Origin of the sequence: Pseudomonas proteolytica (genome assembly GCF_007858275.1) — a bacterium.
Taxonomy (GTDB): Bacteria; Pseudomonadota; Gammaproteobacteria; order Pseudomonadales; family Pseudomonadaceae; genus Aquipseudomonas; species Aquipseudomonas proteolytica.
In genome coordinates this window covers 1-57671 of record NZ_VFEV01000012.1, presented here as the reverse complement: position 1 = coordinate 57671, position 57671 = coordinate 1, and the positions used below count along the sequence as shown (strand labels likewise).

The 57671-nt window shown below is 61.3% G+C and carries 42 protein-coding genes (1 of these 42 running past the window's edge); 23 read left to right on the top strand and 19 right to left on the bottom strand.

What is annotated here, in order from left to right:
* A protein-coding gene (locus FIV38_RS10860; RefSeq protein ID WP_038442994.1) for a bacterioferritin-associated ferredoxin crosses the window boundary here: on the top strand, window positions 1-167 show its 3' portion. It extends 52 nt beyond the left edge of the window; 167 of the gene's 219 nt are visible here — the last part of the coding sequence; the start codon falls outside the window, past its left edge; the stop codon is at window positions 165-167.
* 201 nt (window positions 168-368) lie between these two features.
* A complete protein-coding gene (gene bfr, locus FIV38_RS10855) occupies window positions 369-839 on the top strand; it encodes a bacterioferritin (RefSeq protein WP_038442996.1) in 471 nt (156 codons plus the stop codon).
* Window positions 840-1005: 166 nt separating this feature from the next.
* Here the strand turns inward: bfr and grxD are convergent, their stop codons facing one another.
* Window positions 1006-1344, bottom strand: a complete 339-nt coding sequence (gene grxD, locus FIV38_RS10850) for a Grx4 family monothiol glutaredoxin (RefSeq protein WP_029295186.1) — start codon at window positions 1342-1344, stop codon at window positions 1006-1008.
* Window positions 1345-1447: 103 nt separating this feature from the next.
* The gene (locus FIV38_RS10845; protein WP_092237974.1) at window positions 1448-3556 is read right to left on the bottom strand and encodes a molybdopterin oxidoreductase family protein; all 2109 of its coding nucleotides are present in this window, start codon (window positions 3554-3556) and stop codon (window positions 1448-1450) included.
* Between the two features lie 435 nt (window positions 3557-3991).
* On the opposite strand from FIV38_RS10845, the gene argF reads away from it, so the two are divergent.
* Together argF and FIV38_RS10830 are read left to right on the top strand one after the other, a co-directional pair.
* Window positions 3992-4912, top strand: coding sequence for an ornithine carbamoyltransferase (gene argF, locus FIV38_RS10835; protein ID WP_092237977.1), 921 nt, complete (start codon window positions 3992-3994; stop codon window positions 4910-4912).
* Window positions 4909-6018, top strand: a complete 1110-nt coding sequence (locus tag FIV38_RS10830; RefSeq protein WP_092237980.1) for an ABC transporter ATP-binding protein — start codon at window positions 4909-4911, stop codon at window positions 6016-6018. The genes argF and FIV38_RS10830 overlap by 4 nt, the downstream gene beginning before the upstream one ends.
* Window positions 6019-6177: 159 nt before the next feature.
* On the opposite strand, the gene ybaK is transcribed toward FIV38_RS10830, so the two are convergent.
* A complete protein-coding gene (gene ybaK / locus FIV38_RS10825) occupies window positions 6178-6648 on the bottom strand; it encodes a Cys-tRNA(Pro) deacylase (protein ID WP_029295178.1) in 471 nt (156 codons plus the stop codon).
* 371 nt (window positions 6649-7019) lie between these two features.
* Here ybaK and FIV38_RS10820 point away from each other — a divergent pair, with 371 nt between their 5' ends.
* From FIV38_RS10820 to FIV38_RS10770, 11 genes are all read left to right on the top strand, one after another.
* A complete protein-coding gene (locus FIV38_RS10820; protein WP_029295174.1) occupies window positions 7020-7874 on the top strand; it encodes an MIP/aquaporin family protein in 855 nt (284 codons plus the stop codon).
* A gap of 78 nt (window positions 7875-7952) precedes the next feature.
* Complete coding sequence (gene glpK / locus FIV38_RS10815) at window positions 7953-9458, top strand: glycerol kinase GlpK (protein ID WP_029295173.1); 1506 nt, start codon at window positions 7953-7955, stop codon at window positions 9456-9458.
* A gap of 97 nt (window positions 9459-9555) precedes the next feature.
* The gene (locus tag FIV38_RS10810; RefSeq protein ID WP_029295172.1) at window positions 9556-10311 is read left to right on the top strand and encodes a DeoR/GlpR family transcriptional regulator; all 756 of its coding nucleotides are present in this window, start codon (window positions 9556-9558) and stop codon (window positions 10309-10311) included.
* Between the two features lie 292 nt (window positions 10312-10603).
* Window positions 10604-12142 carry a glycerol-3-phosphate dehydrogenase gene (gene glpD, locus FIV38_RS10805; RefSeq protein ID WP_070994779.1) on the top strand — a complete coding sequence of 513 codons (1539 nt, stop codon included), beginning with the start codon at window positions 10604-10606 and terminating at the stop codon, window positions 12140-12142.
* A 317-nt stretch (window positions 12143-12459) separates the two neighbouring features.
* Entirely contained in the window at window positions 12460-13392 is a 933-nt protein-coding gene (locus tag FIV38_RS10800) for a glutamate/aspartate ABC transporter substrate-binding protein (RefSeq protein ID WP_092237983.1), read from the top strand.
* 192 nt (window positions 13393-13584) lie between these two features.
* On the top strand, window positions 13585-14331 hold the full coding sequence (locus FIV38_RS10795) for an amino acid ABC transporter permease (RefSeq protein ID WP_029295164.1): 747 nt from the start codon (window positions 13585-13587) through the stop codon (window positions 14329-14331).
* Complete coding sequence (locus FIV38_RS10790; RefSeq protein WP_029295163.1) at window positions 14331-15002, top strand: amino acid ABC transporter permease; 672 nt, start codon at window positions 14331-14333, stop codon at window positions 15000-15002. The genes FIV38_RS10795 and FIV38_RS10790 overlap by 1 nt, the downstream gene beginning before the upstream one ends.
* Window positions 14999-15733: an amino acid ABC transporter ATP-binding protein gene (locus tag FIV38_RS10785; RefSeq protein ID WP_092237986.1), complete on the top strand. Its 735-nt coding sequence runs from the start codon at window positions 14999-15001 to the stop codon at window positions 15731-15733. The genes FIV38_RS10790 and FIV38_RS10785 overlap by 4 nt, the downstream gene beginning before the upstream one ends.
* 162 nt (window positions 15734-15895) lie before the next feature.
* Window positions 15896-17797 (top strand): two-component sensor histidine kinase AauS, encoded by a 1902-nt coding sequence (aauS, locus tag FIV38_RS10780; protein ID WP_092237989.1) that lies wholly within the window; start codon window positions 15896-15898, stop codon window positions 17795-17797.
* On the top strand, window positions 17794-19134 hold the full coding sequence (gene aauR, locus FIV38_RS10775) for a two-component response regulator AauR (RefSeq protein WP_029295159.1): 1341 nt from the start codon (window positions 17794-17796) through the stop codon (window positions 19132-19134). The genes aauS and aauR overlap by 4 nt, the downstream gene beginning before the upstream one ends.
* 10 nt (window positions 19135-19144) lie before the next feature.
* Window positions 19145-19483: a GlpM family protein gene (locus FIV38_RS10770; protein WP_029295158.1), complete on the top strand. Its 339-nt coding sequence runs from the start codon at window positions 19145-19147 to the stop codon at window positions 19481-19483.
* Between the two features lie 119 nt (window positions 19484-19602).
* Here the strand turns inward: FIV38_RS10770 and FIV38_RS10765 are convergent, their stop codons facing one another.
* From FIV38_RS10765 to FIV38_RS10740, 6 genes are all read right to left on the bottom strand, one after another.
* Entirely contained in the window at window positions 19603-21000 is a 1398-nt protein-coding gene (locus FIV38_RS10765; RefSeq protein ID WP_092237992.1) for a sigma-54-dependent transcriptional regulator, read from the bottom strand.
* Window positions 20990-22768 (bottom strand): sensor histidine kinase, encoded by a 1779-nt coding sequence (locus FIV38_RS10760; RefSeq protein WP_092237995.1) that lies wholly within the window; start codon window positions 22766-22768, stop codon window positions 20990-20992. Before FIV38_RS10760 ends, FIV38_RS10765 begins: the two co-directional genes overlap by 11 nt.
* Window positions 22765-23892, bottom strand: a complete 1128-nt coding sequence (locus FIV38_RS10755; RefSeq protein WP_092237998.1) for a GNAT family N-acetyltransferase — start codon at window positions 23890-23892, stop codon at window positions 22765-22767. Before FIV38_RS10755 ends, FIV38_RS10760 begins: the two co-directional genes overlap by 4 nt.
* Window positions 23893-24030: 138 nt before the next feature.
* Window positions 24031-24885 (bottom strand): alpha/beta hydrolase, encoded by an 855-nt coding sequence (locus FIV38_RS10750; RefSeq protein ID WP_092238001.1) that lies wholly within the window; start codon window positions 24883-24885, stop codon window positions 24031-24033.
* Window positions 24882-26276 carry an aspartate aminotransferase family protein gene (locus tag FIV38_RS10745; RefSeq protein WP_029295153.1) on the bottom strand — a complete coding sequence of 465 codons (1395 nt, stop codon included), beginning with the start codon at window positions 26274-26276 and terminating at the stop codon, window positions 24882-24884. The genes FIV38_RS10750 and FIV38_RS10745 overlap by 4 nt, the downstream gene beginning before the upstream one ends.
* A complete protein-coding gene (locus FIV38_RS10740) occupies window positions 26269-26967 on the bottom strand; it encodes an MtnX-like HAD-IB family phosphatase (RefSeq protein WP_092238004.1) in 699 nt (232 codons plus the stop codon). The genes FIV38_RS10745 and FIV38_RS10740 overlap by 8 nt, the downstream gene beginning before the upstream one ends.
* Before the next feature lie 230 nt (window positions 26968-27197).
* Here FIV38_RS10740 and FIV38_RS10735 point away from each other — a divergent pair, with 230 nt between their 5' ends.
* Window positions 27198-27962, top strand: a complete 765-nt coding sequence (locus FIV38_RS10735) for a MipA/OmpV family protein (protein WP_092238007.1) — start codon at window positions 27198-27200, stop codon at window positions 27960-27962.
* A 171-nt stretch (window positions 27963-28133) separates the two neighbouring features.
* On the opposite strand, the gene FIV38_RS10730 is transcribed toward FIV38_RS10735, so the two are convergent.
* The 5 genes from FIV38_RS10730 to FIV38_RS10710 form a co-directional block, all read right to left on the bottom strand.
* Window positions 28134-28547, bottom strand: a complete 414-nt coding sequence (locus tag FIV38_RS10730) for an EamA family transporter (protein WP_029297410.1) — start codon at window positions 28545-28547, stop codon at window positions 28134-28136.
* Window positions 28544-28924 carry a DMT family transporter gene (locus tag FIV38_RS10725; RefSeq protein WP_029297412.1) on the bottom strand — a complete coding sequence of 127 codons (381 nt, stop codon included), beginning with the start codon at window positions 28922-28924 and terminating at the stop codon, window positions 28544-28546. The genes FIV38_RS10730 and FIV38_RS10725 overlap by 4 nt, the downstream gene beginning before the upstream one ends.
* Window positions 28921-29841: an arginase family protein gene (locus tag FIV38_RS10720; RefSeq protein ID WP_092238010.1), complete on the bottom strand. Its 921-nt coding sequence runs from the start codon at window positions 29839-29841 to the stop codon at window positions 28921-28923. The genes FIV38_RS10725 and FIV38_RS10720 overlap by 4 nt, the downstream gene beginning before the upstream one ends.
* Window positions 29842-30046: 205 nt before the next feature.
* Window positions 30047-30700, bottom strand: a complete 654-nt coding sequence (locus FIV38_RS10715; RefSeq protein WP_070994772.1) for a DsbA family oxidoreductase — start codon at window positions 30698-30700, stop codon at window positions 30047-30049.
* Window positions 30701-30761: 61 nt separating this feature from the next.
* Complete coding sequence (locus tag FIV38_RS10710; protein ID WP_092238013.1) at window positions 30762-31781, bottom strand: alpha/beta fold hydrolase; 1020 nt, start codon at window positions 31779-31781, stop codon at window positions 30762-30764.
* 182 nt (window positions 31782-31963) lie between these two features.
* Here FIV38_RS10710 and metR point away from each other — a divergent pair, with 182 nt between their 5' ends.
* The gene (metR, locus tag FIV38_RS10705; RefSeq protein ID WP_032859924.1) at window positions 31964-32881 is read left to right on the top strand and encodes a transcriptional regulator MetR; all 918 of its coding nucleotides are present in this window, start codon (window positions 31964-31966) and stop codon (window positions 32879-32881) included.
* A gap of 4 nt (window positions 32882-32885) precedes the next feature.
* Here the strand turns inward: metR and FIV38_RS10700 are convergent, their stop codons facing one another.
* The 4 genes from FIV38_RS10700 to FIV38_RS10685 all read right to left on the bottom strand — a co-directional run bounded on the left by FIV38_RS10700 (window position 32886) and on the right by FIV38_RS10685 (window position 35989).
* Window positions 32886-33524, bottom strand: coding sequence for a LysE family translocator (locus FIV38_RS10700; RefSeq protein WP_029297421.1), 639 nt, complete (start codon window positions 33522-33524; stop codon window positions 32886-32888).
* Between the two features lie 25 nt (window positions 33525-33549).
* Complete coding sequence (locus tag FIV38_RS10695) at window positions 33550-33963, bottom strand: NUDIX hydrolase (RefSeq protein WP_092238016.1); 414 nt, start codon at window positions 33961-33963, stop codon at window positions 33550-33552.
* 272 nt (window positions 33964-34235) lie between these two features.
* A complete protein-coding gene (gene nosR / locus FIV38_RS10690) occupies window positions 34236-35567 on the bottom strand; it encodes a response regulator c-di-GMP phosphodiesterase, NosR family (RefSeq protein WP_092238019.1) in 1332 nt (443 codons plus the stop codon).
* Between the two features lie 149 nt (window positions 35568-35716).
* Window positions 35717-35989: a type B 50S ribosomal protein L31 gene (locus FIV38_RS10685; RefSeq protein ID WP_029297428.1), complete on the bottom strand. Its 273-nt coding sequence runs from the start codon at window positions 35987-35989 to the stop codon at window positions 35717-35719.
* 267 nt (window positions 35990-36256) lie between these two features.
* On the opposite strand from FIV38_RS10685, the gene FIV38_RS10680 reads away from it, so the two are divergent.
* The 3 genes from FIV38_RS10680 to FIV38_RS10670 all read left to right on the top strand — a co-directional run bounded on the left by FIV38_RS10680 (window position 36257) and on the right by FIV38_RS10670 (window position 45787).
* Window positions 36257-37876, top strand: coding sequence for an FMN-binding glutamate synthase family protein (locus tag FIV38_RS10680; RefSeq protein WP_092238022.1), 1620 nt, complete (start codon window positions 36257-36259; stop codon window positions 37874-37876).
* A gap of 224 nt (window positions 37877-38100) precedes the next feature.
* Window positions 38101-39234: an OpgC domain-containing protein gene (locus FIV38_RS10675; protein ID WP_092238025.1), complete on the top strand. Its 1134-nt coding sequence runs from the start codon at window positions 38101-38103 to the stop codon at window positions 39232-39234.
* Between the two features lie 70 nt (window positions 39235-39304).
* Complete coding sequence (locus FIV38_RS10670) at window positions 39305-45787, top strand: NEL-type E3 ubiquitin ligase domain-containing protein (protein WP_092238028.1); 6483 nt, start codon at window positions 39305-39307, stop codon at window positions 45785-45787.
* 37 nt (window positions 45788-45824) lie between these two features.
* Here the strand turns inward: FIV38_RS10670 and FIV38_RS10665 are convergent, their stop codons facing one another.
* The gene (locus FIV38_RS10665; RefSeq protein WP_092238031.1) at window positions 45825-47240 is read right to left on the bottom strand and encodes an amino acid permease; all 1416 of its coding nucleotides are present in this window, start codon (window positions 47238-47240) and stop codon (window positions 45825-45827) included.
* A 968-nt stretch (window positions 47241-48208) separates the two neighbouring features.
* On the opposite strand from FIV38_RS10665, the gene FIV38_RS10660 reads away from it, so the two are divergent.
* The 3 genes from FIV38_RS10660 to FIV38_RS10650 all read left to right on the top strand — a co-directional run bounded on the left by FIV38_RS10660 (window position 48209) and on the right by FIV38_RS10650 (window position 57455).
* Window positions 48209-48667, top strand: a complete 459-nt coding sequence (locus FIV38_RS10660; protein WP_092238034.1) for an REP-associated tyrosine transposase — start codon at window positions 48209-48211, stop codon at window positions 48665-48667.
* 430 nt (window positions 48668-49097) lie between these two features.
* Entirely contained in the window at window positions 49098-52256 is a 3159-nt protein-coding gene (locus FIV38_RS10655) for a transglycosylase domain-containing protein (protein ID WP_092238037.1), read from the top strand.
* Window positions 52257-52364: 108 nt separating this feature from the next.
* Entirely contained in the window at window positions 52365-57455 is a 5091-nt protein-coding gene (locus FIV38_RS10650; protein ID WP_092238040.1) for an NEL-type E3 ubiquitin ligase domain-containing protein, read from the top strand.
* The last annotated feature ends 216 nt before the right edge of the window (window positions 57456-57671 follow it).

Here is a 57671-nt window from a genome sequence, read left to right as displayed (position 1 = left end):
TCTATGAAGGTTGCTGCAGCTACAAGGAAGTGCGTGAAACCACCGGCGTTGCCAGTCAATGCGGCAAATGTGCCTGCCTTGCCAAGCAAGTCGTACGGGAAACCCTGACAAAACTGCAGGTAGCCCAGGCCGCGATCCCCTACTCGGCAGAATTTACACACGCCTGAAACAGCCTATTTTAAAGAACCGGACTTAGTGTCCGGTTTTTTTATGCCTGTAATTCAAATAGTTAGGCCCAAGACGCGGAACACAAACATTCTTATTCCGATTAATTTTCATTTATTATTCAATAACTTAGGTTTGACACTAGTAATCGTGCAGCTCAAACTCCGCCCTATATACAACGAACACAGGGCAGGACCCCAATCATGAAAGGCGACATCTCAGTCATCCAGCAACTCAACAAAATCCTTGCCAATGAACTGGTCGCGATCAATCAGTACTTCCTGCATGCACGCATGTATGACGACTGGGGCCTGGAAAAACTCGGCAAGCGTGAGTACAAGGAATCGATCAAGGCCATGAAGGACGCAGACGCGCTGATCAAGCGCATCCTGTTCCTCGAAGGCCTGCCGAACGTACAGGACCTGGGCAAGCTGAACATCGGCGAGCACACCCTGGAAATGCTCAATAGCGACCTGGGTTTCGAGCGCAAGAGCCATGCCGACCTCAAGGCCGCCATCGCCCACTGCGAGACCAAGGGCGACTTCGGCAGCCGTGAGCTGCTGGAAGATATCCTGGAAGACCAGGAAGAACATATCGACTGGCTGGAAACCCAAGTTGGCCTGATCGACAAAGTGACTCTGGAGAACTACCTGCAATCGCAGATGGGTGAGTAATCTCTAATTATTGTAGGAGCGAGCTTGCTCGCGAAGGACGTTAACGATAACGCGAGCATTCTGAATGAACGCGGTGCCTTTACGCTTTTCGCGAGCAAGCTCGCTCCTACAGGTACAAAAAAGCCCCGCTCTCGAATGAGAAGCGGGGCTTTTTATTGTGCGCCAATTACGCTTCGGTCTTGGCAGCCGCTTTTTCAGCAGCCTCCTTGATCAGCGCCTGCAACGAACCATCAGCCGCCATTTCGGTGATGATATCGCTACCGCCGACCAGCTCACCGGCCACCCACAGTTGTGGGAACGTTGGCCAATTGGCGTACTTCGGCAGGTTGGCGCGGATTTCCGGGTTTTGCAGGATATCCACGTAAGCGAACTTTTCACCACACTGCATGACAGCCTGGGAAGCCTTCGCGGAGAAGCCACACTGAGGGGCATTCGGGGCGCCCTTCATGTAAAGCAGAATGGTGTTGTTGGCAATCTGCTCTTTAATCGTTTCGATGATATCCATGGAACACCTCGGCTGGAACTTTGCGACTCACAGGTCGGCACGGTGGCGCATTGTAACGCAAAATCCCAGCGTGGTGCTCGGGCTCCCCGACAGACTCACTGCGTCACGCCGCCGCGACCTGTACCGGCACGCCATTCAATGCCGCGTTGCCCGACAACTCATCCAACTGCCGTTCATCCGTCAGGTCGTTGGCACTCGCCCCAGGCTGGGCACTGGCGATGTTCATGTGTACACCCGGGCGGTCATGGCCCCAACCGTGGGGCAGGCTGACCACGCCGGGCATCATTTCCAGGCTGGCCAACACCTGTACTTCGATCATGCCGATCCGCGAACTGACCCGCACCCGCTGCCCGTCACTCAGTTGGCGACGGGCAAGATCATCGGGGTGCATCAGCAATTGATGGCGGGGCTTGCCCTTCACCAGCCGGTGATAATTATGCATCCACGAATTATTGCTGCGTACATGCCGGCGGCCGATCAACAGTAACTCGTCGACCTTGGGCAGCGGCAACGCCGCAAACCGCGCCAGGTCCGCCAGGATCACCGGCGGCGCCGCCTGGACCCGGCCATTGGCAGTTTTCAAGCGTCCCGCCAGATTGGCCTTCAGGGGCCCCAGGTCCAGACCATGGGGATGATCGGCCAGCATGGCCACCGACAGCTTGTGCGGTGAGGCGTCACCATAGGCGCCCGCCCGCAAGCCAAAATCAATCATCTGCGCCGGCGCCATCGTGGGCTTGAGCGGGCTGCCGGTACGGGCCGCAAACGCCTGGGCCAAGCCGACGAAAATCTCCCAATCGTGCAACGCCCCCTCGGGCTTGGGCAGAATCGCCCGGTTGAAGCGGGTGACGTTACGCACCGCAAACATATTGAACGTGGTGTCGTAATGATCGTTTTCCAGGGCCGAAGTCGATGGCAGGATCAGGTCGGCATATCGGGTGGTTTCATTGATATACAGGTCGACGCTGACCATAAACTCCAGACCATCCAGCGCCTGCTCCAGTTGCCGACCGTTCGGCGTGGACAACACCGGATTGCCAGCCACTGTGACCAGCGCGCGGATCTGCCCTTCGCCCGCAGTAAGCATTTCTTCGGCCAGGGCCGACACGGGCAACTCGCCGCTGTATTCGGGACGCCCGGACACCCGACTCTGCCACCGATTGAAGTGCCCGCCGGATGTGGCCGCCACCAGGTCCACCGCAGGCTCGGTGCACAAGGCGCCGCCTACCCGGTCCAGATTGCCCGTGACCAGGTTGATCAACTGCACCAGCCAGTGGCACAAGGTGCCAAATGCCTGGGTCGACACCCCCATGCGCCCGTAGCAGACGGCCTTGTCTGCGGCCGCAAAATCCCGCGCCAACTGGCGGATCTGCTCGGCCGGCACCGCGCATTGAGCGCTCATGGCATCGGCGGTAAAGCCCGCGATGGCGCGGCGCACCTCGTCCAGTCCGTCCACCGGCAAGTGGCTGTCACGGGTCAGGTGTTCGGCGAACAATGTGTTGAGCAGCCCGAACAGCAACGCCGCGTCCCCACCGGGACGCACAAACAGATGCTGGTCGGCCATGGCCGCCGTCTCACTGCGCCGGGGATCGACCACCACCACTTTGCCGCCCCGCGCCTGAATCGCCTTCAGGCGCTTTTCCACGTCCGGCACAGTCATGATGCTGCCATTGGACGCCAGTGGGTTGCCGCCCAGGATCAGCATGAAGTCGGTCTGGTCGATATCCGGGATGGGCAGCAACAGCCCGTGCCCATACATCAGGTGGCTTGTGAGGTGATGGGGCAGTTGGTCCACCGAGGTCGCGGAAAAGCGATTGCGCGTCTTCAATTGCCCGAGGAAATAGTTGCTGTGGGTCATCAAGCCATAGTTGTGCACGCTGGGATTGCCCTGGTACACCGCCACCGCATTTTGCCCATGCAGCGCCTGGATGCCCGCCAGCCGCTCGGCCACCAGGGCGAAGGCCTCGTCCCAGGGGATCGGCTGCCATTGGCTGCCCACCCGCAGCATCGGCTGGTGCAGGCGATCGGGATCGTTCTGGATATCCTGCAGGGCCACGGCCTTGGGGCAGATATGGCCACGACTGAAGGTGTCCTGGGCGTCACCCTTGATCGAGGTGATGGCAATACTGCCTGCGTCCGAGGTGGTGGTTTCCAGGGTCAGGCCGCAGATCGCTTCGCACAGGTGGCAGGCACGGTGATGGAGAGTCTTGGTCATGGCCAGTCTCTTTATTAGGGCTTTGGCCCGACTATGGGCCGCGCCCTCCAGCGACGCCAGCAACGTTCGCCCTGTGAATCAACGGGCATCAGGCCAGGCCATGGGTAAGCATGAGTAAATGTTTCAAAAACCTCCCGCACCGCCCGGGAAACCGACGCGACCTGGCCCGAGGCCGCCATCACACATTGCAAAAGGTCGCGGCGCCAGTGTACAAATGACCCGCTGCTGTCCGTAAACAGGCCTCAAAAGTGCAATTCCCGCCCCTTTGACCCCCTCTAAAAAACCGTAGCCTATTGGTAAGACGCGACATTTAGTGTCAATATCGCGCCTCCCCCTATTTCGTCGCCCAGTGCGGCTTTCGCCGCAGGTCTCGCCCGTTGTCACAATAAACAAGGCTTTGAGTATCTGCGGTCTGTTGCAAAAAGGTAGTTAATGATGAGCGCAAGGCACTTTCTCTCCCTGATGGATTGCACGCCCGAAGAGCTGGTCAGCGTGATCCGTCGAGGCATTGAGCTTAAAGACCTGCGTAATCGCGGCGTACTGTTCGAGCCTTTGAAAAACCGCGTACTCGGGATGATTTTCGAGAAATCGTCCACCCGTACCCGCCTGTCCTTCGAAGCCGGCATGATCCAGCTCGGCGGCCAAGCCATTTTCCTGTCGCCCCGGGACACCCAACTGGGCCGGGGCGAGCCGATCAGCGATTGCGCCATTGTCATGTCGCGCATGCTCGATGCGGTGATGATCCGTACCTTCGCCCATAGCACCCTCACCGAATTTGCCGCCAACTCGCGGGTGCCGGTGATCAACGGGCTGTCCGATGACCTGCATCCGTGCCAGTTGCTGGCCGATATGCAGACGTTCCTCGAACATCGCGGCTCGATCCAGGGCAAGACCGTGGCCTGGATCGGCGATGGCAACAATATGTGCAACAGCTATATAGAAGCGGCGATCCAGTTCGACTTCCATCTGCGCATTGCCTGCCCTGAAGGCTACGAGCCCAGCGCCGAATTCCTGGCCAAGGCCGACGCCCGCGTTCAAATCGTGCGCGACCCGAAAGACGCGGTGATCGGCGCGCACCTGGTGAGCACCGACGTCTGGACCTCCATGGGCCAGGAAGACGAGACCGCCAAGCGCCTGGCCTTGTTCGCACCTTATCAAGTCACCCGTGAATTGCTCGACCTTGCCGCGCCGGATGTGTTGTTCATGCACTGCCTGCCGGCCCATCGCGGCGAAGAAATCAGCCTCGACCTGTTAGACGACCAGCGCTCCGTCGCCTGGGACCAGGCAGAAAACCGCCTGCACGCCCAGAAAGCCCTGCTGGAGTTCCTGGTGCCTCCGGCGTATCACCACGCATGAGCCAGCCACTTCTGCTGAACCTGCGCAATCTGGCATGCGGCTATCAGGACCAACGGGTGGTGCAGAACCTCAATCTGCACCTCAATGCCGGGGATATCGGTTGCCTGCTGGGCTCTTCCGGCTGCGGCAAGACCACCACCCTGCGCGCGATTGCCGGGTTTGAACCGGTGCACGAAGGCGAAATAAACCTGGCCGGCCAAGTGATCTCCAGCGCCGGTTTTACCCTGGCACCGGAGAAACGCCGTATTGGCATGGTGTTCCAGGACTACGCACTGTTTCCACACCTCTGCGTGGCCGACAACATCGGCTTCGGCATTCGCAAACACCCGCAAAAAGACCGCGTGGTGGCTGAATTGCTGGAGTTGGTCAACCTGAAGAACCTGGGCAAGCGCTTCCCCCACGAACTTTCCGGCGGCCAGCAACAGCGTGTGGCCCTGGCCCGTGCGCTGGCACCCGAGCCGCAGTTGCTGCTGCTGGACGAGCCCTTCTCCAACCTTGATGGTGAGCTGCGGCGCAAGCTCAGCCATGAAGTACGGGACATCCTCAAGGCCCGTGGTACCAGTGCGATCCTGGTCACCCATGACCAGGAAGAAGCCTTTGCCGTGAGCGACCACGTAGGTGTGTTCAAGGAAGGCCGGCTGGAACAATGGGATACGCCCTACAACCTCTATCACGAACCGCTGACGCCTTATGTCGCAAGTTTTATTGGCCAGGGTTACTTCATCCGCGGGCAATTGAGTTCGCCGGAATCGGTCAGCACCGAACTGGGCGAATTGCGCGGCAATCGTGCCTATACCTGGCCGACTGGCAGCGCGGTGGATGTATTACTGCGCCCGGATGACGTCGTTTATGCACCCGACAGCACGCTGAAAGCGCAGATCGTCGGCAAGACGTTCCTCGGTGCCTCGACCCTCTACCGCTTGCAGTTGCCGACCGGGGCCCAGCTGGAATCGATTTTCCCCAGCCATGCCGACCATCAGGTGGGTGCGCAGGTGGGAGTCCGCGTGGCGGCCGAGCATCTGGTGCTGTTCCAGGCCTCGGGGAGCACGGCGGCGCAGATTCCGCAGGTGGAGTCAGGTGTGCGGCGCTACAGCACTACCAGTTGAAGAAACCCGATCCAAAATGTGACAGCGCGCTTGTGTGGGCGCCGGGCTTGCTCGCGATGCAGGCGCCTGGGTCTGTCAGTTGCATCAAGGTGATGCTATCGCAGGCAAGCCAGCTCCCACAGAGGCTGGCTTGCACATTCGATCCCGCTGTTCTTGACGTTACGCCCGGCCAATCGGCGCAAATGTCGCCTGGGTGTGCTCTGCCAACACCGCCGCCGCCAACTCCACCTCAAGTCCTCTCCTGCCTGCGCTGACAAATATTGTCGCAAAAGGCTGCGCGCTCACATCGATGAACGTGCGCAAGCGCTTCTTCTGCCCCAGCGGGCTGATCCCCCCCAACAAGTAACCGGTAGAGCGCTGCGCCGCCGCCGGGTCGGCCATCTCGACTTTCTTCACGCCCGCCGCATGCGCCAGGGCCTTCAAATCCAGACTTCCGACGACCGGCACCACCGCCACCAATAACTCAGCTTTTTCGCTGCTGGCGAGCAAGGTCTTGAACACCCGCGCAGGATCCAGGCTCAATTTTTCCGCGGCCTCCAGGCCATAAGAGGCGGCCTTGGGGTCATGTTCGTAACTGTGGATGCGATGTTCGGCGCGAACTTTTTTCAACAAGTCCAATGCGGGTGTCATTGGGGGCTCCAGGCTTGTGGGAAACGTGGAAAAGCAGACCGCCGATTCTAGGACAAACCCAGGCAAAACGCTCTAGTGCAGGGCACCGTGCGACCAATCCGCGCAGCGCTTGGGCATGCTTGCCGCCCGTTGCGCCAACGTAGTAGCGCGATCATTCATCACACTAATAGTTTGAAAATGACCGGCCGTTCACTTTCGACCTTTGACAGCGGTGTTTCTTGTCTATATTTTTTCGTTTCCGAATACTGTAGGAATACACCCACAGTATCCGAGCAGTAAGCCGTGGCCGGGATGGGGATTTTGGTGACGGTGAAAATCGCGCGAGGCCCGTTGAGGCACAGCGCCAGACAAGAAAAAAAACGAGGTTTTCAATGACAACTGCTCTTCAACAGCCTTCACTTTCAAGCCAATGCATGGCCGAGTTCCTCGGCACCGCGCTGCTGATCTTCTTCGGCACCGGCTGCGTCGCTGCGCTCAAGGTCGCGGGTGCCAGCTTCGGCTTGTGGGAGATCAGCATCATCTGGGGGATCGGCGTGAGCATGGCGATCTACCTGAGTGCCGGCATTTCCGGGGCTCATCTCAATCCAGCCGTCAGCATCGCGCTGTGCATCTTTGCCGATTTCGACAAGCGCAAACTGCCCTTCTATATCATCGCCCAGGTTGCCGGCGCCTTCTGTTCGGCCGCGTTGGTCTACACGCTCTACAGCAACCTGTTTTTCGATTACGAACAAACTCACCACATGGTCCGTGGCTCGGCGGCCAGCCTGGAACTGGCTTCGGTCTTCTCCACCTACCCTCACGCCTTGCTCAATACCGCCCAGGCGTTCCTGGTGGAGATGGTTATCACCGCCATCCTGATGGGCGTGATCATGGCCCTGACCGACGACAATAACGGCTTGCCCCGCGGCCCCCTGGCGCCACTGCTGATCGGCTTGCTGATCGCGGTGATCGGCAGTGCCATGGGCCCGCTGACCGGGTTTGCGATGAACCCGGCCCGGGATTTCGGCCCCAAGCTGATGACGTTTTTCGCCGGTTGGGGTGAAATGGCCTTCACCGGCGGGCGCGATATTCCTTATTTCCTGATTCCGATCCTTGCACCGATTGTCGGTGCCTGCCTCGGCGCTGCGGCCTATCGCGGGTTGATTGCCCGCCATCTGCCCAACGCTGCACCTGCTACAACTGATGCAGCCGACACCGCCGCCAGCGGTAACACCCGAACTTCCTGAAAGCGGTAGCCTGGGCCCTTCTGCCCTTTGCGGCCCAGGCTACTTACCCACTCCCTTTTTCCGTCCAAGGCAATCGACATGACCGACACACAGAATAAGAACTACATCATTGCCCTCGATCAGGGCACCACCAGTTCCCGGGCGATCATCTTTGATCGTGACGCCAACGTGGTGTGCACCGCCCAACGTGAATTCGTCCAGCATTACCCGCAAGCCGGTTGGGTCGAACATGACCCGATGGAAATCTTCGCCACCCAAAGCGCCGTGATGGTCGAGGCCCTGGCGCAAGCCGGCCTGCACCACGATCAGGTGGCCGCCATCGGCATCACCAACCAGCGTGAAACCACGGTGGTCTGGGACAAGATCACCGGCCGCCCGATCTACAACGCCATCGTCTGGCAATGCCGCCGCAGCACCGAGATTTGCCAGCAACTCAAGCGTGACGGCCATGAGCAATACATCAGCGACACCACCGGCCTGGTCACCGACCCGTACTTCTCTGGCACCAAGCTCAAGTGGATCCTCGATAACGTCGAAGGCAGCCGCGAACGCGCGCGCAATGGCGAACTGCTGTTCGGCACCATCGACAGCTGGCTGATCTGGAAATTTACCGGCGGCAAGACCCACGTCACTGACTACACCAACGCCTCGCGCACCATGCTCTTCAATATCCACACCCTGGAGTGGGACGCGAAGATGCTCGAGGTGCTGGACATCCCGCGCGAGATGCTGCCAGAGGTTAAATCCTCCTCAGAAATCTACGGCCGCACCAAAAGCGGGATTGCCATTGGCGGGATTGCCGGCGACCAGCAAGCGGCGCTGTTCGGCCAGATGTGCGTCGAGCCGGGCCAGGCGAAAAACACCTACGGCACCGGCTGCTTCCTGCTGATGAACACCGGCGACAAGGCGGTCAAGTCCCAGCACGGCATGCTCACCACCATCGCTTGCGGCCCACGTGGCGAAGTGGCCTACGCCCTCGAAGGCGCAGTGTTCAACGGCGGCTCCACCGTGCAATGGCTGCGCGACGAGCTGAAGATCATCAACGATGCCCACGACACCGAGTACTTCGCCAACAAGGTCAAGGACAGCAACGGCGTGTACCTGGTGCCAGCGTTCACCGGCCTCGGCGCGCCGTACTGGGACCCCTATGCCCGTGGCGCACTGTTCGGCCTGACCCGCGGCGTACGTGTCGACCACATCATTCGTGCGGCCCTGGAGTCGATTGCCTACCAGACCCGCGATGTGCTCGACGCCATGCAGCAGGACTCTGGTGAACGCCTCAAATCCCTGCGAGTGGACGGCGGCGCCGTGGCCAACAACTTCTTGATGCAGTTCCAGGCCGACATCCTCGGCACCCAGGTCGAGCGCCCGCAAATGCGCGAGACCACCGCATTGGGCGCGGCCTACCTGGCCGGCCTGGCCTGTGGCTTCTGGGGCAGCCTGGATGAGCTGCGTGGCAAGGCGGTGATCGAGCGCGAATTCGAACCGCAACTGGACGAGCCGGCCAAAGAAAAACTCTACGCCGGCTGGAAAAAAGCCGTCAGCCGCACCCGCGACTGGGAACCCCACGAAGGCGCTGAATAAGCCACGCGCCGGACCCACTTAGGGTTGTAACTGGCAGGGAGCAGATTCCTGCGTCATCATGGGCCACTTTTTTGTACGGCAGCCCAAAGGACGCCCCATGAATCTGCCTCCCCGTCAGCAGCAAATCCTCGAACTGGTCCGCGAACGCGGCTATGTCAGCATCGAGGAAATGGCGCAGCTGTTCGTTGTTACCCCGCAAACCATCCGCCGCGACATCAATCAACTGGCCGAAGCCAACCTGCTGCGCCGCTACCATGGCGGCGCCGCCTATGACTCCAGCGTCGAAAACACCGAGTACGCCATGCGTGCCGACCAGATGCGCGATGAAAAACAGCGTATCGGCGAAGCCATTGCCGCACAGATCCCTGATCACGCCTCGCTATTCATCAACATCGGCACCACCACCGAGTCCATCGCCCGGGCGCTGCTCAACCACAGCCACCTGAAGATCATCACCAACAACCTCAACGTCGCCATGATGCTCAGCGCCAAGGACGACTTCGACGTGCTCCTCACCGGCGGCAATGTGCGCCGTGACGGCGGCGTGGTGGGCCAGGCCAGCGTGGACTTTATCAACCAGTTCAAAGTCGACTTCGCCTTGGTGGGGATCAGCGGTATCGACGAGGACGGCAGCCTGCTGGACTTCGATTACCAGGAAGTGCGGGTTTCCCAGGCGATCATTGCCAATGCACGCAAGGTGATCCTGGCGGCGGACTCCAGCAAATTCGGGCGCAACGCCATGATTCGCCTGGGCCCGATCAGCTTGATTGATTGCCTGGTTACCGATCAGCAGCCGGTGCCGGCGCTGGTGCAGTTGCTCAACCAGCATAAGATTCGCCTGGAAGTCGTATAAGCCTCCTACTGAATCTCTGGTGCCTGTACTGCCGTCATCGCGGGCAAGCCCGCTCCCACATTGGAATGTGATCAACCTGTGGGAGCGGGCTTGCCCGCGATGACTGCCTATAAGGCCACAACTCTCTTGGGCCAACACAAGGCTCAATGTTCACAATTTTTCCTTTTCCGGCCCTTCGATGAGTTTTTTCAATCGAAGGCGACTGGCTGCGCCCGCGTTTATGAGCTACCATTTTCGCAAATGAACATTAATGTTCGAATTCAAATATAAATAAAGATCGCGAGGCCAGCCGATGACCCCCTCCACCTTGCCTGCTCCACCCCTTGCCGAAGTCTATGATGTTGCCGTTATCGGTGGCGGGATCAATGGCGTGGGCATCGCGGCAGATGCAGCCGGTCGCGGCCTGTCGGTATTCCTTTGCGAAAAGGACGACCTGGCCAGCCACACCTCCTCCGCCAGCAGCAAGCTGATCCACGGCGGCCTGCGCTACCTTGAACATTACGAATTCCGCCTGGTGCGCGAAGCCCTGGCCGAACGCGAAGTGCTGCTGGCCAAGGCCCCGCACATCGTCAAGCAGATGCGCTTTGTGCTGCCCCATCGTCCACACCTGCGCCCGGCATGGATGATCCGCGCTGGCCTGTTTCTGTATGACCACCTCGGCAAGCGCGAAAAACTCGCTGGCTCCAAAAGCCTGAAGTTCGGTGCCGACAGCCCGCTGAAAAGCGAAATCACCAAGGGTTTCGAATACTCCGACTGCTGGGTCGATGACGCACGCCTGGTCGTGCTCAACGCCATGGCCGCCCGGGAAAAAGGGGCACATATCCACACCCAGACCCGTTGCGTCAGCGCCCGTCGCAGCAAGGGCCTGTGGCACCTGCACCTGGAGCGCGCCGATGGCAGCCTGTTCTCGATCCGCGCCAAGGCGCTGGTGAACGCGGCCGGCCCGTGGGTTGCCAAGTTCATCAAGGATGACCTGAAGCTGGATTCGCCCTACGGCATCCGCCTGATCCAGGGCAGCCACCTGATCGTGCCGAAACTGTACGAAGGTGCCCACGCGCACATCCTGCAGAACGAAGACGGGCGCATCGTCTTCACCATTCCGTACCTCAATCACCTGACCATCATCGGTACCACCGACCGTGAGTACACCGGCGATCCAGCGAAAGTGGCGATTACCGAAGGTGAAACGGACTACATGCTCAAGGTGGTCAACGCCCACTTCAAGCAGCAGTTGAGCCGCGACGATATCGTGCACACCTACTCCGGCGTGCGTCCGCTGTGCAACGACGAGTCGGACAACCCGTCGGCCATTACCCGCGACTACACCCTGGCGTTGTCGGGCACAGGTGAAGAAGCGCCGATCCTGTCGGTGTTCGGCGGCAAGCTGACCACCTACCGTAAGCTTGCGGAGTCGGCACTGGCGCAACTGGCCCCCTACTTCCCTCATATCAAGCCAAGCTGGACCGCCAAGGCCAGCCTGCCCGGCGGCGAAGAAATGACCACGCCAGAAGCCCTGGCCACGGACATTCGCAGCAAGTACGAATGGATCCCCAGCGAAATCGCCCGCCGTTGGTCGACCACCTATGGCAGCCGCACCTGGCGCCTGCTCGAAGGCGTGCAATCCTTGGCCGACCTCGGCGAGCATCTGGGTGGCGGGCTGTATACCCGGGAAGTGGACTACCTGTGCGCCGAGGAATGGGCGACCCAGGCCTACGACATTCTATGGCGCCGCACCAAGCTCGGCCTGTTCACCACCCCCGAGGAGCAGGAAAACCTGCAGCGCTACCTGATCAAGCTGGAGCAGAACCGCAGCAAGATCGAAGCGGCATGACTACCCAGCCCCTGCACCGAAAGGTCCAGGGGCTTTTTTTGGCTTGCGCCTCAAGCCGACTCCTATAAATTCGGTTTTCCGAACGCGTTACTGCCGGCGATTCGGTTTGCCGGACTTAAACACCGGATAAACATCGTCACATAAAGTTAATCACTATATAAATCATATAGTTATATCTTTATTAACAGTCTGGCACGACTCATGCTCTACACTTGGGACGTGTTTGCCTGAGATGCTTCAGGAGCCGTCACAGGCATTCGCTGTATCGAAAGAGCCGTCCAGGCTTCATAAAAAAAACAAATGTCGAGGAAGTATTGATGCGTATCGTTCCCCATATTTTGGGCGCAGCCATCGCTGCCGCTCTGATTAGCACTCCAGTTTTTGCCGCTGAGCTCACCGGCACCCTGAAGAAAATCAAAGAGTCGGGCACCATCACACTGGGCCACCGCGACGCCTCCATCCCGTTCTCATACATCGCGGACGGCTCTGGCAAGCCAGTGGGCTACTCCCACGACATTCAACTGGCCATCGTGAAAGCTGTCGAGAAAGACCTCGGCATGAAGGAAGGCGAGCTGAAGGTCAAATACAACCTGGTCACCTCCCAAACCCGCATCCCGCTGGTGCAGAACGGCACCGTAGACGTTGAGTGTGGTTCCACCACCAACAACGTCGAGCGTCAGCAACAAGTCGACTTCTCCGTTGGCATCTTCGAAATTGGTACCCGTCTGCTGTCCAAAAAGGACTCGACCTACAAGGATTTCGCTGACCTCAAGGGCAAGAACGTCGTAACCACCGCCGGTACCACCTCCGAGCGCATCCTCAAGTCCATGAACGCTGACAAGCAGATGGGCATGAACGTCATCTCCGCCAAGGACCACGGTGAATCCTTCCAGATGCTGGAAAGCGGCCGTGCCGTTGCCTTCATGATGGACGACGCACTGCTGGCCGGTGAAATGGCCAAGGCCAAGAAGCCAGATGACTGGGCTGTAACGGGCACTGCTCAGTCGTACGAAATCTACGGCTGCATGGTTCGCAAAGGCGATGCGCCGTTCAAGAAAGCGGTTGACGATGCAATCGTTGCTACCTTTAAGTCGGGCGAAATCAACAAGATCTATGACACCTGGTTCCAAAAGCCGATCGCACCAAAAGGCCTGAACCTGATGTTCCCGATGAGCGACGAACTCAAGGCCCTGATCGCCAATCCGACCGACAAAGCGGCCGACGACAAAACGGCTGAAAAAAAGTCCTGATTCCGAACTAACCTTATCCCCTGAGGGAGCCAACCCTCCCTCAGGTGTCTGTTACTACCTGCTGGCATTATTTGGAACACTCGACCTGGCGGTTTCCGAGCCGATCTTGTGTGCCTGACGTTCACCGTCAGGCGGGAATGGATTTTCCCCAAGCGGGTGCTTGTACATCGATCGATTTCGGGGGAGACCCTAATGAATTACAACTGGGACTGGGGCGTATTCTTCAAGTCCACCGGCGTGGGCAGCGAGACCTATCTCGACTGGTTCATCTCCGGTTTGGGCTGGACCATCGCCATCGCCATCGTGGCCTGGATCGTTGCCTTGCTGCTGGGCTCGGTACTGGGCGTAATGCGCACGATGCCTAATCGGCTCGTGGCCGGCATCGCCACCTGCTACGTGGAACTCTTTCGTAACGTGCCACTGCTGGTACAGCTGTTCATCTGGTACTTCCTGGTACCCGACCTGCTGCCGCAGAACCTGCAGGACTGGTACAAACAAGACTTGAACCCGACCACCTCGGCCTACCTGAGCGTTGTCGTGTGCCTGGGCCTGTTCACCGCCGCCCGCGTATGTGAACAAGTGCGTACCGGTATCCAGGCCCTGCCCCACGGTCAGGAAGCCGCCGCGCGCGCCATGGGTTTCAGCCTGTCACAGATCTACTGGAACGTGCTGTTGCCCCAGGCCTACCGGATCATCATTCCGCCGCTCACCTCGGAATTCCTCAACGTCTTCAAGAACTCCTCCGTGGCGTCCTTGATCGGCCTGATGGAGTTGCTGGCGCAAACCAAGCAGACCGCCGAGTTCTCGGCCAACCTGTTTGAAGCCTTCACCCTGGCCACGCTGATCTACTTCACCCTGAACATGAGCCTGATGTTGCTGATGCGCGTGGTCGAGAAGAAAGTCGCAGTGCCCGGCCTGATTTCCGTGGGGGGTAAATAATGGAATTCGATTTCAGCGGCATTATCCCGGCCTTCCCTGGCCTGTGGAACGGCATGGTCATGACCTTGAAGCTGATGGTCATGGGCGTGGTCGGCGGCATCGTCCTCGGGACCATCCTGGCGTTGATGCGCCTGTCCTCCAGCAAACTGCTGTCCCGCGTGGCCGGCGCCTACGTGAACTACTTCCGCTCGATCCCGCTGCTGCTGGTGATCACCTGGTTCTACCTGGCGGTGCCGTTCGTGTTGCGCTGGATCACCGGCGAAGACACGCCAATCGGCGCGTTCACCTCCTGCGTCGTGGCCTTCATGATGTTCGAGGCGGCGTACTTCTGCGAAATCGTGCGGGCCGGCGTGCAGTCGATCCCCAAGGGCCAGATGGCTGCAGCACAAGCGATGGGCATGACCTACGGCCAGACCATGCGCCTGATCATCCTGCCCCAGGCGTTCCGCAAGATGACCCCGCTGCTGTTACAGCAGAGCATCATCCTGTTCCAGGACACCTCGCTGGTCTACACCGTGGGCCTGGTGGACTTCCTCAACTCCGCTCGCTCCAACGGCGACATTATCGGCCGCTCCAATGAGTTCCTGATCTTCGCCGGTGTCGTCTACTTCATCATCAGCTTTGCCGCCTCGCTGCTGGTCAAGCGTCTGCAAAAAAGGTTTGCCGTATGATCTCTATCAAGAACATCAACAAGTGGTATGGCGACTTCCAGGTGCTGACCGATTGCAGCACTGATGTCAAAAAAGGCGAAGTGATCGTGGTGTGCGGGCCGTCCGGCTCGGGCAAATCCACCCTGATCAAGTGCGTCAACGCCCTGGAACCGTTCCAGAAAGGTGACGTCGTGGTCGACGGCACCTCGATTGCCGACCCGAAGACCAACCTGCCGCAACTGCGCTCGCGCGTGGGCATGGTGTTCCAGCACTTCGAACTGTTCCCGCACATGACCATCACCGAAAACCTGACAATTGCGCAGATCAAGGTGCTGGGCCGCAGCAAGGAAGAAGCCACCAAGAAAGGCCTGCAATTGCTGGAGCGCGTGGGTCTGACGGCGCACAAGGACAAGCACCCGGGCCAACTGTCCGGCGGCCAGCAGCAGCGCGTGGCGATTGCCCGTGCACTGGCCATGGACCCGATCGTCATGCTGTTCGACGAACCGACTTCGGCTCTGGACCCGGAGATGGTCAACGAAGTACTGGACGTGATGGTGCAACTGGCCCAGGAAGGCATGACCATGATGTGCGTGACCCACGAAATGGGCTTCGCCCGTAAAGTGGCCGACCGTGTGATCTTCATGGACGCCGGCAAGATCATCGAGGACTGCCCTAAAGAAGAGTTCTTCGGCGATATCAGCGCCCGCTCCGAACGTGCGCAGCACTTCCTCGAGAAAATCCTGCAGCACTAAGCACGACACAGCGTCCACTGTAGAACCCGGGCCCTGTGGGAGCGGGCTTGCCCGCGATTACGGTGTATCAGTCAACCAATCTGTGGCTGACCTACCGTCATCGCGGGCAAGCCCGCTCCCACACCGGTCCAGGCAAGCGCTGGTTGACCCAAGGCATCTGTGATGAAATGCGACCCCACCCTCTATCGCGCCGCACCGCCATCACTTGCCGTGAAGCCCCGTCTGATCCGCCAATTGTTCCTGCCGCCTCTGATCATCCTGTTGATGATCGGCCTGGGTTTTATCGGCTTCTGGACCAGCGAGTACTACGGCATCCGGACCCTGGGCGAGAACGGTGAGCGCCAGTTGGAGCTGCATGCGCGCACGGTCGAAAGTGAGATCAGCAAATACACCTACCTGCCCAGCCTGCTGGAGCTGGAGTCCAGTGTCTCCAAGCTGCTGGCCGAGCCAAGCCCAGAACACCGGCAAACCGTCAACGAATACCTCGAAGGCCTGAACCGGCGCAGCCGCAGCCGGGCGATTTATGTGATGGACACCACCGGCCGTGTGATGGCCACCAGTAACTGGCGCGATATCGACAGTTACCTGGGTGAAGACCTGTCGTTCCGCGCCTATTTCCAGAATGCCGTGCGTGGCCAGCCCGGCCGTTTCTATGGCATCGGCAGCACCAATGGCGAACCCGGCTACTACCTGGCCCATGGCCTGGAAGAACGCGGCAAGATCATTGGCGTCGCGGTGGTCAAGGTGCGCCTGGAAGCGTTGGAAGAACGCTGGCAGCGCGCGCGCCTGGAAGCCTTCGTCAGCGATGAGAACGGCATCATCATCCTCTCCAGCGACCCGGCGCGCCGGCTCAAGGCCGTGCGCCCGCTGAGCGACGAGACCAAGGAACGCCTGGCCCGCAGCCTGCAGTATTACTGGGCGACCCTCAACGAACTGCAACCCCTGGCCCGCGAGCACCTCGACGCCGGCACCGAGAAGCTGACCTTCCCCGCCAACAGTGAAGTGGTGGCCGACGACCAGGAAGTCACCTACCTGGCCCAGACCCGGCCACTGAACGACACGCCGTGGAATTTCACCCTGCTCACTCCGCTCAACGACCTGCGCCAGGCCGCGATCAACCAGGGCATCCTCGTGGCGGTGGCCTTTGCCCTGGTGGCGTTCCTGCTGATTGCCTGGAATGAGCGGCGCAAGGTGATCGCCACACGCCTGGCCGCCCGCGAGGCCCTGCAGGAAGCCAACAACCAACTGGAGCGGCGGATTGCCGAGCGCACCGGCGACCTGCGCGCCAGCAACGAACGGCTCAAGGCGCAGATCCGCGAACGACGCCAGGCCGAAGAGACCCTGCGCCGGGCCCAGGACGAATTAGTCCAGGCCGGAAAACTGGCGGCCATCGGCCAGATGTCGACCAGCATCGCCCATGAACTGAACCAGCCCCTGGCGGCCTTGCGCACCTTGTCCGGCAACACCGTGCGCTTCCTGGAGCGCGGTGCCCTGGATACCGCCAGCACCAACCTCAAGACCATCAATGAACTGATCGACCGCATGGGCCGCATCACCGCCAGCCTGCGCTCGTTTGCCCGGCGTGGTGACGACCAGGGTGAAGCCAGCCTGGCCAAGGCCGTGGACGCGGCGTTCCAGGTCCTGGGCAGCCGCCTCGACAACCTGCCGCTGACCGTACACCGCGGTTTCAGCCAGGCCATGTTGCAAATCGACCAGACGCGCCTGGAGCAGATCCTGGTCAACCTGATCGGCAACGCCCTGGACGCGATGCACGCCCAACCCGCCCCCGAGCTGTGGCTGGAAAGTGATATCCATGAAGGCAAATACCGCCTGCGGGTGCGGGACAACGGGCATGGCATCGACCCAGAGACCCGCAAGCACCTGTTCGAACCCTTTTTCACCACCAAACCCGGCGAGCAAGGATTAGGCCTGGGCCTGACCCTGTCGGCCAGCCTCGCGGCGGCCACCGGCGGCAACCTGGCCGTCGAGCACCCGGCCGATGGTGGTACGGCCTTTGTCCTGAGCCTGCCCCTGGCAGGCCATCAACCCGGCGAATCGATATGAACAGCCAACCCAATACCGAACTGACCGTGCTGATCGTCGAAGACGATCCCCATGTGTTGCTCGGCTGCCAGCAAGCCCTGGCCCTGGAAGATATTCCCAGCGTCGGCGTGGCCAGTGCCGAAGAGGCCCTCAAGCGCGTCGGCGAGAACTTCGCCGGCATTGTGATCAGCGATATCCGCCTGCCCGGCATCGACGGCCTGGAGCTGTTGACCCGCCTCAAGGCCCTGGATAAAAGCCTGCCGGTGGTGCTGATCACCGGCCACGGCGACATCTCCATGGCCGTGGGCGCGATGCGCAACGGCGCCTATGACTTCATGGAAAAACCTTTTTCCCCGGAACGCCTGGTGGACGTGGTGCGCCGCGCCCTCGAACAGCGCGGCCTGGCCCGGGAAGTCTGGGCGTTGCGCCGGCAGCTGGCTGAGCGTGACTCCCTGGAAGGCCGGATCATCGGGCGCTCGCCGGCAATGCAGAACCTGCGGGAATTGATCGCCAATGTCGCCGACACCTCAGCCAACGTGCTGATCGAAGGCGAGACCGGCACCGGCAAGGAACTGGTCGCCCGCTGCCTGCACGACTTCAGCCGCCGCCACGCCCACCAGTTCGTGGCCCTGAACTGCGGTGGCCTGCCGGAAAACCTGTTTGAAAGCGAGATTTTCGGTCACGAAGCCAACGCCTTCACCGGCGCGGGCAAGCGGCGTATCGGCAAGATCGAACATGCCCACGAAGGCACGCTGTTCCTCGACGAAGTGGAAAGCATGCCGATGAACCTGCAGATCAAACTGCTGCGGGTCTTGCAGGAGCGCACCCTGGAACGCCTGGGCTCGAACCAGAGCGTGGCGGTGGATTGCCGGGTGATCGCCGCGACCAAGTCCGACCTTGACGAATTGAGCCGCGCCAACCAGTTCCGCAGCGACTTGTACTACCGCCTGAACGTAGTGACCCTGGAACTGCCGCCCCTGCGCGAGCGTCGCGAAGATATCCTGCAACTGTTCGAACACTTCCTGCAGCAGTCATCCCTGCGTTTCGACCGCATCGCCCCGGAGCTGGACAACCAGACCCTGTCCAGCCTGATGAGCCACGACTGGCCCGGCAACGTGCGTGAACTGCGCAACGTCGCCGAACGCTTTGCCCTGGGCCTGCCGGCCTTCAAGAAGAGCGGCAACAGCCCCGACAACCATGGTCTGGCCTTTACCGAGGCGGTGGAAGCCTTTGAGCGCAACCTGCTCAGCGACGCCCTGCAGCGCAGCGGCGGCAACCTGACCCAGGCCAGCCTGGAGCTGGGCATGGCCAAGACCACCCTGTTCGACAAGGTCAAGAAATACGGCCTGAACCACTAAGGAGTACTGCGTGGATTTAGTTTTCAAGGCCGCCCTCGGTGCGGCGGTGGTATTGCTCCTGGCAGTGCTGGCCAAGACCAGGAACTACTACATCGCCGGCCTGGTGCCGCTGTTTCCGACCTTTGCCCTGATCGCCCACTACATCGTCGGCAAGGGCCGCTCGGTGGACGACTTGAAAACCACGATTGTGTTCGGCATGTGGTCGATCATTCCGTACTTTGTGTACCTGGCGACCTTGTATGTGATGGTCGACCGCATGCGCCTGGAGGCCTCGCTGGCAGTCGCCGCAGTAGCCTGGCTGATGGCCGCGACGGTACTGGTCAGCGTGTGGGTACGCATCCACGCCTGACTCACCTCAATCACATGTGGGAGCGGGCTTGCTCGCGAAAGCGGTGTATCAGTCGACATCTAAATTGACTGATCCACCGCTTTCGCGAGCAAGCCCGCTCCCACATTTTGATCAGTGTTTCAGCGCACGATCTTGTCGATCTGGATCCCGAGCTTTTTCAAGCGGTACCAAAAGCTGCGCTCGGAAATCCCGATCCTTGACGCCGCAGCCGCCTGCACGCCATTGCTCTCCTGCAACGCCGCCAGGATGTACGCCTTCTCTACTTCTGCCAGCGCCGCATCCAGGTCCCGAGGCACGCCCGGGCCTTCGCTGAGAATCGTCGTCACGTCACCCGCCGTCGGCTGGGACGCGAACAGATAGGCCGGCAAGTCGATATCTTCAATCACCGGGCTCGCCGCGACGATGGTCGCGCGCTCCACGCAGTTTTGCAGCTCGCGGATATTGCCCGGCCAGCTGTAGGCCGCCATGGCCTGCAAGGCATCTGCGCTGAAGCCGGTGATGCGTTTACCGGCATTGGCGCTCAGGCTGCGGGCAAAGTGGCGGGCCAGCGGGGCGATGTCTTCGACACGCTCGCGCAGAGCGGGCAGCGGGATTGGGAACACGTTGAGACGGTAGTAGAGGTCCTCGCGAAACTCCTTGTTCGCCACGGCTTCCAACAGGTTCTTGTTGGTGGCGGCGATCACCCGCACATCCACCTTGCGCTCGCGGGGGTCGCCCACCGGCTCGATCACCCGCTCCTGCAAGGCGCGCAGGATCTTGGCCTGCAACGCCAGGGGCATATCGCCCACCTCGTCGAGAAACAGCGTGCCCTTGTCGGCCTGCATGAAACGCCCGATCCGGTCGGCCACAGCGCCGGTAAAGGCGCCCTTGCGATGGCCGAACATTTCGCTTTCCAGCAAGCCTTCTGGGATCGCAGCGCAATTGACCGCGACAAAGGGTTTATCGGCGCGGTTGCCATGCTTGTGAATGGCGCGGGCGACCATTTCCTTGCCGGTGCCGCTTTCGCCGGTCAACAGGATGGTGGCGTTGCTTTCGCGCACCGAATCCACCGCTTGCAGCACACGGCGGAACGCCGGGCTGTCGCCCACCAGGCTGTCGAACTGCGCATGCTCGTCGAGCTCGGCGCGCAGCCGTGCGTTGTCGCGCATGATGTCGCGAAACTGCAAGGCCTTGGCCACGGTGATGTCCAGCTCGTCGATATCGAAGGGCTTGGCAATGTAGTCGTAGGCGCCGTTGCGCATCGACTGCACGGCATTTTTCACAGTGCTGTAGGCCGTCATCACGATCACCGGCAACTGTGGGTAGCGCACCTTGATCTCGGCCAGCAGCTGCGGGCCGTCCATGCCGGGCATGCGCCAATCGCTGATCACCAGGTCGATATCTTCCTGCTCCAGCACCTTGAGGGCATGCAGGCCATTGCCGGCGATAAACACCTGGATATCGTTCTGGCTCAGGGCCGAGGCCAGCAAATCGCAGAGCTTGGGCTCGTCGTCGACCACCAATATGTTATGCGTCATGACTGTCCTCGTCGTCGCCGTCATCTTCACCGCTGGCCGGAATGTACAGGCTGAAGGTTGCGCCGGCATCCTTCTCGCTGGTGCATTCGATGCGGCCATCGTGACTTTCCATGATCGAATAGACTTTCGCCAGGCCAAGGCCAGTGCCCGAGGCCTTGGTGGTGACGAAGGGGGTAAAGATCCGCTCGATCATCTCTGCCGGGATGCCCTGCCCGCTGTCGCTGACGCTGATCACTGTGGACTGGTCCGCGCGGCTGATGCTTAACGTCAGGCGCCCGCCCTGGGGCATGGCATCGATGGCGTTGAGAATCAGGTTCAGGCACGCCTGCTTGAATTGCTTGGCGTCCACATAGAGGGTCGCGCCAGGCGCCTGGTCGTCGAGATGGGCGTCGATGGCGTGGCTCGCCAGCTCCGGCGCGCAGAACCCCAGGATGTCTTCCACCAGTGGCCGCGCCAGTTGCTGGCTGCGCAGGGGCTCGCTGGGTTTGGCGAAATCGAGAAAATCGGTGATCAGGTCATTGATCCGGCTGACTTCGCTGACCACATATTCCAGGTGGCGCTTGTCGGTCTCCGGCAGGTCCGTGCGGCGGTGCAGCAGTTGGGTCGCGGTCTTGATGATGCCCAATGGGTTGCGGATTTCGTGGGCCAGGCCCATCGCCACTTCGCCCAGGGCATGCAGGCGGTCGCGCCGACGCAGTTGGGCCTCGAGGTGATGCAATTCGCCCAGGCGCTCGGTCATGTGGTTGAAGGTGCTGCTCAGTTGCGCCAACTCATCGCCGCCGGTGACGGCCACGCGGTGCTGGTAATTGCCGCTGATCACCGCACTCACGCCCCGGGACAACTCACGCAGCGGCCGCGTCAGGTGCCGGGAGACCAGCACGCCGGCGCCCAGGGACAAGGCGGAACTGAGCAGGAAGATCAGCACGAACAGATTGCTCTGGTTCACCAGCCCCACCAGGCTGGTGTGGCGTAGCAGGCCGCTGAAGATCACACCCTGCAACTCGCCGGTGTCATTGAAGATCGGCCAGTACAGGCCACTGTAGTTGCTGGTGAATTGCTCGCTAGGCTGCTTGGTGCTGCGCAGCAGGGTTTCCACGGATTTCGGCACGCGGGTCGGGTGATCTTCAAAACGCTGGGTCGAGAAGATCTCCGAGAAGCCGTCGGTGTTGGCCAGGTACAGGCGCAAGTCCAGGGAGTGGACCTCGGCGACACTGGTCAGGAAGCTGCTGTCCAGGTAGGTGCCCACCAACAGTTCGTAATCGACACCGTCCTGAGTGGTTTCGAACGAGGAAATCACCGCCCCGGTGGCCACGCCGCCAACCTGCACGGTTTGCAATACGGCGTTGGGAGCGAGGCTGATTTGTTTCACCACATCATCGCCCACGGTGCTGAACATCACTTTGCCGTCGCTGCTGCGAATCAGGGTTACCACGTCAATATCAGTGGCGCTGGCAATGTCCGCGATCAAACGGTCATGCCGCATCGCTTCATGGGTGGAGGGCGGACGCACATAACGCAGGAAGATCTGCGCCACGCGGGCGTTGTCGTGCAGGATGTCGCTGACTTCGTCCTTGACGATCCGGGTCGACTCTTGCAGCCAGATGCGCACGTTACTGTCGAAAATCTGCGACAGGGTGGTGGCCGCCAGCTCCGCGGCGATCATCGTCGGGATCACCGTCACCAGCCAGAACGCCAACACCAGCTTGCGCTGCAGGCTCCAGCGGGAAATGGCGAACGGGCGGGCTTTCTGGCGGGTTTTGGCAATCATCGGGTTTCGCTTATTGCAGCAGCCATGGCAGGGTCGGATCGGTCCGGGCGAATAAACACTTTTAGCACTTTGAGCAGGGTGTCGAGCAAGCGGTTGCGGTGCTGGAAAAACAGGGTATTGCCGGCGAACTCGCAGCCCAGGCGTAGCTTACTGGCATACCCGGCCTGCCCGCACTCATACAACGCAATATTGTGCTCGATGCAGTAGTCGACGTTGGTCAGCCAACTGCGAAAGTACAGGTTATGTTCGCGGCTGTGGGCCAAGTCATGGGCAAAGAACTTGTCGATCAGCCGATGCTGGTCGAGCAGCACCAGGTTGAACGCCACCAACTGCCCATCCACCCAGTAAAGTACACAGCGCGCCCGTTGTTCAAGCTGGGCGAGCACCTGGCTGAAATAACCGGCGGGCAGGCGTTCGAATTGCAGGTCGGCGCGGGCCAGGGTCGCTTCGTAGAGACGCATGATATCTGGCAATACGTCATCGACATTGTCCCGCCACTCCACCTGTGGCCCCGGCGCGCGTAGCTTGCGCCGCAAGTCCTTGCGCGTGGATTTGCCCAGGGAGCCCAGGTAGGCATCCACCGAGCCGTAGGGCAGCGGCAGCAGCCCGGTCGGCAGGCTCGGCATGCTGTGCAGGCCGGCGGCCTTGCAGCTGTCGGCCCAGTCCTGATCCTGGGTCGGAGCATCCTTGACCGCCAGCAAACCGATGCCGAATGCATCGGCATCCCGCCGTGCGGCGGCCAGCAGTTGCTGCAACAAGGCACCACGGCGCGCCGCCGGCACATGACTGGCGACACCGGCATGGCATTGCTCGGCCACCGGCGAACCGATGGCGTACAGGCCCAGGCGCAATGCGCCCGGCCACCAGCGTTGCAGGCGTTGGGTGAAGCGTTTGCCAATACCCGAGACGGTGGTGTCGAGGCGGTAATGGGTGATGAACGCCGGGGCCACCGCCAGCAGCCGCCCCTCCTCATAAAGGGCCAGGTAGCGCCATTGGAAGTCGTCGATAGCGGCGTTTTCCACGGCGACGTAGTAGTCCCAATCTTCCAGGACCTGGGGAAAGCAGTCGTTCCAGGCACTGCGGTCGATGGCGTGGATGGTTGAATAGGCTTTAGCGCTGATCACAGCAGTTCCTTAATCTAACGCCAACCCCTGTAGGAGCTGGCTTGCCAGCGAAAAACTCAAGGGCGCCGCGTTGAACCAGGCGGTACCTGTCATCGTTGACGACCATCGCGGGCAAGCCCGCTCCTACAGGGTGCGGTGTCAGGCCCGGCGATATTCGTCCACAGGAGTGGTGTGCTGCTCAATGAAGTCGGCACTCAACTCGATCACCCGCCGGTATTGCAGGTCGACGGTGATCATGTGGTAGCAGTTGTCCAACAGGATCTTGGTCACCGGGCCGCCGAGGTGGCGTTCCACGTAGTCGGCGTTCCAGCGGCTGGTGATGTCGTCCTCGATGGAGTGCAGGACCAGCGCCGGGGTCTTGATCGACGGCATGCGTTTCTTCACCACGGCGTTCATCCAGTGCAACTCGCGCACGGTGACGCCTTCCATGGTCAACAGCCCGGCTTCACTGCTCTCGCCCTCTTTCATCTGCCGCTCGACGATCGCCCGCAAGCGTTCGTTCTTGATGCCGTAGGGCGGCTTCTCGGTAAAGCGGAACAGGCGCACACCGAAGGGAATGCGGATCAGCAACGGCGTGATGAACGCCATTTTGTTGATGCTCCAACCGTCGTACTTGAGGGTCGTGGAATACATCAGCAACCCCGCGACCTGGCCCGGAAATTCCGAAGCCAGGTACATCGACATCACCGCGCCCATGGACAAGCCACCGACGAACACCTGTGCATGACGCTGCTGCACCCCGACAAAGGTCTTGCGCACGCCCTCGTACCAGTCGCGCCAGCCGGTGGCCTGCAGGTCCTCGTTGCCCCCGCAGTGCCCGGCCAGGGTTGGCACGTACACCGTGCAATTACCCGCCTTGACCAGGCCCTGGGCAACCCGACGCAATTCGGTCGGGGTGCCGGTCAGGCCGTGGATCAACAGGACCCCGACCGGACCGTTGCCAAGAACGAAGCCGGCGTTGCCTTCGCCGAGATCGATATCGGCCAGACTCACCGCTTCATCGCTCGGGTCAGCAGTTGCTCCAGCAGCTTCAAGCCCAGGTCGATTTCCGGGTAGCTGATTTCCAGGGACGGCGCCAGGGTGATCACGTTCTTGTAGTAACCGCCCACATCGAGGATCAGCCCGAGTTTCTGGCCGTCTACCAGCATGTCGCCTTTCATGCCTTCCTCAACCATGTAGTCCAGGGTCGCCTTGTCCGGGGTGAAACCATCGGGGCCACAGATTTCGCAGCGCAGGGCCAGGCCCAGGCCATCCACATCGCCGATGATCGGGAAGCGCTTTTGCAGGTCCTGCAGGCCTTCAAGGAAGTATTTGCCCTTGGCCATGACCATCGCGCCGTAGTCGACTTCGCTGGTCATCTTGAACATTTCCAGGCCCACCGCCGTGCCCAGCGGGTTGGAGGCAAAGGTGGAGTGGGTGGAACCCGGCGGGAACAGTTTCGGGTTGATCAGCTCTTCCTTGGCCCAGATGCCGCCCAATGGGTTGAGGCCGTTGGTCAGGGCTTTACCGAACACGATCACGTCCGGTTGCACATCGAAGTGCTCGATCGACCACAACTTGCCGGTGCGCCAGAAGCCCATCTGGATTTCGTCGACCACCATCAGGATGCCGTGCTGGTCGAGCACTTGCTTGAGCTCGCTGTAGAAGTTCATCGGCGGGATCACGTAGCCGCCGGTGCCCTGGATCGGCTCGACGTAAAACGCGGCGTATTCGCTCTGGCCGACTTTCGGGTCCCAGACACCGTTGTATTCGGTCTCGAACAGGCGCGCGAATTGCTGCACGCAGTGGCTACCGTATTCTTCCTTGGTCATGCCCTTTGGCCCACGGAAGTGGTACGGGAACGGGATGAAGTTGGCGCGCTCGCCAAAGTGGCCGTAGCGGCGACGGTAGCGGTAGCTGGAGGTGATGGACGACGCGCCGAGGGTACGCCCGTGGTAGCCGCCTTCGAAGGCGAACATCAGGCTCTTGCCGTTGCAGGCGTTACGCACCACCTTCAGGGAGTCCTCGATGGACTGCGAACCGCCGACGTTGAAATGCACGCGGCCATCGAGGCCGAATTTTTTCTTGGCATCCACCGCGATCATTTCCGACAGCTCGATCTTGCCCTTGTGCAGGTACTGGCTGGCGATTTGCGGCAGGGTATCGATCTGCTGTTTCAGCGCATTGTTCAGGCGCGGGTTGGCGTAGCCGAAGTTGACCGCCGAGTACCACATTTGCAGGTCGAGGTAGGCCTGGTCTTCGGTGTCCCAGACGTAGGAGCCTTCGCAGCGGCTGAAGATACGCGGTGGGTCGATGTAGTGGACGGTGTCGCCGTAAGAGCAGTATTTGGCTTCTTTATCCAGCAGAACCTGGTCTTCGGCGGTAGCGATACGGATATCAGACATGATGAAAGAGTTCCTGAGTGTCAGAAGTAAAGTGAGTGGCGTTGGCGGCCATGCCCTGGGGCAGTCGGGCCAGTAATGCAGGCAGTTCGGCAAAGCTGTCGAAGCGCAGATGGGGGATGGCGTGGGCCTGGCAGTACTGCGCCAGGCTGCCTTTGGCGAAGACGAAATCGGCGGTAGTCGATACGCACATATCAGACTTGCCGTCGCCGATCACCAACACCCGCTTGTTGCGCGGGGTGGACTTGCATTTGCAGTTGCCCGAGGCCGCGCGGCAGGCGTCGCTGGCATGGGGGAAGTCGATGCGCCAGCTGTTCTGGTCGACCTGGCGCAGGCGGTTGGCGATGATCGGCAGCAAGGTCACGTAGTTGCGCGAGAGGATCCGCGCGATGCCCTGCTCGATGCCGTCACTGACCACCTCAAGGGAGGCACCGAGGCCAAGGACATGGTCGACGAAGTCCGGGAAATCCGGATCGATCTCGACCGTGTCGAAGTACGCCAGCAGCTCGGCTGGTGTCGCCTTGATCAGCGCCAGTTGGCGGCTCAGGCATTCGCGCGAACCGATATGGCCGTCCAGCCATTGCTGCTCGATGGTTTCCCACTCGGGGCCGGCGAAGCGTTGGAGAACGTTGTCGATGACATCGGTGGGTGTGATGGTCCCATCGAAGTCACACACGATATGCCAGTCATTCATCTGCGTTTACCTTGGATGCTAGCGCGCTGATGCGCCGTTGACAGGGATAGAGCAGGGACTGTGCCAAGTGGGCAAAACCCAGCAGGGCCGGGGTTCGCGGGCATGCACGGCTGATAAAGGACGCGGCCAAGCTACAAATTTTGTAGGTCGCTACAAACAACATGAGTGCTTGCACAAGCCCCCGCGCCTGCGCGTTCATGCGCGCATGTTTTGCAAGAGGAGCAAGCACTATGTTCAGGGTGACTTCGCTGGTGTGCGCCGGCGTCCTGGGGCTATGGATGGACTCGGCAGCGGCAGCCGGCATCAGCGGCGAGGTGGGCCTGGGCCTGAGCTATCAGCCACGGGAACCCACCGCCAGCCGCTATCAGACGGTACCGGTGCCGTACTTCGACCTGGATTGGGGAGATGTCAGCCTCGATACCGATGACGGCCTGACCTGGAGCGCGTTCAACAGCAATGGCTTGAGTGCCGGGCCGTACCTCAACTACCTGCCGGGACGCACGGCCAACGGGCCGCTAAAGGGCCTGAGGGACGTGTCGGACATGGCTGAGGTCGGTGGGTTTATCCAGTACGCACCGGCCGACTTCTGGCGGGTCTATGCGCAGCTGGGGCGCAGTGTTGGCGGCGCTCATGACCAGAGCGGGATATTGGGCAAGCTCGGCGGCGAACTGGGTTACCCACTGGGCGGCGGGGTCATTGGCAGCACGGGGCTGGTGGCGCACTTTGCCGACGATAACCAGACCCAGACGTTTTTCGGGGTCGATGAGCATGAGGCGCAAGCCTCGGGAATTCGCCCGTACAACGCCAGCGGCGGGTTCCAGAACCTGACATTGACCCAGAGCCTGCAGATCCCGCTGGCGCCCAGGTGGTCGCTGCTGGCCAGTGCCAGTTGGGTCCACCTGACAGGTTCGGCGGCCGACAGCAGCATCGTGCGCCAGACCGGCGAGGTGAACCAGGGGCAGGTGCAGACGGCGATCAGCTACACCTTCGATTGATTGTCCAAAGCCCAAGCCCCATTCGACCGCGTCCATCCTGTGGGAATACGGTCAAAAATGTGGGAGCGGGCTTGCTCGCGAAGGCGGTGTGTCAGACTGGAATTACTTAACTGACCCACCGCCTTCGCGAGCAAGCCCGCTCCCACATTTATCCAGCACTCCAGTCTGGGCTCAGTTTTCTTCGCCCTCGGCCAGCAGCGCGATCCCGCCAATGATTACTACCACGCCCACCCAGTGCAGGAAGCTGATGTGCTCGCCCAGGCCCAGCCATGAGCCAAGCAACACCACCACAAACACCAGCGAACTCAGGGGGAAAGCCAGGGACAGGCTGCTGCGCCGCAGGATCAGCATCCACACAAAAAACGCGCCGATATAACAGGCAATGGCCGCCAGGATCCCCGGGTTGACCGCTACCGCCGCCAACCATTGCCAGTTGAAATCCATCTGCCCCAGCTGATCGCCGGCCACCTTGGTAAACAACTGGCCACCGCTTTCGGTCAAGATCAACAACGCCCACAACACCAGCGTCCCCAGGCGACCGTGCAGCCAGCCAACCGGACGGATAGCGATATTTTCCGAATTCATGCTTGAGTCCCCGCAACAGCAACCAGCATCACGCCGGCCGTAATCACCAGGGTGCCCAGCCAGCGACGGCGGCTGACGGTTTCCCCCAGTACGACTTTGCCCACCAGCACCACCAGGCAATACGCCAGCGCCGCCAGCGGAAACAACAGGCTCAGCGGCGCACGGGACAAGGCCTCCAGCCACACGAAAAATTCAATCACATAGGCGCCGATGCCCGCCCACAGCAGAGGTGCATTGAGCACCTGGCCCCAAAATGCACCCAGGCGAAAACCGCCATTGATCTCGGGCAAGCGGTCCACGCCCAGCTTGAAACACAACTGGCCAATCACATCGAGCACGATGGAAAAGACCAATAACACCACCACGGTCAGGGTCACGGAAACAGCTCCTCGAACAGGTTGATCAACGCCTCGTTGGTCGCCGCGTTGCGCAGCAAATCGTCCGCGCTCCAGCGCTCGGCCGGCGGTTGGTCGGACTTGGCTTCCCAGCGTTTGAACGCGTTGCTGAACGCCGGCTGGGCAAACTCGCCACACACATCGATACCGATGATCCGCTTGCTCGCCGCCAACGCCCGCAGGGCTTGCAGCAGATGCGTCAGGCGCATGCCGCCCTGGTCCCAGTTGGTGGCGGCGTCTTCGCTGGCCAGCACGTCTTTGTCCAGGGTGATCCACACGGCCTCGGTGGGCAGGCTGGCGATCATTTGCTCAAGGAATGTGCCCCAGTCGAGCTCAGCCAGGTTGCGCCAGTGCAGGTGGTTTTCCTGTTGTGCATGGCCGGCGCCATCCCCTACCCGCCCCCAGACTTTCGACGGCGCGTGCTGCCAGGGAAACAACTGCAAGTGCCCGCGCTTGAGCGCGCCCAGGTTGCCGCCGCGCAGTTGCGGGTTATGCAGGTCATCGCTGCACGGGCCGAGGGTGACGATACGTTTGATCGCCGGCATCTTCAGTGCCTGGTTGATCCACGAGCCGCAGTGCCGGCGCGGCGCCAGGCGCACCCAGTCGGGGTGGTTGTCGAAGTGGATCAGGCTGATGGGCTCCTGCACCTCGGCGAGAAAAGCCGGGGTCAGGTGGTGATAGTCGCCAGAACCGACAAAGAAGATTTCGGGTCGTGCCGTGGTCGGCCGGGGCCGTTGGGCCAGGCGCTGGGCAAAGCGTTTCCAGGTTTTTTCGGTGGACCACAGGCGCAGTTTCGGGCCCAGGTCGAGCAGGTCCAGGCGCGTGGCGTGACCGCTGGCCAGACGCCGGGCAATGGGTGCCTGGGCTGTGAGGCTGTGGTCGAGATCGAGGATATTCAAGGTAATGTTTCACCCCTTGGCAGCGCCCAACCGCACGCCGGCTGGGCTTTAAGGGGGTAATGCAAGGGATGGGCCAGGGGGGACAACAATGATCCAATGTGGGAGCGGGCTTGCTCGCGAAAGCGGTGGGTCAGTTAAGAGATACTTAGCTGATATACCGCTTTCGCGAGCAAGCCCGCTCCCACATTTTGCTTTGCGCTCGGCTTTAGGCCTTGGACTCCTGGATGATCTGGCGGATCGCCCCGACAAACGCCTCAGCCGGCTGCCCGCCGCTGACCGCGTACTGGTCGTTGAACACAATGGTCGGCACCGAGGTCACGCCACGGGAGACCCACAGTTGTTCCTGCTCGCGCACTTGTGCGGCGTACTCGTCCGAGGCCAAGATCTCGGCTGCGCGCTTGAGGTCCAGCCCGACGCTTTCGGCGATGATCGCCAAGGTAGCGTGGTCGGAAGGGTCCTGGCCATCGCTGAAATAGGCTTTGAACAGCGCTTCCTTGAGGTTGTACTGCAACCCCTCGAGCCCGGCCCAGTGCAGCAGGCGATGGGCGTCGAAGGTGTTGTAGATACGGCTCTGGCCATCGGTACGAAACGCAAAGCCCAGCGCGGCGCCCATGTCGCGGATGCGGGCGCGGGTGGCCTGGGACTCTTCGGCGGTGGAGCCGTATTTTTCGGTGATGTGCTCAACGATGTTCTGCCCTTCGGCGGGCATGTTCGGGTTCAGTTCGAAGGGCTGGAAGTGGATCTCGGCCTGCACTTCGGCGCCCAGTTGGTCCAGGGCTTCGGTCAGGCCGCGCAGGCCGATGATGCACCAGGGGCAGGACACGTCGCTGACGAAATCGATTTTCAGGGAAGTACTCATTCAGGCAACCTCGCAGGCATTACACGCCATAAATGTCGCACCATACACCCCTAGGCGCTGCTCATAAAACCTTGGCCGGCAGCGCGCGATCAACCTGCGCCCAATGCGCCGCCTCTTCACGGTGGGCTTGCAGGTAGGGCAACACCGCCGCCAGCAACGGCGCCTTGAATGCCTCCTGGAAACGATGAGCCAAGCCCGGGATCAGCCGCAACTGGCTGCCCTGGATATGCGCCGCCAGGTGCACGCCATGCATGACCGGCAGCAACGGGTCGGCCGTGCCGTGGACCACCAGGGTCGGCACGCGCAATTGATTGAGCAATGGCACCCGGCTCGGTTCGGCAAGGATTGCCATGATCTGGCGCTTCACACCCTCGGGGTTGAATGCCCGGTCGTAGGACTGCGCCGCCTGCTGCAGCAAGGCCTGGCGATCATCCTTGACCTCAGGGCTGCCCAGGGCCGCGAGCAAATCAGCTTGCTGCTCCAGGGCCACTTCGCGGTTGGGTGCGCTGCGCCGTGACAACAGTTGCACCAGCGCAGCATTCGGCGCGGGCAGGCCTTCGGCGCCGGAGCTGGTCATGATCAGGGTCAGGCTTTCCACGCGCTTCGGGGCCATGGCCGCCAAGTGCTGGGCGATCATCCCGCCCATGCTCGCCCCCAGCACATGGAACTGGCGCACCTGCAGCGCATCCATCAACCCCAGCGCGTCATCGGCCATGTCAGTCAAGGTGTAGGGCGCAGCCACCGGCAGGCCCAGTTTGTAGCGCAGCACTTCAAAGGTCAGGTTGGCGCTGGCGGGCGCCTGGCGCCAGGTGGACAGGCCAACGTCACGGTTGTCGTAGCGGATCACCCGAAAACCCTGTTGGCACAGGGCGACCACCACTTCGTCCGGCCAGTGGATCAACTGCCCGCCCAGACCCATCACCAGCAACAAGGCCGGATCGGAGGCACGACCAATGCTCTGGTACGCCAGGCTCACCTGGTCCAGGTCGACCCGCTCAGTCGGGACATTGACATCACATCGAGAGGCCGCAAAAGACGGCAGGCCGAACAGTAAGGCAGCCAGTAAAAACAACACGCGCATGAAAAACACCGAAACGCAGAACCCCAGTAGAGCGCGAGTCTGATGAAGTTTGTTCAAGCGCGCTGCCACAGTTACGTGACAGTTTGATGAAGAGCGCCCAGCGGTCATGGTCGACAGATTTGGCAACATGAGACAAACTCACGCCATTGGAACTTGTCACAAATTATCTTCATGGAGAGCCCGTGCTCGAAATCCGTCATCTCAAGACCCTGCACGCCTTGCGCGAAGCCGACAGCCTGGTGGAAGCCGCCGAACGCCTGCACCTGACCCAATCGGCGTTGTCCCACCAGTTCAAGGAGCTGGAGGAACGCATGGGCATGCCGCTGTTTGTGCGCAAGACCAAGCCCGTGCGCTTCACCAGCGCTGGCTTGCGCCTGCTGCAACTGGCGGATGCCACCTTGCCGCTGCTGCGCGGGGCCGAACGGGATATCGCGCGCTTGGCCGGTGGCACTGCCGGGCGCCTGCACATGGCGATCGAGTGCCACAGCTGCTTCCAGTGGCTGATGCCGACCATCGACCAGTTCCGCGATGCCTGGCCGGAAGTAGAACTGGACCTGGCCTCCGGCTTTGCCTTTGCCCCACTGCCGGCCCTGGCCCGTGGCGACCTGGACTTGGTGGTGACCTCCGACCCACTGGAGCTGGCGGGCATCACCTATGTGCCGCTGTTCACCTACGAAGCGATGCTCGCGGTGGCCAACCAGCACGCGCTGGCGAACAAGCCGTATATCGTGCCCGAAGATTTACTCAGCGAAACCCTGATCACCTACCCGGTGGAACGCGACCGCCTGGATATCTTCACCCGGTTCCTGGAACCGGCCGATGTCGAGCCTGCACAAGTCCGCACTTCGGAGCTGACGGTGATGATGATGCAGTTGGTGGCCAGCGGTCGCGGCGTGTGCGGCATGCCCCACTGGGCGCTGCATGAGTACAGCTCGCGGGGTTATGTGAAGGCCAAGCGGCTGGGGGAGAAAGGTTTGTTCGCCACGCTGTACGCCGGGATCCGTGCGGATATGCTGGATGCACCGTACATGCGCGACTTTTTGCTGACCGCCAAGGACACGTCGTTTTCAACCCTCGATGGGGTCAGCGCGGTCCGTTGATTGTTCACGCGCTGCGCCGTTGCTCGAGCATCAGGCGCACCGCCAGGGCTGCCAGCACGAACCCCATGAAATAACGCTGGACCGCCAGCCACGTGGGGTTGTGGATAAACCAGGCGGCGATGCTGGCAGCGCACAGCGAGATCAGCAGGTTGACCACAAAGCTGACGCTGATCTGGGTAAAGCCCAGCATCAGGCTCTGGGTGAAGATCGAGCCGTGCTCCGGGGTGATGAACTGCGGGAATACCGACAGGTAGAACACGGCGATTTTCGGGTTCAGTGCGCTGGTCAGAAAGCCCATGGTCACCAGCTTGCGTGGCGAATCGGCAGGCAATTGCTGGGCTTGGAACGGTGAGCGGGCACCCGGTTTCACCGCTTGCCAGGCCAGCCACAGCAGGTAGAGCGCACCGGCCCATTTCAGTACTTCATAAGCCAGCGGCACAGTGAGGAACACCGCCGTCAAACCGGCGGCAGCAGCGAACAGGTGCACGAAAAAACCCGCGACCACCCCCAGCAACGACGTCACCCCGGCCTTGCGGCCCTGGCAGATCGAGCGGGAAATCAGGTAGATCATGTTCGGCCCGGGGGTCAGTACCAGCAGCAGCGAGGCGGCGGCAAAAATCAGCAAGTCATTGAGGGGGATCACGGCTCAGTCCTTTGTGCCCGACAGCTCAGGCAATAGTGGTCAGCGATGCGCGATAGAAAGGCAGGATCAGGTCACGTGTCAAGGGCGCCAACTGCAGGCCACCGTCGCCGGCCGGGTCGATCCAGCGCACTTCTTCGATCTCGGCGGCGGGTGTCACCGGTACGTCGATATGCACTTCAAACAACTCGGCTTCCACGGTGAACCCTGGCTCATTGGCCGCCGGTGCCGAGAAATGGCCAAGGTACTGCGCCGCTGCCGGGTCAATGCGTAGGCCAAGCTCTTCGTGCAGTTCACGCGCCAGGGCCTGCGCCGGTTGCTCGCCCGCATCGATCTTGCCGCCCGGTTGCATAAAGGCCTGGGTGCCGCGTTTGCGCACCAGCAGGGTCTGGCCGTCGCTGCCGATCAACAGGGCGGCGGCAATACGGATGGTCTTGGACATGAAGTAAACGCCTTGGAATAAAGGCGCGAAGGATCACATGACTGTGCTCCGTGCTGCAATGCTACCTTGTGGCTGTGGCTGTGGCTGTGGTTGTGGCTATGGCTGTGGCGAGCGGGCTTGCCCCGCGCTGGGCTGCGAAGCGGCCCTAATCCGTTCACTGTGTTCTTTCAGTTAAAACTCATTGGCAGGTCTGGGGCCGCTTCGCAGCCCAGCGCGGGGCAAGCCCGCTCGCCACAACCACAACCACAACCACAGTCATAGCCACAGCTGGCTTACTCTTCGGGTTCCTTGATGAACACGCTGTACTTGGCACCTTCCATGGCTTCAAACGCGATCAGCTTGTCCACCAGCGGCAGGTTCAGCACCTTGCCGGCATTGAGCAGCAGCATGCCGTTGTCGGCATTGAGGTTGCGCGCCAGGACCATGCCTTCGGCCAACTCGCGAGTGCCCAGCACCCTGACCGTCGGGTCGCCCAGGGTCACGTCGCTGAGGAAGGCCGCGCAGGCCTGGACGAAGTCTTCCACCATGTCCGGGTCATACAGGCGCCCGGCGTATTTGCGGATATACAGCAGCGCCTCGTCGCTGTTCATCTGCCGCTCAAGAATCAAGCCGCGCTGCAGTTCGATAAAATCCACCGCCAGCTTCAGCAAGCGCGAGCCAAAAGGAATGGCCTCGCCCTTGAGGTGATCAGGGAAACCACTGCCGTCCCAGCGCTCCTGGTGATGGCGGATCAGCCGCGCGGCGTCCTTCATCGGCTCCAGGGTCATCAACAACGATTCGCTCTGTGTGGCGTACTCGCGAAAACGCGCGCGGTCGGTGCTGTGCAGCAAGTCCGAGGGCGCGACCATCATGCTGTCGCTCCAGCTCAGCTTGCCGATATTGTACAGCGCCGCCGCCATGGTCAGGTCGCGGCTGCTGGCGTCGTCCAGGCCATGGAGCACGCACCAGGTGCGCACCAGCTCGATGATCTGGCGGTTGGTCTGCTTGCTGCGCGGCAGGCGCAGGTTGGCCAGCAGCGAGAACACCTCGGTGCCGGTGGCGTAGCTGTGCTTGAGTTCTTCGTAGGCCAGGTCGAGCATGTCGGCGGTCTGCTGCAATTCACTGGTGCGCGAGACCACGCGCTTTTCCAGGGACGCATTGAGCTGCTTGAGCTCCTCGTTCTGCTGGCGGATCAGTTGTTCCAGGCGCAGGCGCTCACGCTCGGAATGCTGGTGGGCCAAGGACTGCCGCAGCGCCAGCAGCAACTCTTCGTCCTTCCAGGGTTTGCTCAGGTAGCGGTAGATCTGCCCTTCGTTGATGGCCTTGATGATCAGGGTCAGGTCGGTTTCGCCGGTCAACAGCAGGCGCACGGTATGGGGGTAGTCGTGATGGATCTGTGCCAGCAACGTGGCCCCATCCATATCCGGCAGGCGTGCAGCACTCATCACCAGGTCCACAGGCTGGCGCGCCAGCGTGGCTAACGCTTCGACCGCCGTGGTGGCGCTGCACAGTTCAAAGGGTTCCAGGCGCAGTAACTGCGCGAGGCGGTCATGCACGTCCGGGTGAGTGTCGATCAACAGCACCACGGGACGATCGGTTTCAGAAAAGGTAACTGACTCTCCCACGGGACACCTCGGATCTAGTCGCGTCGGTGTGCGCTTCCTACGGTCAAGGTAACAGCCTCCTGGCTATTACCTAGCAGTTTAGTCAGTTTTTAGCCGGTAGTGGCCTAATGATGCTATTTACCACTACCGCGCCTGAAGCCTCGAACCGGTCAGGCCTCGGCGGCTTTGCTGGACGAACCAAACGAGGCAAAGCGCTTGTTGAAGCCGGCAATCCGCCCTTCGACCTGGGTCTTGCGCTGTTGCCCGGTGTAGATCGGGTGGGAAGCGCTGGACACGTCGAGAGCCATATAAGGATAAGTATTGCCATCGCTGTGTTGGTGGGTGCGGTCCGTGTCGACCGTGGAGCCGATCAGGAAGAACACGTCGGCGGCAGTGTCGTGGAACAATACGGTGCGATAGGCGGGATGGATACCAGCTTTCATAGGGCCTCCGGGGGCATCTGGGCAAGATTAATACGTTATACAGTAACACAAATAATGCACCCAAACGAGAACGTATTGCAATACCGATAGAAGCCCAGGTTCTATGCGGTTGCCCTGGCAACGAACTCGCCCGTAAGCTGGTACTCCGTGAGAGCACAGGCATCCATAGCCTGGAGATCCTTGTAGGAACTGGCTTGCTGTCGTAAACACCGTCGCCGGCAAGCCGGTTCCTGCAGGTCATAAAGAGTCCGAACCCAAGGAAACCGTATGAGCCTGTCGTTGCTTAGCCGTTATGCATTCTTTGCCGTGTGTGTCATTTTCACCCTCGCCAGCCTGCCCTTTATCCAACACGAATGGCTGTGGCCGTTTACCCTGGTCACCGCTGTACTCAGCCTGATCGGCGTGTTCGACCTACTGCAAAGCCCGCACGCCGTGCGCCGCAACTACCCGATCCTGGGCAATATCCGCTACCTGGTGGAAGGCATCCGCCCGGAAATCCGCCAATACCTGCTCGAATCCGACAGCGACGCCCTGCCCTTCTCCCGATCCCAGCGCTCGCTGGTGTATTCGCGGGCCAAAAACGAAACCGCTGACAAACCCTTCGGCACCCTGATCGATGTGTACCAATCCGGTTTCGAGTTTATCGGCCACTCCATGCGCCCGGCGCCGTTGAGCGATCCCAGCGCGTTCCGCGTGATCGTCGGCGGCCCGCAATGCACACAGCCGTATTCGGCGTCGGTGTTCAATATCTCGGCAATGAGCTTCGGCTCCCTCAGTGCCAACGCCATCCGCGCCCTCAACCAAGGGGCCAAGCTCGGCAACTTCGCCCACGACACCGGCGAAGGCAGCATCAGCCCCTATCACCGCGAACACGGCGGCGACCTGACTTGGGAGCTGGGCAGCGGCTATTTTGGCTGCCGCACCAGCGACGGCCGCTTCGACCCGGAGCGCTTCGCCGTGCAGGCGCAAAACCCGCAAGTGCGGATGATCGAAATCAAGATGAGCCAGGGCGCCAAGCCCGGCCACGGCGGGATCCTGCCCAAGCACAAGGTGACCAAGGAAATCGCCGAGACCCGCGGCATCCTGATGGGCGAAGACTGCATCTCGCCGTCACGCCACAGCGCGTTTTCCACGCCGATCGAGCTGATGCAGTTCATCGCTCAATTACGTGAACTGTCCGGCGGCAAACCGGTGGGTTTCAAATTCTGCCTGGGCCACCCGTGGGAATTCATGGGGATTGCCAAGGCCATGCTGGAAACCGGAATCCTGCCGGACTTTATCGTGGTCGACGGCAAGGAAGGCGGCACCGGCGCCGCCCCCGTGGAGTTCACCGACCATATCGGCGTGCCCCTGCGCGAAGGCCTGCTGTTTGTGCACAACACCCTGGTAGGCCTGAACCTGCGGGACAAGATCAAGCTCGGCGCCAGCGGCAAGATCGTCAGTGCCTTCGACATCGCCAGCGTGCTGGCCATCGGTGCCGACTGGGCCAACTCGGCCCGGGGCTTTATGTTCGCCATTGGTTGCATCCAGTCGCAAAGCTGCCACACCAACAAATGCCCCACCGGCGTCGCCACGCAAGACCCGCTGCGCCAGCGGGCACTGGTGGTCCCGGACAAGGCCCAGCGCGTATTCAACTTCCACCGCAACACCCTCAAGGCCCTGGCCGAAATGCTCGCGGCAGCAGGGCTGGATCATCCGTCGCAACTGTCGGCCAAGCACCTGGTGCGGCGCATGTCGGCCACCGAGATCAAGTTGTTCTCACAGTTGCACGTGTTCCTCAAGCCCGGTGAATTGCTCACTGGCGAGGTGAACGGCGAGTTCTATTCGCGGATGTGGCAGATGGCGCGGGCAGACAGTTTTGAGCCCCATGAGGTGGAAGCCGCGTAAACAGTCGGTCACGACAACCCTGCGCAGGTCAAGGCCCTGCGCAAGGGATACTGGCCGGCAGTCATGACACGCGGGTGATCCTCGATGCCTAGCGGGCGCGCATGAGACATTCAGTAATACCCAACCTTTGCAATTGCTTACAAATACCGCCAACCTGCGCCCGCCCGACGCACGGCAGGACCATTCGCGTCACTATTCAACCCATTGTTCAAGAGCCCGCAGCCATGCTTAAAGGACGCGACCCGCGCATCGATTTTTTTCGGGGCCTGGCGTTGATCTTCATTTTCTGGGATCACGTCCCCCACAACCCACTGGGCCAGATCACCCTACGCAACTTCGGTTTCAGCGATGCCGCCGAGGTCTTTGTGTTTCTCGCCGGCTACGCCTGCGTGCTGGCCTACGGCAAAATCCTGCAGGGCGAAGGTTATTGGATGGCCAGCCTGAAAATCCTGCGCCGCGCCTGGGTGTTGTACGTGGTGCATATCTTTTTGCTGGCAATGCTGATGGGCATCGTGTTCTTCGCCAACAGCAAGGTAGAAACCCGCGACCTGGTCCAGGAAATGGGCCTGACGCACTTCATCACCAACCCCCAACAAGCCCTCACCGATGAGTTGCTGTTGCGCTTCAAGCCCAACCTGATGGACCCGTTGCCCCTGTACATCGTGCTATTGCTGGGCCTGCCGCTGGTGCTGCCGCTGTTGCTGCGCAAGCCGTTGGCAGTGGTGGCTGCGTCGATGACGGTGTACCTGTTGGCACCACGCCTGGGCTGGAACCTGGCGGCGATTGCCGATGGCGTCTGGTATTTCAACCCGGTGACCTGGCAGTTTCTGTTTATCCTCGGCGGCGCGGCGGCGGTGCATGCCAGCCAACCGCGCGCACCCGATACGCGGCCGCTGCACCGGCAACCGGTGTTTATCGCCGCGGCCACCTACACCCTGCTGGCCGCGGTGATCACCCTGTCCTGGCGCTGGCCCGAGATCCACGATGCGGTGATGCCCGCCGTCATCAGCGACCTGTTGTACCCCATCAGCAAGACCGATCTGTCGCCGGCGCGCCTGTTGCACTTCCTTGCCCTGGCCTATGTCACCGCCAAGCTGCTGCCGGGTCGGGCGTGGACGCAAAACTGGCTGGCCCGGCAAAGCTGTCGCATGGGCCGCTATTCACTGGAAGTGTTTTGCCTGGGGGTGTTGCTCGCGCCGTTGGCGGACATGCTCAACGCCCAGGTCAACGACGCCTGGCCGATGCAGATTTTCAGTGCCCTGCTGGGCCTGATGCTGATGGCGGCGCTGGCGGCCTGGCTGGAGTTCAACAAGCACCTGGATGCGTCGCGACAACGCCAGTGGGTGGCGGGTAGATAGTTAGCCCCAGGTGACGCACCGGCGATGATTACATCGGCCTTCCACTTAATTTGTGAAAGGCCACTCCCTTATGCCGACCTCTGAGTTACTCAACGGCTTATCCGGCAACCTGCAATCGAGCACCTCCTGGGAACAACAAGAGGCCATTGAGCAGATCCGGCAAAACCTCACGCAAGCCTTGAGCGGCCTCACGCTCGATGAACAAAAGCGCTATGTGCAACTGCAGCGTGAGGCCCTGACGGCCCTGTCCGCAGTCGAAACCGAAAAGGACCGCCTGGTCCAGGCCTTCAAGACCGAAGGCCTGGCCCAGCTGCGCAGCCGGATTGGCGGGCGCGATCCCGAAGCCTTCCACTTCGATACCACCTACCGGGAAAAAGTCGAAAAGCCTTTCCCGTGGGAGCCCAAACGCGGCGAACGCACACGCTTTCGCCGCCGCTCCTACACGCAAGACTGGGACTACATCGACCACGTTAAAAGCATGACCTTATGGGAGGCGGCCTGCGTCAACTTTGGCTTTACCCACGGCAGGATTACCGAGTCTGGCTACAGCCTGGTCCAAGCCAGCAAAGTGATTGGTCCTGGCGATGACCGCAGCCTCTCGGCGCAGGCGTTTATCGACGTGGTGCGCGAACTGGACCTGGGCGGCCAGCTGAAAACCCGGATCAACGCCACCTTGGGCGAGAATGGCCTGCTTCGTCGCCTGATAGGCACTTCAGCACGCACGCTCCTGCAGTTCGACGTGCTGGATGCCTGGCGCAACCGGGCCCAGAGCGGTCTTACCCGTGAAATGTACAACACGCTGAACGCGGCGATTGAGAACACCGGTGCTCAACCGGAGATTGAAACACTAGGCCTGACCTCGGGCGTAACCTTAGTGGTGGCCGTTCCCTTCGTCCCCTGGGAAAACATCATTTCAGTGCCCCTGCTACTGATTCGTGTCGCGGCCCTGGGTGTGTTGTCGTACTTTCCATTCCGCCCAGGGGGCGCGCTGCGCCATCACCCCGACGCACGCGCCGCCGAACAGGCGTTCCGCCAGCAACTGCACGATAGCCATCAAAAACAAGATCTGGGCTGGTTTTCCCGGCAGTTACCCCTGGTAGGCATGTCCGTCTTCAACAAACTGTTGAGCCGTAAGACGCGTCCGCAAAACCTGGGTTGGCTGGAGGGAGCCCTGTATGACGGGTTTCACAAAGCCTTCCCGCCCAGCACCCTTGACGACATCCGCTTCACCGCCACCCCCAAGTCAAAGCCACCAGTAAGCCTAGTGCAGGCCCTGACTTACCGACAGATTCAGCGCTGCAAGACTGACCTGGATACACTTGCCGTTGATCGCGCCGAAGCCGACTGGGAAGCCCTCAAGGACGCGGTGCAGGAGATCAAGGGCGAAATTCTCGGCTTGCTCCTGACGCCTCTACCCGGTGGCATCACCGGCATGATGCGTATCACCCAACTGCTGATGCTAGGGAGCCTGACCTACAGCGTGATCCAAGGCCTGGATCAAGCGGTAAAAGGCGAAACCATCGCGTTTGCCAGCAGCCTGACAGATGTGGCCGACCTGATCGTCAGCGGCCGGCTGACCGTAACCGCCAGCCGCTTGCAGCGCCGGCGCATGCAAACACTGATGCAGAACATCGGCAACCCGCGCAAAATCAGCAACCAGCGCCTCTGGAAACCAGACGCACAGCCCTATGCCCACGACCGCCAGGCGCTGCTCGACGGCCGCAGCCCCGATGCACTGGGGATCTACCACGTCGATGGCGAGCAGTACGTCAAGCTGAACCAGAATGAGCAATTTCTGGTGGCCAAGGTCAAGCACGACGACCAGCAGATGCGCTACGTGCTCACGCACCAACGCAACGAGGGCTACACACCGCCGATTATTTTTAACCCAGCGAAACAAGCGTGGGTGTTCGACCTGCACAACGCCCACACCCTCTCGGACATCGAGTTGCTGCAACGTATGCTGCCCAATGGTTCCTCCGTGGCACCGCCAGCAGAGATACAAACCATGCTGCGCAGCACCGCCACCACCCGTACTACGCTGGACAAGGTCTGGCGCTCGGAGCCGGCGCCGTTGAACCTGACCGAAGGGGTGCGGCGTGTGCAGGCCGATCAATTGATCCAACTGCTGATCGACCGTTTCAACGAGCCCGGCTACCTCCCCCCCTACGGTGACAGCGCGGTGTTTTGCCTGCTGACACAACTGCCGCAGTGGCCCGCCAACGCCATCTTGAGCATCCGCGCCCCCCAGCACACAGTGATCGAGAGCTTCAGCAAAACCGAAGTCGTGCCACTCGGCGCACACACCATCAATATTGTCCGCGGCGATGATGGACGCTATAGCGCCCTGGGCGCTGCGCACCCGCCCTCCAATACCGACGAGCCGCTGTTGAGCCTGATCATCGTGCTGCAACCTGGCACCTCGCGCCTGGGCATCGAAGGCCATGGCGCTCAGACTACCGCGCAACGCATCACGCGGCTGCGCCAGCAGGTCACGACCCTGGTCAGCGACGAGCGGCTGAGTGTGTTCAGCGCGCTGGTGAATTACGCCGGTTACGAAAAAAGCGAGCCGCTTGCCCCGGCGAATGTACGCCGTTTTCTTCCCACCCAGGCTTCGCCGCCCCTGGTGACCGTCACCCCCTTACTGAAAAAGCTGCGCGACCTCAACCGCCCCTTGTCACCGGCCAATCTGGAACGCCTGTTGCAGGAGCACCCTCTGACGCCACGCCAGCAACAGGCTTACTTGCAGCATGGTTCGCTGCCGGCAGCCTTTCATGAGCGGTTGGACAACCACCGTACCGCGCTGCGCATCGATGCGGCCATCGACGGCTTGTACCACCCCCGCGCCTACAGTGACGACATTGACCAATGGGCCAGGGAGTTCGCCTCGGCGCTGGTGCGCAACACCCTCAAGCGCCCGTTCGTCATCACCGAAGTGGTCGCCGGCGACATCGCCAAACCCTACGTTTCAAGCGGGCCACAGGATCCCACCGTGGAACTGCGCCATTACGGCAACGGCGTCTATGAGGCATACGACATGCCTAACGGCGGTACGATTCCCGTGCCCGCCACCGTGGACAGTTTCTACCTGGCCATCGGTTCGGTGTTACAGCCCCACGAACGTCAGTTGCTGGGCATGAACAGCGCCACCGACGCTCAGGGCCTGCGCACCAAGCTGGGCAACTACATGAGCAGCCAACGCAGCCCGGCGGGGTATGTCAGCCTGGCCAGCGGTTCGCTGATGCAATACGAACAGCCCCTGAAGCTGCCCGCCGACCTGGCACCGGACACCCAGGGTATTTTTAAGTGGAATGCTCAACATTTACTGCCACTCTTCGGTTCTCTGTACCGGGTCGTGTTTGACAAAAGCCTGTACAAATGGCGCCTGGTCCACCCCGAGAAAATCGGGGTCGACACCCCCGTCCTGTCTCACAACGGCCAAGGTGCCTGGCGCCTGGCCAGCGAAAACCCGATGAGCTGGAACGACCACGAGTTGCTCTACCGCCTGGGCAATCACCCCTACTCCTTTACCCAGGCCGAGTCGGTCAATATCCTCGCCCTCACCAACACCCCGCCCAGGCTCCTGCGCCACATCCACCATGCAGGGCTTGCCGCCCCCCCATTGCTGGCCGATACCTGCAAACGCCTGAAGATCGAACAGGAAATCCTGCAGTTCATCGAAGCACTGGGCAACACCCCTACCTCGCGTATCGCCCGCCCGGACTTGCAACTGCTGGTGCTCTCCAGCCTGCCAAACTGGCCCGACAGTCACGCCATTCGTGTAATCGACAGCGACAACCGGGTCATCCAGCAGTACCCCGATCGCAACCTGCCAAACGACAAGGTATTGCTGGTCAAAAAGAGTGACTATGAAAACGCCAGGCTGCTGGACACCGTTATCACCAACGACGAGGTGACCCAGGCCTTGCTCGGTGAACTGCCAGACTCCAGCAATGACCGCTTGTTCAAGCTGGTGAAACAGATCGTCGAATTCACCGAAAAGGAAAAGCCGCAATTACTCAACTCGCTCTACCTACGCAGCGAAAGCGATAGTCCTGAATGGGTCCGGCAATTCAAAGCCCACCATCCACAATTGCCCACCAGCAGTGTCCAGGCGATCCTCGGGCAAGCCACCCCCAGGGAACTCAAGCAACTGCAACAAAAGAAAGCCCCCGGTCTGCGCCTTGCCGAGCAGGCGCGCCTGTCGGCCGATGACGTGCGTCTGAACCGGGCCTATGAAGGTCTGTACAGCGACGCGTGCAGCAACGCCGACAGCGACCGGATCACCGCACATTTGCTCAAGGATCTGCCCACCTGGCCGGCGGACCTGCGCATCGACATCCACCAAGCCAATCTCCAGGGGCACCTGCTGCAAAGCGCAGGTCCGCGCGCCGCCAGCCAACATCGACAGATCGCCCGGACCCAAGGTGGCTATCAGGCTTACGACGCGTCGGGCGAGCTTGTGGGGCAACCGTCGGACCGCTTGCTGGAGGTGATTGTGTCGACGTTGTCCGACAGCGAAAAAATCGCGTTGGAGGTGACCGACGACGCAGGCGTTGCCGCGCTGCGCCAACAGATTTTCACCCTGGCGCTCAACCAACGGGTAGCAATCAAAAGCCTGCTGGACCTCAAACACCTGCAACCCTGGATGGTGCCGCCGATGGGGGGTGAGCGCACACTCCTGGTGTACCCGTTCTGGAGCCGGTTCTGGCCGTTCAGTGGCAATCGCTCCCCCGACCTGGTCACCAAGGTCCAGGAGCTTTACCCCCGGATGAGCAACGATCAAGCCCGGCAACTGATCCAATCGCTGAACCTGAGCGAGCCGGCGGCGCTGATTGAAATAGAGCGGCGGCGTACCGAATACCAAGCGATGGAAACGGCACTGTCACGCTGGGCCGACACGCCCGTAAGCGAGGACGAACACCTGCACGACCCACTGGGGATGAGCCTGGGCAACCGCCGCTACATTGCCCAGCAGTTGTGCTCAGCGTGGCGCCGGGAAAATCGCTCGCTGTATCTGGCGGGGATCGTGGACGCCCAATTCGTCGAGCTGCAACTGGATGACGGCAACCTGCCCCCTGCCGACTTCATCAGCGGCACCCAGGGTTTTGCGCACATCGACTTCCTGAAAATCGCGGGCAATCACTTTCCTCAAACGGCCAGTGACTTCCTCAGCAAGTTCGCCGGGTTGCGAGGGCTGCATCTGGATTGCATGGTGACCGAGTTACCCAGCGCCATCACTGACATGGCTCAGCTCACACACTTGAACCTCAGTGACAACGACATCCGACTCACCGAGGCTTCGGCCCAGCGCCTGGCCTCCATGGTCAACCTGCGCGAGTTGATTATGGACAACAACCCCCATCTTGGCGTGACCCCGGATGTGAGCGCCATGAGCCAGTTGCACCGGCTGCAACTGGTGAATACCGGATTGACCCAATGGCCCATCGGAGCGGAGACGCTCGCCCGCCTGGAGGATTTGCACCTGCAGGAGAACGCCATCAGCGAGATCCCTGAAGCGGTATTCACCCAGGAACGCATCGGCTTGCCCCGCCGCAATGTCCTGCTGCACGACAACCCCCTCTCGCCGGCCACCCTGGAGCGTATCGAAGAGTACCGACGCAACACGGGCGTGCGGCTGGGCGGTGTACTTGGCCCCAGGCATCAACCGCCAGCGACTGACGGCGTATCCCAATGGTTGAGCGGGGTACCCGCTGCCGAGGTTCCGGCCTGCAGGGCGCTGTGGGAGCAACTCAAGGCCCATGAGGGCGCCAGCCCCGATGATGCCTTCCGGGTGCTCTCGGACCTGACTCAAACCTATGCGTACATCGCCGCTGGCGCGTCGCGCAACGCGCTGACCCAAAGGGTGTGGACCTTGCTGCGGGCCATGGGGGAATCCACCGAATTGCGCAATAACGTGTTCCTCAACACCTATGGTTCAGGCAACTGTGGCGACAGTGTGCTGCTGGCCTTTACCAACATGGAGCTTGAGCACCAGGTCCACCTGGCCAAGCTGCAAAGCTCCAGCCAAGCCAGTGATCGCGCGCTGATCGCGCTGTCTACCGGGCGCTTCTACCTCAACCAGCTGGACTATATTTCCGACAAGTTCATTCATGATCGGGAAGTAGCCCGCCAGGCAGTCGATCCCGCCGAGGTCACTATCTACTTCCGCGAAAAACTGGCAGCGGAGTTCAAGCTGCCCTTTCACCCACTGGAGCTGCTGTACACCGTTGAGGACTATGTGACCGCAGACATCATTGATAACGCGCGCACGCAACTGCAAACGCTCGGGCAAAGTCCGGCGCTGCGCGAGTGGCTGTTGATGGAGGGGTTCTGGATCGAATATCTGGCCAGGTGCTATCCGGAGCCCTTTGCGACCGTCAAGGACAGTATCCGCTACCGAATAGGGTTGCTGGAGCAGGAGATACCGGACCGGCACTCGGACGAGTACCTGGAACGGCGTCAGTCACTGATTGACCTGGAGCAGGCAGAGCAAAATCGCCTGGTACGCCAACTGACCATTGCCGCCCAGGCGGCGCAGCAACGCACGTAAAAAAATGCCCCGGCTTTATGGGCCGGGGCATGTTCCATCAAGCCGAGCGGGGCGAGCCGCTGACTTGGGTCGGTTGCAGTTTGAACGTGTAGAACAACACGGTCAGCAACACCAGGAAGGCCGGGCCGACATACAACGCAATGCGGGTATCGGGGAAGTACGCCATCAGGCCCACCACCAACACCAGGAAGGCCAGCGCCAGGTACGAACTGACCGGGTACAACCACATGCGGTACTTCAACGCCTTGTTCTCGGCGGGGCTCAGGCTCTTACGGAACTTGAGCTGCGCCAGGAGGATCATCACCCACGTCCAGATCGCGCCGAAGGTGGCGATGGACGTCACCCACACAAACACCTTTTCAGGCACCAGGTAGTTGAGCAGTACGCCCAGCAGCAAGGCGAAGATCGACAGCAGCAGCGCACGACGCGGTACGCCGTTGCTGGAGGTGGTGCCGAATGTCGCTGGGGCCTGGCCGTTCTGCGCCAGGCTGTAGAGCATGCGCCCGGTGCTGAAGATCCCACCGTTGCAGGACGACAGCGCCGCGGTAATCACCACGAAGTTGATGATACCGGCCGCCGTCTTGATGCCCAGACGCTCAAAGGTCATGACAAACGGGCTGCCCTGGGTGCCGATTTCGTTCCACGGGTAGATCGACAGAATCACGAACAACGCACCGACGTAGAACAGCAGAATCCGCCAGAACACCGAGCCGATGGCGTTCGGGATAGTCTTCTGCGGGTTCTTCGCTTCGCCGGCGGTCAGGCCGATCATCTCCACGCCGAGGTAGGCGAACATCACCATCTGCAACGACATCAACACGCCCTGCACACCATTGGGCAGGAAGCCGCCGTGGGCCCACAGGTTGGAAATGCCCAGCGCCACACCGTCGTTGCCGAAGCCAAAGGCGATGATACCGACGCCGCCGATGACCATGGCGATGATGGTGACGATCTTGATCAGGGCGAACCAGAACTCGAACTCACCGAACGCCTTCACGGCGATCAGGTTGATCGTGCCCATGCTCACCAGGGCCGCCAGGGCCCAGATCCAGCGGGGCGTATCGGGGAACCAGACGCCCATGTACACGGCGACGGCGGTGATTTCGGCCACACAGGTCACCAGCCACAGGAACCAATAGTTCCAGCCAGTGAGAAAGCCCGCCAACGGGCCGAGGTAATCCTGGGCATAACGGCTGAACGAACCGGCGACGGGGTTATGCACCGCCATTTCGCCGAGGGCACGCATGATCACCAGGATCGCCAGGCCGCCGATGATGTACGACAGCATGATTGCCGGGCCGGCCATTTCAATGGCCTTGGCCGAACCCAGGAACAGACCGACACCGATACAGGCGCCAAGCGCCATCAGGCGAATATGCCGTTCGCCCAGTTCACGTTTGAGCGGGCCGCCGGAAGCGGTCTCGCCGTGGGGCAGGTGATTGCCAACGGGCATAGGGGTACAACCTCATCTTGTTATTGGATAGGAACCACCCAGTGTCCATCCTCACGGCGGGTCGCCATAAGGATGTCGTACCAGGCTCGCCTTTTGGACAAGCCCGTCTGACCCGGTTAAACCGGCCAGCTTGGCGGCGGTGCAGTATAAAAAGCCGCAAGTAGGGCTTTTCACTCAATAAGCAGCAAAGTTCAGCGATAAGTCCCGGAAAACGCCGGCTCGACAGAGGAGCATTCCCTGAGACCTGTAGGAATCGCCTTCAATAAACGCCGGCGAGTATTGCACAGGGCGGGTGCGCCGTCATGCCCCTACCTTTGGCGGATATACCTGCCTTAAAGGCTCTAAACCAGCTATTCCAGGCCAGCGCCCATCATGGTGAACGGGCTATCAGCCCAGTGACTCCAGGGGCATTGAGCAAGCAGGTTTTGGGGCGGCTTCGCCACCCAACGGGGGCCCCCCCTCTCCACATTTACCGCGCCAGCCCCCCGACTGCGGCCAGAGCGCCCGTCATGGCAACTGGGCTCGTCATGGCAACCGGGCTTGTTGTGGCGAGCGGGCTTGCCCGCGCTGGGCTGCGCAGCAGCCCCAACAAACCCACCCCAGCTACCCCAGACACACCGCGCAAGCAGGCTTTGGGGCGGCTTCGCCACCCAACGGGGGACAAGCCCCCTCTCCACATTTACCGCGCCAGCCCCCGACTGCGGCCAGAGCGCCCGTCGTGGCAAGCGGGCTTGTTGTGGCGAGCGGGCTTGCCCGCGCTGGGCTGCGCAGCAGCCCCAAAAAACCCACCCCAGCTACCCCAGACACACCGAGCAATAAGGTTCTGGCGTCGCGCCCCCCCTACAGCGCTCCGGCCATAGGGCAAACACCCCATCACAGATACATCCGCACACCGATTTCAGGATCTCGTTCCAACACCAAGTACTAGGGTCAATAAACCTTCCACCCATACCTCAAGGAGCAAAGGATTGCCCCAGAAACCCAACTCCCATTTGTTACGCCTGGGCCGCTATTGCGAGCCAGGACGGGCCTATCTCATCACCACCGTGGTCCACCAACGCTATCCACTATTCAGCAACTTGCGCCTGGGTAGGTTATTGGTTGCAGAACTCAAGCACACCCATGACCTGGGCCTGGTCAACTCGCTGGCATGGGTCATCATGCCGGATCACCTGCATTGGTTATTTGAGCTAGGCGACGCTCCCTTGTCCCAGGTCATCGGCAGGACCAAGTCCCGCAGCACATTGACCATCAACCGCGCACGGGGCATCAGGGAACGCTTCTGGCAAAGTGGCTACCATGACCGCGCAGTCCGCGCCGAAGAAGACATTCGCCGAATTGCCCGCTACATCGTCGCCAACCCCCTGCGTGCCGGCTTGGTCGACCACATCGGTGACTACCCCCTCTGGGACGCCGCCTGGCTTTAGCCCACTTACTGTGGCAACCGGGCCCGTCATGGCAACCGGGCTTGTCGTGGCGAGCGGGCTTGCCCCGCGCTGGGCTGCGCAGCAGCCCCAACAAACCCACCCCAGTTTCTCCAGGCACACCGCACAAGCAGGCTTTGGGGCGGCTTCGCCACCCAACGGGGGACAAGCCCCCTCTCCACATTTACCGCGCCAGCCCCCGACTGCGGCCAGAGCGCCCGCTGTGGCAACCGGGCGCGTCGTGGCGAGCGGGCTTGCCCCGCGCTGGGCTGCGCAGCAGCCCCAAAAACCCACCCCAGCTACCCCAGACACACCGCGCAAGCAGGCTTTGGGGAGGCGCCCTCCACGACCACATACAAATTCTGCCTACCCGCCAACCAGCGTCTAAGCTTCAGGCAAGTCCGATCAATCTGCGTGAATGGATCAATCGACTATGGGCGCGTTATGGCAAACCGGTTCGACCACCGCTGCGCAACCCACCGACAGTCCGGACGATCAGTCATTGCCACAAATTCCCCGTAGACGCAGGCGCGGGTGGCGCTGGTTCTGGCTTTTGCTGGTGGTGGGGCTGGTCGCTCTGGCGTATGCCGCCTCGCGGGAGGTGCGCAGTTCCAAATGGCAGGCCCGGGAGTTCAGCCGTGTCGCGGCCACGCTGGTGTACACCGTGCAACCGGGGCCCAGCGACGCCATTGTGTACCCAGGAGACGGCCCCTTCGACAAACGCCTGGGCTACAGCGCACTGGGTGATTTCCTGCCGCGCCTGCGGCAGCGCAATTACCTGATTCAGAGCCAGGCCCACTTTTCCCAGGACTTGCTGGACTACACCCGCCATGGCCTGTTCGTACCCTATGCCGAAAAGATTCAGGCCGGCTTGTCGATCAGCGACTGCCGTGCGCAACCGCTGTACCAGTTCAACTATCCACAACAGTTCTATCCAAGCTTCAGCGCCATTCCCCCGGTGATCGTCAGCAGTCTTCTGTTTATTGAAAACCGCGACCTGCTGGACCCCGCCCAACCCCAGGCCAACCCCGCCGTGGACTGGCCGCGTTTTGCCAAGGCCGCGTGGTCGCAACTGGCCAAGCTGCTGCACCTTCCCGGCCAGACCGCAGGTGGCAGTACCCTGGCCACGCAATTGGAAAAGTATCGTCACTCCCCCGATGGGCTGACTCTCTCCGGCGGCGAGAAGATCCGCCAGATGATTTCCGCCAGCGTGCGCACCTACCAGGGCGGTCCGCAAACCCTGGCCGCGCGGCAAAATATCGTGCGCGATTACCTCAACAGCGTGCCGCTGTCCGCCGTTCCCGGGCATGGTGAAGTGCATGGCATCGCCGAAGGCCTGCGGGTCTGGTACGGCGCCGACTTCAACCAGACCAACGCCCTGCTGGCGGGCAACGATGCAAAAAACCTGGCACAAAAAGGCCTGGCCCTGCGCGAGGTGTTGTCGCTGATGATCGCCCAGCGCCGCCCGTCCCATTACCTGTCCAAAGGCCGCGATGAGCTGGCCAGCCTTACCGACAGTCACCTGCGCCTGCTGGGGCAAAGTGGCGAGATCGAACCGACACTGATCAACGCCGCCCTGGCGAGCAAGGTGACTTACCGCGACTGGCAGCAACAGCCGACAATCCAACCCATCGAAACCAACAAAGGTATCAGCGTGGTGCGCAGCCGCCTGGCCGCCCTGCTCAACCGTCCGCTGTACGATCTGGATCGGCTGGACCTGGCCGCCACCAGCACCCTGCAAAGCGAGCTGCAAACCCAGGCCACCGACTACCTCAAGCGCCTGGCAGACCCGGCGTTTGCCGCGCAATTGGGGCTGCTCGGTCCGCGCCTGTTGACGCCCACCAGCACCGCCCAGGTGCGCTATAGCTTCAACCTCTACGAGATGACCGCCGACGGCGCGCGGGTGCGGGTGCAGACCGACAGCACCGACCAACCCTTCGATATCAACGAGGGCAGCAAGCTGGAACTGGGCTCTACCGCCAAGCTACGGGTGCTGACCACCTACCTGCAGATGATCAGCGAATTGCATGAGCGCTATGCCGGCCAGGCGCCCGCCGCGCTGAAAAAAATCGAGGTCAACGACCAGGATCGCCTGACCCGCTGGGCCGTGGATTACCTGATACAGCACAACGACCACAGCCTGGCGAACATGCTCGATGCGGCCCTCGACCGGCAATACTCGGCCAGCCCCGGCGAAGCTTTTTTTACTGGGGGCGGCTTGCATCGTTTCCATAACTTTCGCAATGAAGACAACGGCCGCAACCCGACCCTGCGCGATGCCCTGCGCGAGTCGATCAACCTGCCGTTCATCCGCCTGATGCGTGACCTGGTGCGCTACAGCACTTATCAGGGGCCCAACAACAGCGCCGAGTTGCTCAAGGACGACAGCGACCCGCGTCGTCAGGAATACCTAGCTCGTTTTGCCGACCGCGAGGGCACCACGTTCCTGCTGCGCTTCTGGAAAAAGTACCGCAACAAAGACACCCAGGCCCGTCTCGACACCTTTCTCGACAGCATGCACCCCACCGCCATGCGCCTGGCCGCCGTGCATCGCTACCTGTTGCCGCAGGCCAGTCAGCAGAGTTTCAACAGCTTCGTCCGGGCCCACCTGCCGGCGACCAAAAGCGCCGAAAAACTCACCGATGCGCGCCTCGACACGCTCTATATCAACTACGGCCCCGGGGCCTATGACCTGCCCGACCAGGGCTATATCGCCAAGGTCCACCCGCTGGACCTATGGCTGTTGGGCTACCTGCTCAACCACCCCGACGCGACGTTCTCCCAGGCCGTCGCCGCCAGCGAACATGAGCGCCAGGAAGTCTACAGCTGGCTGTTCAAGAGCCGGCACAAGAGCGCCCGCGACAGTCGGATCCGCACCATGCTGGAGATTGAAGCGTTCCTGGACATTCACCAGCGCTGGCAGCAGGTCGGCTACCCCTTCGACCACCTGGTGCCGTCCCTGGCCACCGCCATCGGCAGTTCGGGGGACCGCCCGGCAGCGCTGGCGGAGCTGGTGGGCACCATCCTCAACGATGGCGTGCGCCAGCCGCCGCTGCGCATCGACAGCCTGCACTTTGCCGCCGCCACGCCCTACGACACCCGCGTGGTCAACGACCCGGACCGCGGCAAACGGGTGATGCCCAGTGCGGTGGCCACGGCCCTGCGCGCCGCGCTGTCGCAAGTGGTGGACGCCGGCACAGCCAAACGCGTGGCGGGTAGTTTCAAACTCGCCGATGGCACGCCCCTGACCATGGGTGGCAAGACCGGCACCGGCGACAACCGCATCGAGGCCGTGGGCGCCGGCGGCCGTATTCTCAGTTCCAAGTCGATCAACCGTACTGCGACTTTCGTGTTCTATATCGGCGACCAGCACTTCGGCACGCTGACGGCCTTTGTCCCCGGCAGTTCAGCGCAAAACTTCACCTTCACCTCTGCGCTACCGGTCCAGGTGCTCAAGGGGATGGCACCGATCCTCAGCCCTTACCTGCAACCGGGTGCGCACACGTTGTGCCAGGCCCCGGCATCCACTTCGGTTGAATACACGCAAGCTCCGCAACCGGGTGTTAGTTATCTCAGTCATGCATTTGAATAATGAACTTTTGCCGCACTTGAACCGCGAATCATCCCCAGGATTTTGAACTTTTGTTCTGAACTTCAGCAGATACGCTAATGCTTAAAATCATCTAGCGAGCGTTACTGCATGCCCGAATTGCCCACTCCTGCCCATTCATCTACGACACTCTATAAAGGGCCCCACTATGAACGGCTAACACAGCTCATCCCCGACTGGCTTACCACCGCCACCCTGGCCAGGGTCAGCCCATTGGGCAGCGCCGAACTGTCCCGACCGGCCTGGTACGCCAGCGCCTCGCCCAGCCAACACCAAGTGCTGCAGCGCACCAATGCCGAAGGCTGGCGCGCGCAAAACGCGGTGGATCGCCAACTGCGCGAGGTGCAAGACGTGTATGCGTTTGCCGAGCCGTTGTTGAAGCAGGCCATCTACGACAAATACCGCCTGAACGTCGACGTCAAAAGTACGTTCCTCAACCTGTATATCCCCAAAAAATTGCCCTGGTACGCACTCACTATTGTCCCTGGAGTGACCAGCCGCAAAGTGTCACTGCTGGATGCGGCGCTGCATAACTTTGCCGCGAGCGAAACCTTTGAAGACGACTCCTGCTACATCTCTCAACCCGACTACCGGGGCCACTTCACCCTCAAACCCCTGCACCCCAAAATGTCCATCCAGCAGTTCAAGGCGCTGTGCCGAGAACTGGACCTTGGCACCCGCTATCAGCAGCATTTGCAAGACCACCTGCTGCCCAGCGATCCCGCCGCCCGCGCCGCACTCAAGCACAGCATCATCGCCAGTCAAAAAGCCGCCCTCAAAGCCGCCGCGCAACTGGCGGTGCTGAAAACCAATGACCAACAGGTTCCAGACCTGGGGCGGGCGGCCTACGGGGTGTTGATGCGCGCATTACGCGGTGAGCGCGGGGTGTTGCAGTTCTACCAATTGCACATTCTGGATGCGCCACTGACCGGGATCCTGCTGATTGCCGCAGACCTGGACCGGGTATCCAGCGTGTCAAAACTGATCGCCTATATCCCCCATGACCCCGAAAGCCCGGTCAAGGAATACGACTCCAGCCTGGCCTTCATGCGCGACCTGACGCGCAAACTGCAAGCCAACGCGCCGATCCCCTCACGGGGGCAGCAGACTTACCAGCAGTTCTTCAGCCAGTTTGTCGACCATGGGCTGCGCGGGCATTTCTTTGCCGGGCTGGATCAGCGTTTGTGCCGGGTGCAGTGGCATGAAGCATCACCCCTGGACCCGCGCCCGCAATGGCGCGAGACGCTGCTGGATAATCCCCGCCTGCAGTTTTCGGCGGTGCGTATCGACGGTGATCTGTGGGAGCACCTCTATCAGCAAGCCCTGAACAAGATTCTCAATGACGGGCGCACGATTGCCGTCGCCACCGCCGACGCTGACAGCCACCAGCGCTGGGCCTGGTGGGACAACCTGACAAAAATCGTCGCGGATATTTTCAATATCGCCCTGCTGGTCATCACACCCTTCGTACCGTTCCTCGGTGAGTTGATGCTGGCCTATACCGCCTATCAACTGAGCAGCGATGCCATCGAAGGCCTGGTAGACCTGGGTGAAGGGCAATTTCGCGAAGCGGCCGACCACCTTGTCAGCGTGGCCACCGATGTCGTGCAACTGGCCACCTTCGCCGCCGGCGCAGGCCTTGGCAGTGCCTTCAAGCGCTCGTCGTTTGTCGACGGTTTGCACCCGATCGACGTCGACGGGCAACCCCGCCTATGGAACCCGGACCTGACGCCTTACGCACGCAACGACCTGCAACTGCGCAGCGACGCACAGCCCGATGCCCTGGGCCTGCACGCCCATGGCGACACCGCCATCCTGCGCCTGGAGGGCCGGCACTATGTGGTCGAACACGGCCCCACCGCCGACACGTATCGGATCAAGCACCCGAGCCGGCCGCACGCCTATGCACCGAAACTCGACCACAACGACCATGGCGCCTGGCTGCATGAGGCCGAAGACCCGCATACCTGGGACCGTGAGACCTTGCGCGCTCGCCTGGGCCCCTTGGCGCAGGGCCTAACGCCCGCAGAGCTGGAGCAGGCCTGTGAAACCAGCGGCACCCACGACGGCGCCTTGCGCATGATGTACGCCCACCGCGAACCGCCGCCGCCCCTGCTGGCCGACAGCCTCAAGCGCCGCCGCCTGCACCGGCAAGTCGAACAGGCACCGCAGCAGATGCGCACCGGCGCCATGCCTGATCTGCCGACCAATTGGTCAGTGCAAACCATCAGCGAGCTGGCCGGCTGGCCCTCGGACAAAGCCATCGATGTGTTTATCAATAACGATTTGAGCGGCTATGCCATGCGCTACGGAGCCACCGACGCCACACAGGCCAATACCCTGAAAATCAGCCATCACGATGTCCGGGCCGGCAAGTTGCCCGAGCACGTCGTGGCGTTTCTCAGCGAGGCAGAACTCAAGGCGCTACTGCCCTCGCCGGCGCCCGCCACGCAATCCGGGCAGGTCGAGGCCTTGCGCGGGCAACTGGCCGAGCGCCTGGTGCCGCAGAAGACCGCGATTTTCAACCACCTCTATAGCACCCGCGAAGTGCTCGACACGCCCCACGGCCAACTGATTCAACAGCAGTTCCCGCACCTGCCCAGCGACCTGGTGAGCCTGTTGCTGCTGCGCACCTCACCCGGGGAACTGGAGGTGATGAGCAGCGAACAGCGCATCCCCCTGCGCCTGAAAAACCTCGCCCGGGAACTGGCCAACGAAGTACGCGCCAGCCACGCCAGCGAAGGCCTGTACGACGACGCCTTACTGACGCCGGATACCGAGCGCATGGCCTTGAATATCGTGCGCTTGAACAGCGACTCGCTGGGCGACCTGAATATCGCCATCCATAGGCAATCGGCCGATGGTCCCTTGCGTTGTCAGGTCGGCCCGACTGACGCCGGCACGCAGAAAATCCTGTTGTACCAAAGCCAGGGACGCTACCAGATCCACGGTGCACCGGACGTGGCGCAGTACAGTTTCTACGAAGCCCTGTTGCGCGTGCTCCCCGCTGACGCGCTCGGCTATCGGCCAGGCCAGGGCGAGATATTCAGGGCCTGGCTCAAGGAGCAACTTGAACCCCTGGCCGCACGCCGTACGGTATTGGAAGCACCCAGCCGACGTCGGGCCGACGAGGGCGTCACTCAACGCCTGCTGCAAAAGCCCGGCTTCGAAGCCTTCCGCCGCTTGTTTCGCCGCCGGCCGGCGCAAACGCCGACGCTCAGAGAAACCCTGAGCACACTGTGCCCCTTGCTCAACGAAGAAGAGATCGCGCAGGTCGCGCCCTTTCTCCAAACCCCAGCGGGTAAGCAATTGCTGGTCAAGCTGCAAGCCGACCACCTGCGGCTGCTCGAAGACCTGCGCTACATTCGCAAACGCCGAACCCTCGGCCCGGCAGGCAGCGTGCTCGCGGAAAACGAACTGTTGATGCGCAAGATGATCCTCAAAGAGTTGCGCACCTGTTGGGAGGATGGCGCCTACCAGAGCATGTTGCCAACGCAACCCCGCGCGCGCGGCACCTTGCTGGACTTGAGTGAGCTGGTACTGGGCCGCTACATACACCACATTGAACCGTTGCGGGCCGACTTCAGCCATGTCACCCGCCTGAACCTGAGTGGTACGCGCCTGCAGGACCAGGAAATGGGCTTTCTGCATAACTTCCCCAGCGTGCGTACGGTGGACCTGTCCCACAACAAACTGACCGGCCTGCCCCCCCAACTGACCGACCTGAAGCACCTGAGCGCGCTGAACCTGGGCCATAACCCGATCAGGTGGGTGCGCTATGACTACGAAGTGCTCAAACGGCTGTGGCAGTTGCGCTCCTTGAACCTGGAGGGGCACAACCAGCTGAAAGTGCCACCGGACATCAGCCTGATGCCCGAACTGCGCCGACTGGCCCTGCGCCGAACCGGTATCAACCAATGGCCAGAAGGCCTGGACAGCCCCCGACTGGCGATCCCCGAACTGGACCTGACCCACACTGAGGTCAGCAGCGTGCCGCAATTCGCCGAAGACTCGGTGGGTGCGCGCATCGTCGCCGGCAGTTGGCTGGACCGTGGCAAGCTCGAACCCGAGGATGAAAACCGTTTTGTCAGCTACCGCCGGGCGTTTGGTTTCGACCCCTATCGCACGGCGCCCCGCAGCGGTGCGAGTGAGCGGCAGTATTGGTTGTCTGGCCTGGACGGCGACGAGCGCGACGTGGCCATCAACGTCTGGGACGACGTTGAAAAAGAGCATGGCTCCCAGGGAGTTTTCGACCTTCTCAAGCTGTTGCGCCCACCGGTGGAGTTCCAGACCGAGATAGATGCGCAATTGTTTCGCGAAGGCCGGGAAGACCTGGCCATACGGGTCTGGCAGTTGCTGTTTGCGATGGATGAGAACCCGCAGTTTCGCGAGCGGATGTTCAGCCTGGCCGCGACGCCGGTCAATTGCGCGGATGCCGGCGCGCATGTATTCAATCGCATGGGCGTCGAGACTATGCTCGAACACATTCTCAAGGATAACTCCCCGCAGGCACTGCTCCAACGCGAGAGCCGCCTGGTGAACCTGGCCAGGCAATCCTGGCGCCTGGACCAGGTCAACCGCCTGGCCCGCGAAGAAGTCCTGCACCGCGTCACCCCGGTCAGCGAAGGCGGCCTGGGGCAAACCTTTGGCAGCGGTGAAGGCCAGGTGGATGACGTGCAGGTCTACCTCGCCTACCAGACCGGGCTCAAGACACGCCTGAACCTGCCGTGGGTGTCCGAACACATGGTCTACCGCAACACCGCCAGGGTGACCCAGGCCCATCTCGACAGAGCGGCACGTGCGATTCGTCAGTTGCAGCAAGGTGACGGGCTGGTCAACGGCGTACTGGAGCAACCGTTCTGGAGCGACTACCTGCACGACGCCCATCTCCAAGCCTTCAACACCCAGGACGAACTGCGGGAAAAGGCCGGCAGCCAACTGCAGGACCTGCTGGAACTGCACCAACAATGGTCCGCAGGCCAACTGACGGCCGAGGCCAAGACACACGTGCGCGAGCAACTGGCGGTGCTGGCCGACGAACTGGTTATCCCACACAGCGTGGTACTTACCGAACAACCATTGCCAGACAGCACCGTGCTGGGTTTTTACGAGCGCATCCAAAATGACTACAACGAACTTGCCCGCCGCCTGACCCGCCAGGCTTTAATCCAGTTCAGTTAGCACTGAGCGGACGATCGGCGCCTGTCCTGGCCTGTTGTAGCAACCGGGCTTGTTGTGGCCCGCAGACTTCTTGTGCCGAGCGGGCTTCCTGTGGCGAGCGGGCTTGTTGTGGCGAGCGGGCTTGCCCCGCGCTGGGCTGCGCAGCAGCCCCACTCCAGACGCCGTAGATATTTCAGGCACACCGAGCCAGCAGGATTTGGGGCGGCTTCGCCACCC

Bases quoted from the DNA above. Each gene is read 5' to 3' on its own strand.
- ybaK (WP_029295178.1), bottom strand. From the start codon at position 6,648: ATGACACCCGCATTGGACTTGTTGAAAAAAGTTCGCGCCGAACATCGC.
- FIV38_RS10765 (WP_092237992.1), bottom strand. From the start codon at position 21,000: ATGACGCATAACATATTGGTGGTCGACGACGAGCCCAAGCTCTGCGAT.
- aauR (WP_029295159.1), top strand. From the start codon at position 17,794: ATGAACAGCCAACCCAATACCGAACTGACCGTGCTGATCGTCGAAGAC.
- FIV38_RS10795 (WP_029295164.1), top strand. From the start codon at position 13,585: ATGAATTACAACTGGGACTGGGGCGTATTCTTCAAGTCCACCGGCGTG.
- FIV38_RS10650 (WP_092238040.1), top strand. From the start codon at position 52,365: ATGCCCGAATTGCCCACTCCTGCCCATTCATCTACGACACTCTATAAA.
- aauS (WP_092237989.1), top strand. From the start codon at position 15,896: ATGAAATGCGACCCCACCCTCTATCGCGCCGCACCGCCATCACTTGCC.
- FIV38_RS10760 (WP_092237995.1), bottom strand. From the start codon at position 22,768: ATGATTGCCAAAACCCGCCAGAAAGCCCGCCCGTTCGCCATTTCCCGC.
- argF (WP_092237977.1), top strand. From the start codon at position 3,992: ATGAGCGCAAGGCACTTTCTCTCCCTGATGGATTGCACGCCCGAAGAG.
- bfr (WP_038442996.1), top strand. From the start codon at position 369: ATGAAAGGCGACATCTCAGTCATCCAGCAACTCAACAAAATCCTTGCC.
- FIV38_RS10785 (WP_092237986.1), top strand. From the start codon at position 14,999: ATGATCTCTATCAAGAACATCAACAAGTGGTATGGCGACTTCCAGGTG.
- FIV38_RS10710 (WP_092238013.1), bottom strand. From the start codon at position 31,781: ATGCGCGTGTTGTTTTTACTGGCTGCCTTACTGTTCGGCCTGCCGTCT.
- FIV38_RS10695 (WP_092238016.1), bottom strand. From the start codon at position 33,963: ATGTCCAAGACCATCCGTATTGCCGCCGCCCTGTTGATCGGCAGCGAC.
- FIV38_RS10845 (WP_092237974.1), bottom strand. From the start codon at position 3,556: ATGACCAAGACTCTCCATCACCGTGCCTGCCACCTGTGCGAAGCGATC.
- FIV38_RS10800 (WP_092237983.1), top strand. From the start codon at position 12,460: ATGCGTATCGTTCCCCATATTTTGGGCGCAGCCATCGCTGCCGCTCTG.
- FIV38_RS10740 (WP_092238004.1), bottom strand. From the start codon at position 26,967: ATGAATGACTGGCATATCGTGTGTGACTTCGATGGGACCATCACACCC.
- FIV38_RS10735 (WP_092238007.1), top strand. From the start codon at position 27,198: ATGTTCAGGGTGACTTCGCTGGTGTGCGCCGGCGTCCTGGGGCTATGG.
- FIV38_RS10685 (WP_029297428.1), bottom strand. From the start codon at position 35,989: ATGAAAGCTGGTATCCATCCCGCCTATCGCACCGTATTGTTCCACGAC.
- FIV38_RS10820 (WP_029295174.1), top strand. From the start codon at position 7,020: ATGACAACTGCTCTTCAACAGCCTTCACTTTCAAGCCAATGCATGGCC.
- FIV38_RS10675 (WP_092238025.1), top strand. From the start codon at position 38,101: ATGCTTAAAGGACGCGACCCGCGCATCGATTTTTTTCGGGGCCTGGCG.
- FIV38_RS10670 (WP_092238028.1), top strand. From the start codon at position 39,305: ATGCCGACCTCTGAGTTACTCAACGGCTTATCCGGCAACCTGCAATCG.
- FIV38_RS10665 (WP_092238031.1), bottom strand. From the start codon at position 47,240: ATGCCCGTTGGCAATCACCTGCCCCACGGCGAGACCGCTTCCGGCGGC.
- FIV38_RS10655 (WP_092238037.1), top strand. From the start codon at position 49,098: ATGGGCGCGTTATGGCAAACCGGTTCGACCACCGCTGCGCAACCCACC.
- FIV38_RS10810 (WP_029295172.1), top strand. From the start codon at position 9,556: ATGAATCTGCCTCCCCGTCAGCAGCAAATCCTCGAACTGGTCCGCGAA.
- glpK (WP_029295173.1), top strand. From the start codon at position 7,953: ATGACCGACACACAGAATAAGAACTACATCATTGCCCTCGATCAGGGC.
- FIV38_RS10680 (WP_092238022.1), top strand. From the start codon at position 36,257: ATGAGCCTGTCGTTGCTTAGCCGTTATGCATTCTTTGCCGTGTGTGTC.
- glpD (WP_070994779.1), top strand. From the start codon at position 10,604: ATGACCCCCTCCACCTTGCCTGCTCCACCCCTTGCCGAAGTCTATGAT.
- FIV38_RS10830 (WP_092237980.1), top strand. From the start codon at position 4,909: ATGAGCCAGCCACTTCTGCTGAACCTGCGCAATCTGGCATGCGGCTAT.
- grxD (WP_029295186.1), bottom strand. From the start codon at position 1,344: ATGGATATCATCGAAACGATTAAAGAGCAGATTGCCAACAACACCATT.
- FIV38_RS10790 (WP_029295163.1), top strand. From the start codon at position 14,331: ATGGAATTCGATTTCAGCGGCATTATCCCGGCCTTCCCTGGCCTGTGG.
- FIV38_RS10715 (WP_070994772.1), bottom strand. From the start codon at position 30,700: ATGAGTACTTCCCTGAAAATCGATTTCGTCAGCGACGTGTCCTGCCCC.
- FIV38_RS10745 (WP_029295153.1), bottom strand. From the start codon at position 26,276: ATGTCTGATATCCGTATCGCTACCGCCGAAGACCAGGTTCTGCTGGAT.
- FIV38_RS10730 (WP_029297410.1), bottom strand. From the start codon at position 28,547: ATGAATTCGGAAAATATCGCTATCCGTCCGGTTGGCTGGCTGCACGGT.